We start from the raw sequence: 57,671 nt of genomic DNA on the forward strand, positions 1-57,671 counted from the left end.
GCTCGGTTCAGCTTCAACCAGTATCTATAGCAAACACGGTAACAAAACAACAGTTGATCGCTTCAACGCACCTAGCTACCTATCGCTCAATCCCAAACCCGAGGAAAGCGAAAACACTAGCGAGACAAGCACCACAACTGAAAAGAAAGATTAACAATTAGCTCAGATAATTTTGAAAAATAGCTGAGCTAATATCATGTAACCTCTCCTGACATTCAGGAGAGGTTTTTGTCATCAAAAAAAGCCAACCGAAGTTGACTTTTTATCTGATAATTTACAAGGATTACTAGAACAAGCCTACTGCTGTGCCGTCTTCTGCTACATCCATATTAAGAGCTGCTGGTTGTTTTGGTAATCCTGGCATGGTCATCACATCTCCAGTCAAGGCTACGATGAAACCAGCTCCTGTTTTTGGCACAAATTCACGGATGGTGATATCAAATCCTTCTGGTGCTCCAAGGAGAAACTGATTGTCTGAGAATGAGTATTGTGTTTTCGCCATGCAGACTGGTAATTTATCCCAACCAAATTCCGCAAATTGTTTCAATTGCGTTTTAGCCTTTGGTCCAAATTGAACAGATTGACCACCGTAAATCTCAGTGACAATCTTAGTGATTTTAGCCTCAAGACTATCTTCATCAGAATAGAGACGCTTGTAGTCTGCTCCGCCATTTTCCACAGCATTAACGACAGTCTCTGCCAAATCAATACCGCCGTCAGCACCGTTTGCCCAAACGCTAGCTAATTCAACTGGGACATCAATCTGAGCACAGAGTTCTTTTAGAGCTACAATTTCAGCTTCCGTATCTGCCACAAATTCATTGATAGCAACAACTGCAGGCACGCCAAATTTACGAATATTGTTAACATGGCGCTCCAAGTTCGCAAATCCTTTACGGACAGCTTCAACGTTTTCCTGATTGAGGTCTGTCTTAGCCACACCACCGTGCATTTTAAGGGCACGCAAAGTGGCTACAATCACCACTGCATCTGGAGTTGTTGGCAAGTTTGGTGTCTTGATGTTAAGGAATTTTTCAGCACCAAGGTCTGCACCGAAACCAGCCTCTGTAACCACGTAATCTGCTAAACGAAGAGCTGTTGAGGTCGCCAAAACAGAGTTACAGCCATGAGCGATGTTGGCAAATGGGCCACCGTGCACAAGGGCAGGGGTGCCATAGATTGTTTGAACAAGGTTTGGCTTGATAGCATCCTTCAAAATAAGCGTCAATGCGCCTTCTACCTTAAGGTCACGAACATAAACTGGTTTTCTAGCGTAAGTATAGGCAACTACAATATTAGCAAGGCGTGCTTTAAGGTCTTTCAAATCTGTTGCCAAGCACAGAATAGCCATAATTTCAGAGGCAACTGTGATATCAAAGCCATCTTCACGTGGAACGCCATTAACAGGACTTCCAAGACCAATAATCACTTGACGAAGGGCACGATCATTAAGGTCAACGACACGTTTCCAAATGATACGGCGCTGATCAATACCAAGTTCATTTCCTTGTTGGATATGATTATCTAAGAGAGCTGACAGAGCATTGTTAGCCGTTGTAATGGCATGCATATCTCCTGTGAAATGAAGGTTGATATCCTCCATTGGAAGCACCTGGGCATAACCACCTCCTGCTGCGCCGCCTTTAATCCCCATAACAGGGCCCAGTGATGGTTCACGAAGGGCAATCATGGTTTTCTTACCGATTTTATTTAAGGCATCTGCCAAACCGATAGACATGGTTGATTTTCCTTCACCTGCTGGGGTTGGATTGATGGCTGTTACCAAAATGAGCTTTCCAACAGGATTTTCTTGAATAGCAGTAATCTTATCAAAAGATAATTTTGCTTTATACTTTCCATAAAGTTCAATATCATCAAAGGTAATCCCCACCTGTTCAACAATTTCTGTAATAGGTTTTAAGGCTACACTTTGAGCAATTTCAATATCTGTTTTCATGAGACACCTCGTATTTTTGATAATCTTATTATAACAGATAATAATCAAAAACACATATTGCAAACTGAAAAACAGAATAATGTTCGCGTTTTAGCTGAGTTAAAGTCCTTTACCACCATCTTTCGGTCGTATTTCTACAAAAAATTATATAAGTCACTAAATCTCACCAACCATAGTTTGGCTCTACGCAAACACTGGTCGAATGAAGCAGTTCATCAACCGTTATCTTTTTCAAGCCAGCATGAACAGGGTCTTGCATACTATATAACGGATCTAAATAGTAAACAGACGCAATATCATTACCATCAGTGGTCATCTCATACCCAATTCCTACAACATTATGTTCACCTTTTTTATCAGGATAAAGCGTTGAGAGTTCTATCGTATAGTACATAGGATAACCATCTGCTATATTTTTCTTCAAACGTTCCTTAAAAAGTGACTTGTCTTTCTCTGGATTGGTAATAGTTTCCAAGCGATAGCCTGCTTGGTTAGCTGCAGGGCTTTCATAGCCAAAAAGATGCTTATTCAGAATGGCAATCGCATCCTTATTATGGGTTCCAAAAGATGTATCTGTCCCCATTTCTTGTGCCAAAATCTCTTGGCTGACATCAATCCCTTTATAGGATAAAAGCATGCTGACTGTCGTTGGCGCACAGTTTGTTGGCGTTTGCTGAATTTGCTGTGTCACATTTAAAATCACCCTTTGGCGATTATTTTCCAAATGACCTTCTGGAGAAATGTTATCTACTTCTTCTCTGCTTGGTACTTCGGTTTCCTCAGAAGGTTTATCAGTCGTCTCACTGGTCACTTCTGACTTTGAAGCCTCTTTTTTATCCTTATCAACCTTTTCAGTAGTATTAGACTGCAACGATATCACCTTATCAGCTCCTTTTCCAGATTTAAACCGTGTTATCCCAAACACCATTCCTATCATCAGGATAAACAACGTCAAAAAAATGCTCACAAACATGATAAAACGTCTCATCGTATCACCTCACCTCATTTCACTTCCATTATAGCGCTTTCAACAAAAGAATGCAAAACAGATTACTTTAATACTTAACAACAACAAAGCTATAGTGTTTTGAATTTATAAAGTCAATTAGTTTTTATTTAGTATTTTTTAGCACTTCTCCTAATGTGGTGTGGGGCGCTCAAAAGGTCTAGGAGACCTTTTGAGGTGGGGAATAAGGCGAACGAAGTTCGTCTCAATCGTTAAGGTCTGGGAGACCTTTGGAGGTGGGAAATGAAGCTGACTAAGTCAGTGTCAGAACCTCCCCTCCTACAGAGTTCCATTCCTTCTTGGCAAGCCTAGGTCTCCTTCGCTCCCAGGTTTCTAAGCTCAGGCTGAAACTGTCCACTGGACAGTTTCACTAATAAGAATACCACTATAGCGAAAGAAACATTTTACCCTCACTTCGTTCGGTAGTCCATCAAAAGTATTAGAGGTTCTAAAATGCTAATTTTGATTTTGAATGAGTATAAACTGGATAAGAATGATTTTTTGGTAAATGAAAACTCCTGAAATACAACGACTGCTAATCTGATAAGCATTTAGCTCTCATTAGCAAATCGTACCATTCAGGAGTTTTGAAATTAGTGTGTTGTACTTTCGGTACTTGTTTCTTGCGTTGTGTCTGTTACAACTGTTTCTGTCAATTCTGGTGATGAGGTTTCCTCTGAAAGGGTTTCTGACCCTTCCACTTCCTCATTAGCGTCAGCTGTGCCATCCGTTTTCTTGTTTTTCTTTTTCGCTTCTTCCTCTGCTTTTTTCTTAGCCTCTTCACGCTCTGCTTTTTCCTGAGCCATAATAGCTTCAATGGTTTCATTAGTCGTGTAGATTCCTACTTCCATGTCGATGATGCTAGGAGCAGTCAGGGTTTCAGCAATTTTGGAATAAAATGGCAACTTGACATCAAGTTGTGATAAAGGCACCCGAATTTGATGACCTTCTTTGACTTCTAACAGAAGCAAATCCTTTGTTGTGGCATTGGTCACCGCATTGACAACTTTAATACGTGAGACGAGATCTTCATCGAGTTTTGCTAACTGAGTGACCAAGGACTGCACCGCTTTTTCATCCGTCAGATTAACCGTTAAAAAGTTCTCAGGTAAGTCTGCTTTTGAAACAACTGGCATACGCAGACCATTTTCAAGAACAGGCTGGTGACCAGCTTCTGTCTGAGCATAGGCGATGATTCGATTCTCCGTGATGGAAATCTCAAAAACGTTAGGAAAACGATAAGTGATTTCTGCTTTTTTCACCCACGGGTTAGCAGCTTGGATGGCTTTTTCAATGCTTTCTTTCTCGAAATACACACTCGAAATGTAATCAGATTGTTTAATTCCTGTTGAGACCAAAATAGAAGCCTTATCAGCATGTTCTAACCCAGTCACCTCAAACTGCTTTTCCTTGCTGTAAGGGCTAAGAATAAAACCTGAACACACCAGTGTTAAAACTGCCACAACAATGATAGAAGCAACTTTTAACCTTGCCACTCTCAATGGACGGTTCTTAAGACGCTGTTCTTTTTTTTCGCTCTTAGCCTTTTCCCTAAGCTGTTTTTTAAGCGCCTTTTCTTCTTTTAAAATATCTTTAGGGGTTGGAGCAGGATTTTCTAGCTTTACAACTTCCTCTTTGACGTCACTCGGTTCCTCAACAGTTTCATCATCATCTTCTTCATCTGTTGGGAAATCTTCTTCTGAGATGACATCTTGAATGTCTTCTTCACCATCCTCAGATTGTCTTTCCTCAGTTAAAGAATCCTCAAAATCATCCATAATTTGCTCTGGTTCTTCTGCTAAGACTTCCTCTTCTTCTGAGTTTTTAACAGCCTGCCTAGCGACAAATTCTTCGTGGAGCTTCTGCCAGTCAGTCTTTTCTATCACTTCTTTAGGCTCATTAGTGTCATGTTTTTTAGTCATTTACTTTCCTTCAATGGCATTACGCAAGAGCTGATAAAAGGCATCAGGTGATGTGATTTCCTCTGATTTTTTCATCGCTTCTTGGTAATTTTCTTTTTTAGATAATAGCAGAGCTACTTTCTCTTTTAAGCTCTCCACAGAAAGGTCTGGTTCAAGCAATTGTTCAGCGTAGCCTTTTTCCACAAAATAAGCAGCATTTTCTAACTGATCCCCACGTGACACCTCTTTTCCAAGTGGCACAATCACGTGAAGTTTTTGCATGGCAACCAGTTCAAAAATCGTATTTGATCCACCGCGAGTGACAACGACATCAGCCATGTCCATGAGGGGCTGATAAAGGTCTGTGACGTAGTCAATGCGATATAGATTTTTTGAAAGTGTGTTGAGGTTCTCATCGCCAGAAATATTGATAACGTTAAAATCAGTCGTCAAATCATTGGTGCTAATAAAGTCATTAAAAACCCTAGCACCAGCTGAGCCACCAATAAAGAGTAACGTTGTTTTACTCTCATCAAACTGCGCCTTAATAGCATCAATTTGATGCTGGTCAAAAGATTGAGGGTTACCAACCTTGGTAATGGCACCAATGTGCTTGGTTTTCACAAGACCAGCCGCCTGCTCAAAGGTTGTGTACATTCGCGTCGCAAACTTATAAGCAATTTTATTGGCCAAACCCATAGAAAGGTCTGATTCATGGATAAAGACTGGAATGTTTAATCCTTTTGCAGCTATAACTGGTGGTACTGAGACAAAGCCACCTTTTGAAAAGAGCGCCTGCGGACGAATTTTTGCCAAAATGACAACAGATTGAAGAATTCCCCAAGCTACCTTAAAGACATCAAGCATATTTTGCCATGAAAAATAACGGCGAAGCTTTCCTGTTGCAATCGAATGGAACACAACGTCAAGCCCAGATTTTTCAATTTCCTTGTGCTCAATGCCATTTTTATCACCAATATAGTGGACTTCCCAACCATCTTTTAGAAACTTAGGAATTAAAATAAGGTTTAGGGTAACGTGACCCACGGTCCCACCACCAGTAAATACAATTTTCTTTTTTGTCATCATTTAACTTCTTTTATTTTGATTGTTTTAGGGAACTTTTTACGAGTTACTGTTTTGTAATTTTAATTCTTCAAAACTGGTGATGAATTCTTCACCTCTAATTTCGAAGTTTTTATACATATCCCAGCTTGCATTAGCTGGACTGAGGAGAACCACTTCACCAGCTTGAGCATTTTCAAAGGCAATACGTGTCGCATCAGCGACATCCTTGGCATCAAGTGTCGGAACACCAGCTTTTTGCGCAGCTCGTTTGACACGATGAGCTGATTCGCCAAGGACAACCATCAACTTTAGCCCCTCAATATCAGGGACAAGCTCATCAAATTCATTACCTCGGTCCAAGCCACCCGCAATCAAAATAGTGGTCGCATTGTCAAAACCTGATAAGGCCTTTTGTGTGGCTAAAATATTGGTTGATTTCGAATCGTTATAGAATTTGACATCAGCGATTTCTCCGACATATTGAAGGCGGTGTTTAACGCCACCAAAGGCTGATAGGGCTTCTTTAATTGCCTGATTTGAGATGCCTGATAATTTAGCAACGACAATTGTTGCTAGGGCATTTTCAATATTGTGAGAACCTGGTACTCCAATTTCAGAAGCCTGCATAATGGCTTCACCTTTAAAGTAGAGGGTACCATCTGCTAGATAGCCACCGTCTACTTGCTCTGTCGTTGAAAACGGAACGACTGTTGCCTGAGTTTTGTGCGCCAGCTCTTTCGCCAAATCTTGGTTAACATTAAGCACCACAAAATCATCTTTGGTCATACGATTTTGCATGTTCCACTTTGCTGCAACATAGCCATCAAAATCCCCATGATAATCAATGTGCGTAGGCATTAGATTGGTAATAAGGGCAATATGAGGGCGGAAATCATTGATTCCCATCAGCTGGAATGATGATAGTTCCATAATCAGCGTATCATCAGCTGTCGCCTTAACAGCAACCTCAGATGCCGGAAAACCGATATTTCCAGATAAGAGACCCGTACGACCTGCTTGGTTAAAGACATCAGCAATCATCGTTGTTGTGGTCGTTTTTCCATTTGAACCGGTAATACCGATAATTGGCGCCTCAGAAACAAGATAAGCCAACTCCACCTCCGTCCATACAGGAATGCCCTTTTCAAGGGCACGGACTACCATGGGATTATCATATCGAATGCCTGGGTTTTTCACCATCAGCTCAAAATTTTCATCCAAAAGCTCAACAGGGTGACTGCCACATACGACTTTTATGCCTTCTTCAAGCAAAGCTTGCGCCGAGGGATTTTCATCGAAAGGTTTCCCATCATTGACGGTCACAATAGCACCGAGCTTCACCAGCAGACGTGCTGCCGCTTCACCAGAACGTGCTAAACCTAATACTAATACCTTTTTATTTTCAAAATCTGTGATCTGTTTCATGTCACAATAAGTCCATTCTATCAATTCTATCCCATCTATTTTACCTTTTATAACAGCATTTTTCAAGGTAAAGGTAGGCATCAAAAAAACTAGGATAAACCTAGTCCTCATTTAATAATTTTCTGTAACTCCCTCTGTTACTGGTAGCTCTTTGGCTGGGTTCATATTTACCTTGTGCCATTCGTTGATAACATAGGTTAAACAGCATAATTGATTATAACCGTAACCGCTCATATCAGTAGTATCTGCATTACTCCCGCCAAATCCTGCCGTATAAATTGAAATAAGGTAAGGAATTTCTTCTTCTACAATAGCATTGACATTTAAGGCTTCCTGAGAAAATCCAGGCTTTTGAGAGAGGCGCACCGAATGAACATATTGCTCATACCATTGACCTGGGAAAGAAGCGTCTAATCGCTCAATGATTGGCGCATACTTATCTTTATGCTCCCATAAATAATCAAGTACCTGTATGTAGTAATCACTCGTTGTCTTGTTACCACCTTCGTAATCAATGGTCTTGATGTCTCCCTTTGAGTGACCAAATTTAGAGATTTTTTGATAGGCTTCATGAAAACCACCGAGACGATCAGCCATAACGTAGGCTGGTGTATTTTCAGAATGAATAAGAGCATTATCAAGAATCTGTGTCCAATTCATTGTTTCACCAAAGCCAGCTAGGTAAAGCGGGTAATCTGGTGCCTCAGTAATATTGCCAATAGTCGTATAAGGCACTTCCTCTGTCATATTAAGACGTCCAGCTGCAGCTTCATCAATAATCAACATTCCAAGTGGTAACTTATAAGTTGAACCAGCTGTCATCGGCTGAGTATCATTCATGGTAAACGTCTCATTGGTCACTAGATTTTTATAAGAAAACGCTACCTGAGAAACGTCTAAACCTTGTTCTGCTAAGAAGGCCTTGACAGTATCTTCTAAACTGAGATGCGCATAGTCATAATATAGACCTAAAGACGACATATAAGCTAAGTCCTCAGCTACAACCGCTTCCTTAGCCTCTAGACTTTTTACGGTAGGGGTCACTTCGGTTTTCTTACTTTTCTTTGCTTCTTCCGAAGATGATTTTTTTAAGAGAGGCTGTGAAGAGTTATTGCCCATTTTAGGAAGAATAGCGGCACTAGTCAACCAAAGACTAACAGACAAGATAAGGAGGCAAAGAGTTCCCAAAATAATGAGGCGATTTTGAAAGAAAGTGCTCACTTCCATCTTAGAGAGCATCCTATTTGTAAAAAATATCAGACCTTCGTCAGTTCCCTTAAAGGTGTTTCGAGTATGTCTAACACTATTGTGTAAATAATTTGAAGGTTTTCTCCTTCTTTTTTGTCGCCTTCTAGAACGGCGTTTATTTTCTTTTTTCATATCGTCACTATTATAAAACAAATTCGAAGAACTATCTAATAATAACTAAAAAAGAACTGACTTGTGCCAGTTCCCCAAAATTATTTCGTTGCTGCGTACAATTCAGCTACCTTGTTCCACTCCTCAGTTCCATCGGCGAAACGCTCGATGTCACACGAAAAGTCCAATGGGACTTTCCTAGAGGAATGACTAGCTGTTCAAGGAGAAGATATCGTTCTCCTTAAAAAGTGTCGCTAATTATTTTGCTGCTTTGTAGAGTTCGTCAACTTTATTCCAGTTGATGATTTCAAAGAATGCTTTGATGTAGTTTGGACGGACGTTACGGTAGTTAAGGTAGTAAGCGTGCTCCCAAACGTCAAGTGCCAAGATTGGTTGTTTGCCATCCATGATTGGTGTATCTTGGTTTGGTGTTGATACCACTTCAAGTTTACCTTCTGCATTGACAACAAGGAATGCCCATCCTGAACCAAAACGCGTTGTTGCTGCTGCTGTGAAAGCCTCTTTGAAAGCGTCAAATGAACCAAATGCTTCATTGATTGCCGCTGCAACTTCTTCAGTAATTTCAGTTTTTTCTGGAGAAAGCAATTCCCAGAACAAAGCGTGGTTCAAGTGACCACCACCGTTGTTAATAACTGCTTGACGGATATCCGCTGGAATTGACTCAACGTCTGACAAAAGTGCCACAAGGTCTTCACCAATTTCAGGGTGTTTTTCAAGCGCAGCATTCACGTTTGCCACGTAAGTTGCGTGGTGTTTGCCGTGGTGTAGAGTCATTGTTTCCGCATCAATAACTGGTTCAAGCGCATCGTAAGCGTAAGGTAGGTCTGGTAAAATAATTGCCATGATTACATATCCTCTTTTCGTTATATTACCTTTATTTTATCTGAAAATGGCAGAGCTTTCAAAGAATTTGACTAGAAATAATAATCCTCATCAATACGTAAAAAGGTACCATCTTTGACATAGAAATAAAAATAATTGGAACTACTACCCGAATACGTTCCCGATTCTGTCTCTTCATCAAATCCGATGCTGTATTTACCATCAGGAAATTGTGTTAAATCGGCTTTCTCTACAGCAGTTTTCAAAAATTCCTTAGCCTCTTTTGCTTGTCCGAGTTTCTCATTAAGAACATCAGAAGTCATCAAATGGAAGGAAAGAGTCCCTATAACATTTTCCTTGGCCAGCATTTCTTTAATAGGAATGTCATACAAACCTTGGAGGGGTTTTCCAGCCTTTCGGTTCGTTTCCACAACCTTGTAGTAATCTCCTATCTGAGGCGAATCCTCATCAATCGTACCCCCAAAACCAGAGTAAGTCATATGATCAAATTGAAACCCTTTTATAGTCCTTTCCATTTCTTTCTGAAGTTGTCTCCCCTCTGGCTGCTTCCACATCGCCTCCAAGGCAATAGGGAAAAATGTCCTTACCAAGCTTTCTGTTGAAGCGATTGCTTCTGGACTAGAATCTTCAGGTTCCTCACCATAGCCTAGAGACAGAGAAAAGGTTAGCTCTTCGCCGTTAACAACTTCCGTATAATGACCATCAGCGCTATAGATACTCGTCTCTATCGTTCGACCGACAGCATCTTCAACGTTCATCTCTCCAGTGAAACCATAAGCTTTAAACAGGAGGGATAACTCGGACTCAGCTACCTGACGTTCCTTTTCACCATTTCCACAACCTGTTAGAAAAAAGAGCAAGGAAAATATCACAATCATTAAGCTAATCAGTTTCTTTTTCATATTCTTCTCCATCAACCTTTGAGTAAACTTGCTATCTTCAACAATGCCACTTCAAAGAGATAATCTTTGTCATAAACACCTGTCTTAATCTGATAATCGCATTCAATGAGCGTTGCGACAGCTTTTTTCAAAAAAGTTAAAGACAGAGTGCGACTATCTCGAAGAGCAAATTTCACCTGATAGGGATTGATGTTCCGTCCTATCAAACTAGAAAGCTCAGCTACCATAGCTTGCTCAGATTTCCCCTGACTAGCTAAAATCTTAACCTGCAAAAAGAGACGAAACTGCCCAAGCATAATCGCAATCAACTTAATCTCGTCCTCCCCTTGAAGTCGTAAATCCCTTACCAACTCACGACTAGCATCAATCTTGCCAGACAGGATATACTGAGTCAGGTCAAATAAATTATCTTGTAGGCTTTTGGGAATAGCTTGCGCAATGTCCTCATGTGTCACCGTGCCCTGCTTCTTATAAGATTTCAAAAAGGCTAAATTTTTTGAGGTGTCAGAAAAATCAAAGTTAGACTTAATCAAAAGCTCCTCAAAAACACCTGACTCAAACGCCAATCCTTCCTTATGAGCCAACTTCTGAAAATAGGTTCTCAGGTCTGCTTCTTTTAAAGGAACCGCTTCGAAAATCCGAGCGTCACGCTTGAGAATCTTCACTAGACGTCGCTTTCCATCTAGTTTTCCTGGCGCCATAATAACCAAGCGTGTTGTCTCCACAGGATTCTCTAGATAGGCTTCAAATCGCTTGAGTTCCTGCTCACCCAAATAAGATTTACGATCCGTCGTAATGTCTAAAAGATGGTCAAAAATCACAACCTTTTCATCCGCAAAAAAAGGGAGACTTTCCAAATCCATTTCAGCCGCTGCATAATCAGTCTCAGCCATGTCAAAATAAGAATAGGTCAAATCATCCTTATCAAACGAGATAGCCTTCATAAAAGCTTCTTTTAGCTGACTATACTGGCCTAGGTCCTCACCAGTAACGACCGTAATCAGCCCCAGTTTTTCTTTGGTAATGTTACCAATTTCTTCAATAGCAATCATACCTTCATTATACCACAGGAAGTTATAACTTGACCATTTTCTCTATTTTGCAGTTTAGGTTCCCATTGATTGCTTCATGGCACTAAAAAACTTAATATTATGACATTAAAAAATGGCATTTTCTTGAAATTTCTTCACGGGAGCAAAAAGTATTTACTAGCTTTTGGTTTATCATTGCTAATAGCAAAAAAACGGTGTATACTTGTATATACAGAAAGAAGGTGGAAAATATGAACTTTGTAAAGGCTCGTAAAGTCGGTAACTCTATAACCGTGACACTTCCTAAAGACTTGGGTATCACCACTGGTCAAGAGTTCTTAATCGAGAAAGGTCGTAATGATGTCATTATGCTAGTTCCTAAGATTGCCAATCCTTTTAATGGTCTTGACGATTTAAGTATGGAAGATGACTTTGAAGGGGTAACATTGTTAGATCATGAGTAATTACATTCCTAAAAAGCAGGATATTATCTGGATTGATTTTGACCCTTCTGCTGGGCGAGAAATTCAAAAGAGGCGTCCTGCCTTAGTCGTATCTAGTGACAATTACAATAAACAGACTGGCTTTGTTGCTGTCTGCCCTATCACTCACGGACAAGCTAAATTAAGAGATAAGGGACTATTAGTTGACGTGGAAAATGAAAAAATTGACGGTTACGTTAACCCGTTCCAACTACACACTTTCGACTATCGTGCTAGGAATGCCCAAAAAATCACTATATTAAGCGATTATGCTTTTGCTCAAGTCGTTCAACTCTATCAATTCATTTTTGAATAAAGCAATTCAAACACTAAAAATAGACACACGCGTGCACACATACTAGGAGATTTAAATATGGCAAGAAAATCAAAAAAAAGCGGTTCTAATGGTCCTTGGATAATCATCGGAATTATTGTACTGATAGCGATCATCATTGTATTACTACCCGTTATTTTTATCGGTAGCTTATTTGCAGTTTGGTACTTCGGTAAAAAGAACCCTAATCCTAAAATGAGAAACATCGCTATCGGAACTGCTGTAATCAGCTTATTAAGTTGGAGCTTTATCGGAGACAGTAATGATAAAAATAATCAAGACACATCTGTGAAGTCTGGAATTGTATCTACAACAGCAACTAAGAAGAAAGAAAATCCCGAAGTGACCACTACTGAAAAGAAAACTACGGTAACAGAATTTACAACTTCTACCACTACAACAACCACTGAAAAAACCACAACTACATCAACAATCGCAACGACACTCGAAGCTCCGACAACACAAGCTCCTGACCCAGTTGTTTCAACTACCGAAAGTGTTCCGGTACAAAATTTTGCTACCGCACCAGTAGCAGAAGCTGCTCCAGCTCCACAACCCGTGGCACCCGAACCAGAAGCTGCTCCAGTTCAAGCATACTATGCAAACTGTACCGCAGTGAGAAACGCAGGAGCTGCTCCGATATATTCTGGAGACCCTGGTTATGGTCCACATTTAGACCGTGACGGAGATGGCGTAGCCTGCGAGTAATGAAAAGAAGTTGAACCAAAATCTCAACCCTCTCTTTTTTGATAATGGCAGATTGGCGCAGTAATTGATTGGAAGTCTATATCTGAACTTTAAGTGTCCATCTCAAATAGTCCACTGAACAGTTTCACCCCCACACACTAAAACTTATTAGTTTTAGTGTGAAGGGGGTGGCAAGACCTAGGCTTGCCAAGATGGAATGGAACTCTGTAGGAGCTCGCTTCCGCCCCACACCACATTAGAAGAAGTGCTAACAAAAATACTAAATAAAAACTAATTGACTTTACCATTCTATAAAACGCATATAACATAGTTATTAGCTATAACAAAAGCAAAAGAAACTGTCAAATACTATGAAAAAGTCCTAGAAAATTAGAGAAGGGAGCAAATCTGTTATTTTAGATTTTTCGATAGCTAAGAAACCTATCGTATTACCGTTTTTTAAGGCATATAATTTTATAACTTGACTATTTTCTCTATTTTGCTATGATTAAGGTATCTTAAAGAAGATAGGAGACACTCTTATGGCTAAAAAACATCCTTTTGTGAAAGGTCTTGTGACCGGTGTTGTTGGATCAGTTGCTGCCGCTGCTGGTGCGCTTTTTGCAATCCAAAAAACCATCATTGAACCTGAAGAAAAGAAAGCTGCTTTTATCGAAGAAAACCGTAAAAAAGCTGCGCGTCGTCGCGTATCACGCTAATTTATACTTTCAAAGATCAAACCAACCAATTCACCAAAAACTTAGATAAAACTGAGTTTTATCAGGCTGAGGTAAGCTTTGCTTGTCAATAAGCACTCACCATTTGAATATAATCAAAGAGCCCGGTAAAAGTCTCAACAATAGAAAAAGGCTTAGAATAACGTCATCAATATACGTTAATTTTAAGCCTTTTTCTATTGTTCAATTGTATCAGCAAGATCCAAATCTGAGTTTTTCCCAGCCTCTCATAGTTGCTTAATTTAAGCTATTATTTTCCATGATAGCATCAATGAAACCATATTTAAGTGTTTCTTCTGCACTCATCCAGTAATCACGCTCTGCATCCTTGTGAACTTGCTTCACTGTCTTACCAGAGTTTTTAGCCAAGATTTGTTCAAGGTTATTACGAGTTTTCAAAAGGTGCTCAGCTGCGATTGCCATATCTGTTTGTTGCGTACCGCCACCAGTACCACCCATCGGTTGGTGAATCATGTATTCTGCATTTGGAAGCATGAAGCGTTTCCCTTTTGCTCCTGATGACGCAATGATTGTTCCCATTGAGGCAGCCACACCCATAACAATCGTCTGGACATCTGCCTTGATAAAGTTCATGGTATCAACAATAGCTAAACCTGCTGATACAGACCCTCCAGGAGTGTTAACGTAAAGATAGATATCTTTTGTAGGATCTTGAGCATCTAGGAACAAAAGCTGCGCAATAACAGAATTTGCCATATTATCCTCAACAGGACCTGTTAACATAATGATACGGTCTTTTAAAAGACGTGAGTAAATATCATAAGAACGCTCACCGCGTGATGTTTGTTCAATAACTACAGGAATCATAATTTTCCTCTTTTCTACTTAATTCTTACTGTTATTATATGCTTTTAGTCAGATAAGGTCAAATAAAAAACTCATTTTTTAGCACTCTCTTCAAAAGAGTGCTAAAATTCTTTTGTAAAAATAAGAACAACTGTATTTGCCCTTATTTTTTTCTATTCCTTTAGAGTCAGTTTGTTAGGGCTCGTTTATTTCAAACGATCTAAACTTATTTGGCCACTGGACCTCGCCGCTTTCTTATTTTCCAGCGACGACCTAAATAGGTCCACTGGACCTATTTAGTACCAAACAAGCGGTCTCCTGCATCTCCAAGTCCTGGGACGATGTAGCCTTGTTCATTGAGTTTTTCGTCAAGGGCTGCTGTATAGATATCAATGTCTGGATGCGCTGCTCTGAGTTTTGCAACTCCTTCTGGCGCTGCTACCAAGCAGACGAATTTAATGTTAGTTGCTCCGCGTTTTTTCAATGAATCAACACCTAGAATAGCTGAGCCACCTGTCGCAAGCATTGGGTCAACCAAGAAGACTTGGCGCTGCTCGATATCTTCTGGAAGTTTTACCAAGTATTCAACTGGCTCAAGAGTTTCTTCGTCACGGTACATTCCAATGTGCCCCACTTTTGCGGCTGGAACAAGACTCAAAAGACCATCAACCATACCGATACCTGCACGCAAAATTGGAACGATTGCTAATTTTTTTCCAGCCAATTGTTTCTGAATCGTTTTTGTAATCGGCGTCTCAATTTCAACATCTTCAAGTGGAAGATCACGCCACACTTCATATCCCATGAGCATAGCAATTTCATTAACCAACTCACGAAAATCTTTTGTAGAGGTCGTTGTACGACGCAAAATAGACAACTTATGCTGAATTAGCGGATGTGCAATAACTTGGAAATTTCCCATGAGAGAACCTCTTTCTATATACGTTTATCCCTAGTATTATATCAAAAAAGTAAGCGGTTGACTATTATTTTTTGTAGAACTAACCATGACAAACACATGGCAAAAAGCCGTATAACTGTTTTCTAACTACACATATTTTCTCAAGATATTTACATCTGTATATTGGCTTATCCTCGTTTTCATCTACAATACGACGAAAATGTCAACAAATAGTTGCGCACAAGCAAACAAATCTTTCTCAGTTAGTCTTTTGAATTCCATCTCATTCTCTCTGTCCATAAAAATAAGCTCTACTATTTTACCATTTTTTAGGGAAAATAGCAGAGCTGAACCTCAATCTTTCTTTGTTACCTTTTGTGCTTTAATGACTAAAAAATCAGGTTTATGTAGTAAATCCCTATACTCGGGATATTCTTCTAACATCTTATCATCTGGGAGTGGTTCAATCACTTTCTCAATCGTAAAGCCAGCATATATCAAGGTATTAAAAATCTCTGAAAATGTTCGGTGATATTTTTTGACATTGTCCACAAACCAGACAGACTCACGTTCTCCTGAGACGCTATAATGAGTCAAATTCAAATGTAGACGATTCCCATCGGTATCTCTAGTCCACCGATCACCACCTGTATGGCAGGTATTGATTGGATGTTCTTGTGAAAAAATCAGAAAGCCATTATCATTTAGCTTATCATAAATTTTAGCAATCAAATCCGAAAAATCTGCCACATAGTGAAAAGCTAGCGAACTAACCACCAAATCAAACGAACCATCCAACTGATCGATATCTTCCATCGGTAAATTCAGGTATTGAATGTTAGGAGCCGTATTTTCAGCCTCAGCAACCGCCAACATCTTCTCAGAAATATCAATCCCAAGAATAGAACTAGCTCCCGCATCACTAAATTTCTTGCAGTAATCACCAAATCCACAGCCTAAATCAAGAATCCTTTTACCTTTTAAATCAGGTAATAAGGAAAATAAGGCAGGAATTTCAAAAAGAGTATTGGCATTGCGTTCATTTTTTCGAATCTTTTGATACCCCTCAAAAAAGGTATCATTGTCATAGATATTTTGCTTTGCCATCATAGCTCCTCATTATTTTAAAAATTAAAGACGTCGTTTAAATTCTCAGCCATGGTTGGGTGTGTGAAAATTTGATTTTTGATGTAAGTGTAAGGAATATGGTTATCCATAGCCATTTTGATGAGGTTAATGATTTCGTGACTTCCTGCTCCAAAGAGAGTTGCTCCTAGAATTTCATTGGTCTCAGTATTGACAATCACTTTATAAACGCCTCGAAGGTCATTATTGACATGGGCTCTTGGCATATTAGCTACCAGTAATTCATTGACCTTGTATGGTAAACCTGCTTCTTGCACAGCCTTTTCCGTCAAACCAACCTGTGACAAAGCAGGATCAATGAAGAGAGAGTTTGGTACATTTTGACGGTTTTGAAGGCTGTAATCTCCTTGACCGGTCAACTTACCAAAAACAATGCGGAAATCATCAAGTGATGTGTAAGTGAACTGGAGACCTCCGTTCACATCACCGACCGCATAAACACCAGATACCGTTGTTTCACAGTAGTCATCAACCTGCACAGCACCACGGTCGGTCAGTTTGATGTCTGTATTTACCAAACCAAGTCCTTCAGTGGCTGGTTTGCGCCCCATGGCGTACATCACCACATCAAAGAGATATTCTTTGCCGTTTTCAGTGACAACAACCTCCTCACCACGGTTGGCAACTGCTTCTACTTGACTTCCTAGGACAAAGCTGACGCCATCTGCTTCAAGGTACTCTTGTGCTAATTTGGCAGCCACCTCTTCATAGCGTTCTAAAATGACTGGGGAATTTTCAAAAACAGTGACTTGACTACCTAGACGAGCATAAAGCGAGGCAAATTCTAGACCAATATTACCACCACCGATGATTCCAAGTCGTTTTGGTTGTTCAGGTAAATTTTGGATACCTGTACTATCTACCACATGCTTACTCTCTAACAGCCCTGGAATTGGAAAGACATTTGACACGGCACCAGTATTGATAACAATGGTTTCTGCTGTTAATTGTTCTGTCTCATCACCAGCTGAAACTTCAATCACTTTGTTAGAAATAAATTTAGCATGAGCATTGATGAGATCAGCTCCGCTATTTTCTAAAACCATTTGATTTTTATTGCGAAGACGAGTTGTGACGGTCTCTTTGAGCGTCATTGCATGATCAAAGGTTAAATTGTTTTCTGCTGCTTGTATCAAGGTTTTAGTCGGAATACAGCCGACATTGATACAAGTGCCACCATAATTTGCCGCATTTTGCTCAACAAGAGCAACTTTTTTACCAGCGGCAGCCATTTTACCAGCCAATGTTTTCCCCGCCTTACCAAAGCCGATAACAATCAAATCATATGCTTTCATAAACACTTCTCCACATCTTTTTCTTTAGTTTAACAAACTTTAACGTCGCTGTCATAAATTCGCTACGCCAATTTGAATTCATTTTATTTCCGAACGTTATAGCCAAAACAAATCAATTTGTTATCATTTAACACAAATTACTTGACAAGTTTGACATTTTCATTTAGAATAAGCACAATTACATAAAACACCAACCGATTGACGTCATTCTGGAGAAGATTTGATCTACCGAAGGAATTATACTCTCAGGTGCCTTAGGGCAAGGACAGGATGACTGACGGACTTCTGGAGAGATTCTGCAAGACAGAACACCGAAGGGGCAAGGCGATTTTTCGCTCAATCTCTCAGGTAAAAGGACAGAAGGAAAATGATGCACTTGTTAAAAGGGGATGTTCTCATTTTAACAGGATTTTTTGCGACATTCTCCACCTCCAGGACTGTGATTTTTCTCAGTCCTTTTTGTGTTCAGTGTGGGTGTTTGACAGTTATTCTAACTTAGAATAACTGTGCAACTTATATTTTAAGGAGTTTTATATGTCTACTTTTTTCACACATCTTGAAAAGATTCTTTCAACTGTTAATGATTTGGTTTGGGGACCACCACTTCTCATCTTGTTAGTCGGGACAGGTATCTATCTGACTCTTCGTCTCGGTCTTTTGCAAATTCTCAAACTCCCTAAAGCTTTCAGTTTAATCTTTGTCCACGACGAGGAACATCACGGAGATATTTCCAGTTTTGCGGCTCTAGCAACAGCTCTTGCGGCTACTGTTGGTACTGGAAATATTGTCGGAGTGGCTACCGCTATTCAAGCTGGTGGTCCCGGTGCCCTTTTTTGGATGTGGGTAGCTGCTTTCTTTGGAATGGCGACTAAATATGCAGAAGGTCTTCTTGCTATCAAATACCGTACCAAGGATGATAACGGTGAAATTTCTGGTGGACCTATGTACTATATCCTAAATGGTATGGGGCAAAAATGGCGTCCTCTCGCAATCTTCTTCGCCTTAGCTGGTGTATTGGTAGCTTGGCTTGGCATCGGAACATTCTCTCAAGTCAATTCCATTACCGGCTCTTTGAAATCTAGCTTTGGCTTTGCTCCACAAATCGTCAGTGTCATTATCGCCATTATCGTTGCTTTCATTATCTTTGGCGGTATCCAGTCTATTTCTAAAGTAGCTGAAAAAGTGGTTCCCTTTATGGCTGGACTTTATATCTTAGCTGCTGTTCTTGTTATTCTCTTAAATAGCAATCAAATTCTCCCTACTGTTGCTCTAGTGCTTGAATCTGCTTTTACAAAATCTGCTGCCATCGGAGGTTTTCTTGGAGCCAGCGTCCAAAAAGCTATGCAGATGGGAATTGCCCGTGGGGTCTTTTCAAATGAATCTGGTCTAGGCTCTGCACCAATTGCTGCCGCTGCAGCTAAAACCAACGAGCCAGTAGAGCAAGGTCTCATCTCAATGACAGGTACTTTCATTGATACCATTATCATCTGTACCTTGACAGGTTTAACCATCCTCATTACTGGTGTTTGGACCAGTGATAGTTTAAAAGGTGCTGATGTCACTCAAGCTGCCTTTAGTGGAACTTTTGGAGCTATTGGTAGTTTTGCACTGACCATTTCACTAGTTCTCTTTGCCTTTACAACCATTCTAGGCTGGTCTTACTACGGCGAACGTTGTTTTGAATTTCTTTTCGGAACAAAGCACATTCGCATTTACCGTCTCATTTTCATCCTAATGGTTGCACTAGGTGGCTTCTTAAGCCTTCATATCGTTTGGACGATTGCCGACATTGTAAACGGACTGATGGCTATTCCAAATCTCATTGCACTTCTAGCGTTATCACCTATTGTTATCAAAGAAACAAAAATGTATTTTGAGAAAATCTGAGAATGTATAGTTAGCATTTTTGGGACAGTTAGCTTTATGAGGTAAGGACACAAGCCCCCCTAACAGAACTCCATTGCCTGTTTTCAAGCCTAAGACCTAAACGAGAGTGGGACAAAAGCCATAATTTAGAATCCTTGTCTTCCACTAGCTCTCTGGTTCATAAGCTCAGGCTGAAACTGTCCAGTGGTATGTTTTAGATGGACACTCAAAAATGAAGAGGTCTCCAGTTAGGACTTCTAAGCAACCACTGCGTCAAATTATTTCTACACTAAAATTTAAGAGGTTGGGATTTTTTGTCCCAGCCTCGTCTTTTTATACTCATTCAAAATCAAAATTAGATTTTTATATCCTCTAAGTTTTGATAAAATTATAAATGTAGGGAATTTAAAACATTTCTTTCAGCAGAGTGGTAAGTTCCCATCATCTCGATTTTGTCGTCTTAGACACTGTAAAAGCGACAATTCTCAGCTCTTCGTAGTTGCTAAAGCTATGACACCAAAGGTTTGTTGGCGTGCTAACCACATGAGGAGATTTTAGAGAAAAGAAAATATTTTTGTTCCTGTCTAATTTTGATTTTTATAGAGTATAAGACAGGAAACTGTCTATTTCACGCGACCTTGTGGTCGCATTTTAAACTGATGCGGAGAAGTTCAACTTGTGAATACTGTTTTTTACAGGATTCTAATCTCAATATTAAACATAAGTCTGTTTAAAGTTTCAAAACAAATGACAGTCTGAACCACTCCTATCGTTTTACACCACATAAGGTTAATTTTTTCAGATTTTGAAATGAATTCAGTACTTTTTTTCTTATTATTTATTTTCAATCCTACTCTCTTTTACACTTTCATTATCATATGATATAATACTGAGACATCATTTTTGGGAGGTTTTATGACTACTGCATCTGAAAAACTTCAGCTAGCTAAGCGGGGCCCCATTATTTCCATCGTGGCCTATCTGCTCCTCACAGCAGCAAAATTGGCTTCTGGTTATTGGCTAGGTTCCAGTTCTCTTATCGCCGATGGTTTTAACAATCTTTCTGATATTGTTGGCAATATTGCCTTATTAATAGGCCTTCATTTGGCTAGTCGTCCCGCTGATAATGACCACAAATTTGGTCATTGGAAGATTGAAGATCTTTCTAGCCTTATCACTTCTTTCATTATGGCTACCGTTGGTTTTCAAGTGTTGATTCAAACGGTTAGAAAGATGTTGTCGGGACAAAGCTCCGCTATCGACCTAGAAGGTGCTATTGTCGGGATCCTATCTGGTCTTGTGATGTATGCTGTTTACTTCTATAACAAGAGGCTGTCAAAGCAAGTTCAGTCATCTGCCCTAGCCGCTTCGGCGAAAGATAACCTGTCCGATGCTGTGACTTCTATCGGTACTTCTCTCGCGATTGTTGCTAGCTCCTTTAACCTCATTTGGCTGGATAATCTGTTTGCCCTGCTGATTACCTATTTTATCTTAAAAACAGCTTATGATATCTTTATCGAAGCGACCTTTAGCCTCTCTGACGGTTTTGACGATAAACACCTAAAAGCTTACGAGAAAGCTATCTTAGAAATTCCTAAAATTTATGCGGTTAAGTCCCAACGTGGTCGAACTTATGGAAGTAACATTTATCTTGATATTATTTTGGAAATGAATCCTGATTTATCTGTCTATGAAAGCCACGAAATTACGGAGCAAGTCGAAAATATGCTACGTGAACGCTTTGAAGTTTACGATATTGATATCCACGTCGAACCTGCGCCAATTCCCGAAGATGAGATTTTTGAAAATGTTTATCATAAACTCTACAAAAACGAAAAAATTATCCTCTCAAAAATCCCAGATTACGAAGAATACCTATCTGATGATTTTCGATTGATTGATAGCGACGGCGCTCTTTTAACTAAAGAAGAAGTCATTAAACAGGATAAACACTACTTGAACAACTTTCAATACTTCAAAGTCACCTCAATCAGCCAAAAAACAAAACTTGTGACCTACCAATTAGAAGGTCATCAACATACCAGCCTTTGGCGACGACACGAAAAATGGTTTTTAATCTATCACCAGATTACAAAAATAAGCTAAAAACGGTTGGAGCACCCAATCGTAAAATTAAAAAGCTAGAGTTCCGCTATTGGGAAGCTCTAGCTTTTTTTCGTGGCTGAGAACTATTTTTGTCTCAGACTCTTTTTATATTATAGATGAACACCTTTTTCAACTAGGGCTTCAAGTTCTGTCAAACGTTCTTCAAAGACTTTGAAGGCTGCGTTGAGGTAATCAACTTTTGTCATATCAACACCAGCTTTAGCAATGACATTAAGGGCGTAATCTGAGTTACCTGCTTTGAGGTAATCAAGGTATTTGTCTTTATCTTCTTGCGTACCATGCACAATGCGGTCTGCTAAGAAGTTTGCTGCTGCAAAACCTGTTGCGTATTGATACACATAATAATTGTAGTAGAAGTGCGGAATACGTGCCCACTCGTATTGAATTTCTGGATTGTCTTCCGCTGATATGCCATAATATTTCTCGTTAAGAGACCCATAAAGATTATTAAGGTAATCACTTGTTAAAACCTCGCCATTTTGGTCAGCCACATGGATAGCATGTTCAAATTCAGCGAATTGCGTTTGACGGAAGATTGTTCCTCTGAAGCCATCAAGATAATGGTTCAAAATAGCAAAGCGCTGTTTGTCGTCTTCAACTTCTGCCAACAAGGCCTCTGTCATGATGTTTTCATTAGTTGTTGACGCAATTTCTGCTAAGAAAATACTATAATCACCGTAAACGTATGGTTGGTTTTCACGAGTATAAGCTGAATGCATACTGTGACCAGTTTCGTGGACAAGTGTATAGAGATTATCAAGCGTATCTTGCCAGTTCAATAACATAAAGGCATTGGTGTCATAGGCACCACCTGAGTAAGCACCTGAACGTTTTCCTTTATTCACATGGACATCAATCCAGCGCTCTGTAAAGGCACGTTTCACACGCGCAGCATAATCATCACCAAGAACTGACAACACTTTTTCTGCTTTTACTAGAGCTTCATCATATGTAATAGCCATATCTACTTCTGAAAGTGCTGTATACATATCATACATTTTCAAATCATCCAAACCAAGAACTTTTTGACGTAATTTAATGTAACGATGTAACAATGGCAAGTGAGCATTGACTGCTTCAAGGAGTGTGTCATAAACTGCTTCTGGGATAAAGTTGGCTGACATAGCTGCTTCACGAGCAGATTTGAAATGACGTACTTTCGCCTTATAGTTGTGAACTTTAACGTTTGTTTGAAGCGTCTTAGCGTAAGTATGTTGGAACTGCTCATAAGTACCGTACATCGCCTCATAAGCTCCTTGACGAACCTCACGATTTTTTGACTCCATCAAGCTAATGTAGTTACCATGAGTCAATTCTTCTACTTCCCCCTTATCATTTGTCACCCAAGGGAAAGCAATGTCTGCATTGTCAAGAACAGAAAAGGTCTCACTAGCCCCTGAGAAGATTTCTTGAGCTCCTGCAAGTAATTCTTCTGCTTCTTGTGACAAAACATGTTCTTTGGTCTTAAAGAGGCGTTCAAAGTGGTGATTGTAGAGTTCAAGTTCAGGAGTTTCTTTGACAAATTCAGCGTATGCTTCTTCTGATAACGCCATAAATTCTGGCTCGTAGAAAGCAAATGTTCCACTCAATTTTGCATAAAGGGCACCAGCCTTTGCTTGAAGTTCTTGATAGTAAGCTACTGTTGTGTCCTCATCGTTTTTCATTGAAGCATAGACATAAAGTTTTTCCAAACGACGCATCAACCCCATGTAGGTCTCGGTTGTCTTAAAAAGGCTAGCGCTACTATCCAAAAGATGACCAGCCAATTCTTTTGCGGCGTCAACATCTTGATTTAGGGAAGCTAATTCTTCCTCCCAAGCGGCATCTGTTGGGAAAATCGTTGTTAAATCCCAAGTGTATTTTTCCTCTAAATGACTTCTATTTTCTGACATGTCATTCCTCCCAAATCTGTAATAAGATTATTTTATCACAAAACCTTGTCTTTCAACATTCAAAACTGGATTATCAATATATTTTCAAATTTTTCGAAAGAATTTCAACTATTTTCAATAACTTCGCCAATAACTTCAACAACTTTTTTCTTAAAATAAGCTAAAACCGTTGACATCTCTCGTCAAAGTGCTATACTAGAAAACAAGAATTCGTTGGTTTAACTCAAACCTGTTATGAGTTAAGTTAATGAGTCGCCATAACCAGGTTATCTGCCGAGATTTGACTCCGGGTAACCTGGTATTTTTGTATTTGGAGAAAATTATGACTAATCACATCGTTCTTTTTCAACCACAAATCCCACAAAATACCGGTAACATTGCCCGCACTTGTGCCGCTACAAACTCCCCTTTACATATCATCCGTCCAATGGGTTTTCCTGTTGACGACAAAAAGATGAAACGGGCTGGACTTGATTATTGGGATAAACTTGACGTCCATTACTACGACTCACTTGAAGAATTTTTGGGAAAAATGGCTGACGCTTCTAAACTTCACTTAGTCACAAAATTTGCAGATAAAACCTACTCAGACGAAACTTATAACGATGGGCTAGCGCATTATTTCATGTTTGGTCGTGAAGATACAGGACTTCCAGAAGAATTTATGCGAGAAAATCCTGAAAAAGCGATTCGTATTCCTATGAATGATGAGCATGTTAGAAGCCTCAACGTTTCTAATACCGTTTGCATGATTGTTTATGAAGCTTTGCGTCAGCAACAATTTGCAGGACTTGAATTGACCCATACTTATGAAAAAGATAAACTCAAATAGTTGGCGTTTGTAGTCAGACTTCTAGTCCCTACAACTGCTAGACTATCAAGAGTTACTATAAAAACACTAATTAGTTATTTTACGTGAAAAGTCTTGCAAAGTCGGGGCTTTTTTGCTATGATGTAATTGTCTTCAGGGCAGGGTGTAATTCCCGACCGGCGGTGACAGACGAGACGATTTTTTGATGAGAATAGGTAGCAAGTCGATGATAATGCGTGGATATATCAAGACAAACTAACGTCCTAGCAACAAAAAAGAGACTGTCTGAAGTCCGTGAGCGCAAGCTGATGTGGTGCGATTCCACAACCGACAGTAAAGTCTGGATGGGAGAAGACCAATGCTTTTTGTGCTATCTTTTTTGAGTACAAAAATACTTGGAACTTCTTTCAAATTGTAAAATTTGGAGGAATTTTTTTATGTCTACACAGGCAAAACAAACACGTCGTTTGGTGTATATCGCCATTTTGACAGCACTTTCATTTCTGCTGATGTACTTTCAGTTTCCACTGATTCCAGGGGCAGATTTCTTAAAAATCGACTTTTCGATTTTGCCACTTCTAGTGGTCATGCTGGCCTTCGACCTTAAAAGCGCATGGTTGGCACTTATCCTACGTAGCGTTTTAACGTTACTCTTAAACAACAACGGTCATAGCACTCTCATCGGTATACCGATGAACATCATGGCTCTTGGCGTCTTTATCACTGCGTTAGCTTTTCTTTGGAAAAAAGAGCAGAGCGTTAAAAACTATGCCATTGCTTCTATCGTAGGAACCCTTCTTTTAACCTTAGTAATGGTTGTGCTCAATATTTTTTACGCCGTGCCTGCTTACGCTGCTTTTGCTAATTTTGATATCAATCAGTTTATCGGACTTTCAAAATACATCTTTGCCATGGTTATTCCATTTAACCTCGTAGAAGGTGTTATCTTTGCCGTGACGTTCTACCTAGTGAACTTGGCTATGAAACCTTTAATTACTAAATTATAAATGATTATGCTATAATCATTAACATGAAACAGAAACAAACTTATTTTGTGAGAGCAAGTTTTGCAGCCCTTGTCTTTGTCATGCTGGGTTATGTGGTTAAATTCTATCCTGAAGTTCTTACTGAATTTGACACGCCTATCCAGTCAACAGTTCGAGGGGCATTGCCTGAACTTGCAACTCACTTTTTCTCAACAATTACCGTAATCGGAAACACGTCAACACAAGTTGCACTCGTTGTCATCGCGGCTGCCTTTTTACTCAAGCAAAAATGGTATGCTGAAAGTGGATTTGTGGCTATTAGTGGCATTTTAGCCGCTATTGTTATTTTCGGTTTCAAAACCATTTACCAACGTCCTAGACCAAGTATTGAACACCTTGTTCATGCAGGTGGCTTTTCATTTCCTAGTGGGCATTCTCTTGGAACGATGCTGATTATCGGAAGTCTAATTATCATCATTGGTCAAAGGGTTAAGAATCAGCAATTAAAATTAACTTGGCAGATACTATTAGGAATAACAATCTTTCTTGTTGGACTATCTCGGATTTATCTAGGAGTTCACTACCCAACAGATGTCATTGCAGGATTTACCTTGGGATATGGGCTTTTAAATCTTCTCTATCCTATTTATGATCAAAAACGTTTTGAATGGCGTTTTCAAAATAAACAAAAATAGGCAACAACTAATACTGGATATCAGCACACCTGGTTTTCTGAACTTGACGTCAATCAAGATTAGAAGACACGGTGTGCTTTTGTTATTTATAGACTCTTCTAATCTAGTCATTGAAATTTTATACCCGTTGTGCTAGTTATTTTCTTTTTTAGCACTTATCCTTATGTGGTTCGGGGCGGAAGCGACCTCCTACAGAGTTCCATTGCTAAATTTGAGCCCAATCATCCTTGCAGGGGACTACTACGAAATTGAGTTTCAATTTCTGTAATTCTCCCAAAAGTCCGTTCTTATCAAAGGTAACCTCTGAGATCTCTCATTTCTAATCTCAGACTTATGTCACTTTCCAGTTTCTCAGTAACAGGCTTTGATAGTCTCTCCCCAGACTATCAAACTCCACAGAACAGTTTCACCAATAAGAGGGCAACTATGGCGAAAGAAAGGTTTAAACTCACTACATTCGTTGGCTTATCACTAATATTAAAGGTTCTAAAATTCTAATTTTGATTTTGAACCATTATATTTTTATAGTGAGTTGCGAGGAGACCTAACCTTACCAAGAAGAAATAATGTGCAAAATGTTTTTACTTCAACTAAAATTAATTTCTTATTTGGACCAACCTATGTAACGTCACACACAATCTTCCTACAAGTTTTATGCTATAATAGTTGAGATTGGACATTAACCATTATTCAAAGATATCATCAATACTAGAGAGGAAGCGATTATGTCATTCGATGGCTTTTTATTACATCACCTGACAAAGGAACTTCAAGATGATCTCCTTTTTGGACGCATTCAAAAAGTGAATCAACCCTTTGAACGTGAATTAGTTCTTACCGTTCGTAATAATCGTCAAAATTACAAACTCTTATTATCTGCCCACCCTGTTTTTGGACGTATTCAAACCACAAGTGCTGAGTTTCAGAATCCGCAAACTCCTAATACTTATACCATGATTATGCGCAAGTACCTTCAAGGTGCTGTCATCGAAGATATTCAGCAGATTGAAAACGATCGTATTCTAGAAATCTCAGTTTCTAATAAAAATGAAATTGGGGACGCTATCAAGGTGACTCTTGTTGTCGAAATTATGGGAAAACATTCTAATATTATTCTGATTGACAAAAATGAGAGTAAAATTATTGAATCCATCAAGCATGTTGGCTTTTCTCAAAACTCTTACCGCACCATTTTACCAGGTTCAACCTATATTGCTCCGCCACAGACTAACGCGGTAAATCCCTTTAATATCTCAGACACCAAGCTTTTTGAAATCTTGCAAACAGAGGACTTATCTCCTAAGAACCTTCAAAAACTTTTTCAGGGACTGGGTCGCGATACTGCTAGTCAATTGTCTGCACAGCTTGGAACTGACAAACTCAAACATTTCCGAGCTTTCTTTACCCAAAAAACACAGCCTCATCTGACAGAAAAAAGCTTCGCTGCTCTTCCATTTTCCGATAGCATTCAAGGCTTCAACACACTGTCAGAACTCATGGACTTTTTCTATGGGGAAAAAGCAGAGCGGGACCGCATTGCTCAGCAGGCTAGTGATTTGCTCCACCGTGTACAAAATGAGCTGGAAAAGAATCGTAAAAAATTAGGCAAGCAAGAAGCCGAGCTTTTGGCGACTGAAAATGCTGAAGAATTCCGCCAAAAAGGTGAACTTTTGACCACCTATCTCAGCTTAGTGCCAAATAATAAATCCTCTGTTGAGCTTGATAACTACTATACTGGTGAGAAAATCACGATTGCTCTTGATGTCGCTCTCACACCGAACCAAAATGCCCAGCGCTATTTTAAAAAATACCAAAAACTCAAAGAGGCTGTTAAGCACTTGACTGGTCTTATTGAAGAAACCAAGCAGACCATTGAATATTTTGAGTCTGTTGATTACAATCTCTCTCAGGCTAATATGGATGAGATTGAAGATATTCGTGAAGAGCTTGTTCAAGCTGGCTTTATGAAACGCCGTGCCACTGATAAACGTCACAAACGTAAAAAGCCTGAGCAATATCTCGCATCTGACGGTAAAACCATTATTATGGTCGGTCGTAATAATCTTCAAAATGAAGAATTGACTTTCAAAATGGCTAAAAAAGGTGAACTTTGGTTCCATGCTAAAGACATCCCTGGTTCACATGTCATTATCAAAGATAATCTGGATCCTTCTGATGAGGTAAAAACAGACGCTGCTGAGCTTGCAGCCTACTATTCTAAAGCAAGACTCTCCAACCTTGTCCAAGTGGATATGATTGAAGCTAAAAAGCTCAATAAACCTACTGGTGGAAAACCTGGTTTTGTAACTTATACAGGACAAAAAACCTTGCGCGTCACACCAACCGAAGAAAAAATTAACAGCATGAGGTTAAACTAAATGCGTATTCAACAATTACACTACATTATCAAAATCGTTGAAACTGGTTCTATGAATGAAGCTGCCAAGCAACTCTATATCACGCAGCCCAGTCTCTCCAATGCTGTTCGTGACCTTGAACGTGAGATGGGCATTGATATTTTTATCCGTAATCCCAAAGGGATTACACTAACTAAAGATGGGGTGGAATTTCTCTCTTATGCTCGTCAGGTTGTGGAACAAACCTCACTTTTAGAAGAACGCTATAAAAATCCGACTGCTAATCGTGAATTGTTCTCAGTTTCCTCGCAGCACTACGCTTTCGTAGTCAATGCCTTTGTCTCGCTGCTAAAAGGGACTGATATGAGTCGTTACGAACTCTTTTTGCGAGAAACAAGGACCTGGGAAATCATTGATGACGTAAAAAACTTCCGTTCTGAGATTGGGGTACTTTTCCTCAACAACTACAATCGTGATGTTTTGACTAAAATGCTTGATGATAATCGTCTCACCTATACTCCACTCTTCACAGCTCTTCCCCATATCTTTGTCTCTAAAACCCATCCTCTAGCACAAAAGGATATTGTTAGTCTAGAGGATTTAGAAGAGTACCCTTACTTCTCCTATGACCAAGGGATTCATAACTCTTTCTACTTTGCAGAGGAAATTTTAGCACAGGTTCCTCATAAAAAATCCATCGTCGTTTCCGACCGTGCCACCTTGTTCAATCTTCTCATCGGTTTGGATGGCTATACCATTGCGACAGGTATTTTAAACAGCAACCTTAACGGTGACAATATTGCCTCAATCCCACTGGATGTCGATGATGAAATCGAACTCGTCTATATCCAACATGAGAAAGCTAATTTATCAAAAATGGGGGAAAAATTCATTGACTACCTCTTAGAAGAAGTTAAATTTGACGAATAACCAAAAAAATCGAGCGGATAACAATTCCACTCGATTTTTTTATGTTATCACAAAAGTTGTGCTTTTATGAGCTGATTTACCTTATCGTAATAAAAGTCTTTTGTATCATAAATCACACCAGCTTCTTGTGCTAGAAAAATAATTTTCTCCAAAAAAATCTGCGATGAAAATTTTGTGGTGCGATGGAGCTCTTCTTCATCAAATGGTTTAATCAGATGGGCAAGAGGATTTCGCACTGCCTTTTCTAACTGACGAAGCTGTGCAACCGTATCTTTAATCGCTTTCGAAAAATCGGTCACCTCAATCAAATCGGCTAGACTTTTTGAAGTCACTTTGCTATCACGGCGCTCCGAGACAAAAGCTTGGACGAAAGGATTAGTAGAGTTCACCATCTCACCAAATTTCCAACTATCGTACTGATCCGATTTGGTATCATGGATAAATTGTTTTAAATCTGGTACCTTTTGCTGAGCCAATCGTAAAAATAAACGATACAAAATCGGACTCACTGCACGGACAAAGTCAATAATGTCAGCATTTTTAACCTTGGCTTCTAAATCCATCATATAATTGGCAAGAAGTTCTTCTTCATAGGCGTTTGATAAAAGGCGGAGCTGATAGCGTTCTTCTAGTTGGCGTAGGTCCTTTTCATGCTCAAAAAGATAGTCTACGTTGAGCTCTCGACGCTCTTTGAGCATCTCTAAGAGAAAATGTGCCTCACTAGATAACAGTTTGGACTGCTCTGCTATTTTCCAAGCCTGATGGTAGGCGTAAAGGTCTAAAAGAACCGTTAGGGTGTCTTTAGTCATTGGCAATCAAGGTCTCAAGACCAACCTTCATCATATCAGTGAAAGTATTTTGACGCTCTTCAGCTGTTGTATCCTCTTCTGGATTAACAAGGCTATCTGAGATTGTCATGATACCCAAGGCTTGCACCTTATGTTGAGCAGCAAGGTAATAAAGGGCTGCCGCTTCCATTTCAATAGCTTTGACACCAAGAGTACCCAATTTCATGTTACGCTCTGGCATGTTTGAGTAGAAAACATCTGAAGACAAGACAGAACCAACGTGTGTTGTCATACCAAGATCTTTGGCAATGTGGTAAGCCGTATCAAGCAATTTGAAGTCTGCAATTTGTGGGAAATCATACTCTGGGAAATCATTGCGGATGATGTTTGAGTTAGTTGCTGCCGCTTGTGCCAAAACCAGTTCACGAACATGAACATCTGGGTCAATTGAACCCGCAGTGCCGACACGAATGAGTTTTTTCACTCCATAATCCACGATGAGCTCACGCGCATAAATCGAAATTGATGGCATCCCCATACCAGTTCCCATGACTGAAACACGATGACCTTTATAAGTCCCGGTATAGCCAAACATATTACGAACTTCATTAAAGCAAACAGCGTCTTCAAGGAAGTTCTCTGCGATAAACTTAGCACGTAACGGATCTCCAGGTAATAAAATTTTATCAGCGATTTCACCTGGTTTTGCTGAAATATGAATTGACATTTTAATAATCTCCTTTATTTTTCACTTTTTCATTAATCATCTAATAGATGTTTCGTTTTTGTTTCCCTGATTTGTTTTCCTACTCCTCTTAGGACAGCAAATCAAAAATCTAGAGGTGGCACACACCAATAATCGTTGTAAGAAAAATAACCAATAGAACAACTCTATGACTAGTAATTCCTATTTTTAGCCCTCCAAAGATCTCCCAACTCTTTGGAGCTGTGCGAAGGCGAGAGTGAAATTGCTCATTCAGTGCAAACCATTCTATATTCCGTTCACAAGCTAATCAGAATAAATCACTAAAATGATTCCTATGACGAGTAAAACCAGTCCAAAACCTCTGATTACTGAATTTTTTGAAAGAAACATGAAAATCGCAATCAGAAGCATGAGCAATCCTCTGTCACCTGTTAAAGAACCCTCATAATGCTACGTTTTAAATCAAGATTTATCATCAACAATCGCCTAACAGTTCCTAAAATGGCTTTAACTAAAAATCGTATTATTAATCTTGATTATCAAATATACAGTTGCTCATCATGTCCCAATGTTACACGCAAAAAGGCAAATGGCAAAGCATAAATGGCTTTATTATAATCAGAAACTGTTTGATTATGGTAAAGACGTTGATTAGTCACAAGAGCTTCCGCTTCTTTTATTTCTGCCATCAAATCTCGCAAACTTTGGTCAGCAGAACCATTAGTGTCTCGCTCAATGCGTTCAACTAATTTTGTTACCTTATCAGACATTTGTGAGTAGTTGTCATGTTTATTACTTGAACCAGAATGATTGTCAAATTTCTTTTTCTTCTGATCATGGTATGCATTCCCCTCATCAGAAGTCATATTCTCAGATGTTTTTTCATTTTCAACTAACTCTGAGACCGTTTTTTTGATAGACATCTTTAATTCATGGTCAACAATTTTATCAGTAACCTCTTGGAGCTGAGAAATCAACTTTTTAACATGGTTCTCTTTAATCTCAATTGCATAAAATGATGAGGCAATTTCTTGTTTAAGATGAATGACCTTATTGTATTGAGTCGTAAATGACATCAGTAAATAACTCAAAATAGATAGAACGAACGGAATGAGAGGCATCCAAACCCAATCACCGTCTAGTCCCATAACACCAAGAGCAACCGACCAAAAGAACATCAGTAAAAACCAGACGAAAAAACCTACAATCACTTTAAACCATGGTTTATTTAGCATCTCAAACTCCTACAACTCTGCCAAAATTGCTTTGACCAAGCCTTTGAAATCTTCTTTGATACGAGTTGTTACTTCAACAACTTCTTCGTGGTTAAGTTCTTCTTGGAAACCAGCTGCATGGTTGGTAATACATGAAATACCAAGCACTTTAAGGCCAGAGTGAGCAGCTACAATTACTTCTGGAACTGTAGACATACCAACTGCATCAGCTCCTAGTGTCTTGAAGGCACGGATTTCGGCTGGTGTTTCATAAGTCGGACCTGAGCAGCCAAGGTAAACCCCTTCACTTAGTTTAATGCCAAGTTTGTCCGCAACTTCGTAAGCAACCTGACGGTATTCTGGCGTGTAAGCCTTCGACATGTCTGGGAAACGTGGTCCGAATTCTTCAAGGTTTTCACCAATCAATGGGTTTGTTCCAATCATATTGATATGGTCATTGATCAGCATGAGGGTACCTGGGCCAAATCCAATACCACCGGCTGCGTTTGTCACAACTACACTGTGGCAACCAAGTGCTTTCATCACACGCACTGGGAAGGTCACAACTTCCATTGGATTGCCTTCATAGAAATGGAAACGCCCTTGGAGCGCTAAAACCTTACGACCAGCCAAGTCTCCATAAACTAATTTACCCGCGTGACCAACAACGGTCGATTGACCCCAGTTTGGGATATCTGAGTAGTCAATGACAACAGCATTCTCTACTTCTTCTGCCAATTCTCCCAAGCCTGATCCCAAAATAAGACCAAATTCAGGTGTCTCAATACCTTTAGACTGTAAAAAGTCGCGCGTTTCATAAATTTTTGCAATTAAACTCATTATTTTTTCCTCTACTAAAAATTGTTAACGTGAAGCAAGAACTTCACCATCTTCTTTGACAAATGGGAAGGGAAAGTCATCAGGTAGTAAGTCCAAAACTGTTTCTGATGGCCGACATAACTTTGTACCACGTTCCGTCACAACAATAGGACGATTGATTAAAATGGCATCCTCCACCATGGCGTCTAAAATGTCTTCTTCCGAAAGCTTTTCATCAGCTAAACCGTGTTTCTCAAATTCAGGAACATTTTTTCTGAGTAGGTCCCTAGCAGACATTTTCATTTCGGCTAGTAATGCTACCAACTGTTCTCGGCTAGGAGGTGTTTTTAAATATTCAATAATGGTTGGGTTAATACCGGCATGTTTCAACATTGCTAAAACATTACGAGATGTTCCGCAATTGGGATTATGATAAATGATGACTTCTTCCATTTTCAATACCTTATTTTAATTCTGATAAGAAACTTTCACCGATCATAGCGGTATCCACTCCAAAGTTTTCAGCAATCGTTGCAGAGATGTCTGCAAAGTGACCTTGTGGAATCACACCATTTCCTTTGAAAGCTGGGCTGTAAGCTAACAATGGAATATATTCACGTGTATGGTCTGTTCCGACATAAGTTGGGTCATTACCATGGTCAGCTGTAATCAAGAGAAGATCATTATCACGCATTGCTTCAATGATTTCTGGAAGACGGTTGTCAAATTCATGCAAGCAGTCACGGTAACCAGCCGCATCGCGACGATGACCATATAAAGCATCAAAGTCAACCAAGTTTGTAAATGAAAAACCTTTTTCAAATTCTGTCAAACCGATGGTTTTAATTAGAGTATCAATTCCATGGCTGTTTGATTTGTTGTGTCCCATGTCGTGGTTAATTCCTGAACCGTTGAAGATGTCACTGATTTTACCAACAGAATAGACATCAATACCCGCTTCATCCAACTTATTCAAAACAGTTGGTTCAAATGGGGATACGGCAAGGTCACGACGGTTTGCGGTACGTGTAAAATTACCAGGTTCACCAACGTAAGGACGGGCAATAATGCGACCAAGAAGAGCTGGACGCTCCAAAGTGATGGAACGAGCATATTCACAGATACGATACAATTCATCAAGTGGAATAATATCTTCATGCGCAGCAATTTGAAGCACTGGGTCAGCAGAGGTATAGATAATCAATTCACCTGTTTCCATTTGACGTGGCCCAAAATCGTCAATGACTGCTGTACCTGAATAAGGTTTGTTGGCTTCACGAATGACTTTACGACCTGAAAATTCTTCAATCTTAGTAAGAATTTCTTCAGGGAAACCGTCCCAGAAAGTATCAAATGGTTCCGTGATGTTAAGTCCCATGATTTCCCAGTGACCAGTCATGGTATCTTTACCGAGTGAGACTTCTTCGAGTTTTGTCACATATCCTGTAGGATTTTCTTCAGCAGGAACGGTTTTTAGAGCTTGTGGACGAGGAATATTTCCAAGACCAATTTTAGCCATATTTGGTACATCAAGACCGACAGTCTTTGAAATATGACCAAGAGTGTCTGAAGCTCCATCAGGTACACCAGCATTAACAAAGTTGTTAGCATCTGGTGCAGCACCAATTCCGACTGAGTCTAAAACGACTAAGTGAATGCGATCAAAAGTTGACATATGTTTCTCCTATCTAGGGGGGGTTACGGTTGGCACCCAAAAACCTGTATAGCTTATCTTACGACAAACTATAGAAAAACTTATTAACAAACATTAACACATTTGGCAGTCAATGACCAAATGTTAAACTGAGCGGTAAATGTACTTTTTAGAAATATCAAAGCTACTTGCTAGTTCGCTTTGATATTATTTACCAGACTCAAGAACCTTCACACCATCTTTCCCGGCGACGATTACTTTGTTGACCATACCATTAAAAAGACCATGTTCCACAACACCGACCATATTTTTTAATTGGTGCCCAAAAGCAACTGGGTTTTCAATAACGCCTAAATCAAGGTCAATGATGAAATTTTTCATGTCAGTAACAAAACGACTACCATCTTTTTCACGGAACGATGGCTTGTAGCCAGCTTTGTCAAATTCACGGAAGAGACGCTCGGCACCATATTGCACCACTTCAACTGGTAATTTAAAAGCTCCAAGCTGATCGACCAACTTAGACTCGTCTACTACCCAAATATACTCTTTAGTTGGTGTTGCAACAATTTTTTCCATCAAAAGAGCACCACCGCCACCTTTAATGCCATTGAAGTCTTTATCCACCTCATCAGCACCATCCACAGTAATATCAATCATATCAATATCATCAACGGCCTTCAAAGGAATTCCTAGTCCTTCTGCCTGTGCGGTTGTCTGACTTGAAGTTGTCACACCAACCACCTTAAGTCCTTCTTCCTTAACCCTACGACCAATTTCTTCAACAAAGAAATAAGCTGTTGAGCCTGTTCCAAGACCTACCGTCATTCCATCTTTTACGTACTTGGCAGCTGTGACACCTGCAATTTTTTTTAAGGCTTCCAAAAATAATCTCCTCTCATGATTATTGAACATGTAACATCATCACAAACCAATCGTATTGCATCGTACAACACAATGTTTAGTGAGGTTCTAACACTTTATTATACCATACTTACTGTGACTTGTCTGCGCTTTCTTTTTTTATTCACAACAATCTGACATTTTGGTAATTTCCCAAAGTAATTTCCACTTTAGCTTTCGAAGTGGAAATTAGTCTAAAACGGATTTTTATGGTGGAATTAAGTCTGAGACGTTTGTGTTAGAAATGAGTCCTTACTATGACAAAATATAAACACCTTACCCTCTCAGACCGCAATGACATCCAACTTGGCTTAGAACGTGGAGAAACCTTCAAAGCCATTGGACAAACTATCCTAAAAGATCCTACTACCGTTTCCAAAGAGGTCAAACGTAACAGACAGGTCAGAACCTCTACCAGTGATGGGCTTCCTTGCCCTCTCATTGATAAATCCCCATTTGTCTGTAACGGATGTCCTAAGAGAAGACAAAATTGTGGCTACAAGAAAATCTTCTACCTCGCTAAACAGGCTCAAAAACAATACGAACAAACCCTCGTTGAGGCTCGAGAAGGAACACCTCTCAACTCTCAAACGTTCTGGGATATGGATAAAGTCATTTCTGATGGTGTGAAAAAGGGACAACACATCTATCACATCCTTAAAACGCATAACCTTGATGTCAGTTCCTCAACCGTCTATCGACACATCCGTAAAGGATACCTTTCTATCGCTCCTATTGATCTGGCTAGAGCTGTAAAATTCAAAGAAAGGCGCAAATCTATCCTGCCTTCTATCCCTAAAGAAGCTAAAAAAGGGCGTTCTTATGAGGACTTCCAAAACTACCTGACACATAGACAACTGACCTCTTGGCTTGAAATGGACACCGTTATTGGACGGGTTGGCGGAAAAGTATTACTCACCTTCAATTTGTCTTTCTGTAACTTTATCTTCGCTAGACTTCTGGACAATAAAACCGCTCTTGAGGTCGCTAAACACTTCTATGTCATCAAGAACACACTTTATGAGGCTGATAGAAATTTCTTCGATGTTTTCCCTATCATTCTTACAGATAATGGCGGAGAATTTGCCAGAGTTGATGACATCGAGATGGATATCAGAGGTGAGATTAAACTATTCTTTTGTGACCCTAATCGCTCTGACCAGAAAGGAAAAATTGAGAAAAATCACTCCCTTATTCGCGATATTCTACCAAAGGGAACTTCTTTTGATAACTTAACTCAGGACGATATCAACCTAGTCTGTTCTCATGTCAATAGCGTGAAACGCGCTGCTTTGAATGGGAAATCAGCTTATGAGCTCTTTACCTTTACCTATGACGAAGAACTGGCTAAACTTCTTGGCATTTCCTTAATTCCCGCAGAAGACGTCTGTCAGTCCCCAAAATTACTCCAACATAAATTCTAAAAACTAATCTAAATATAAGCCACTCAAACGTCTCACACTAACTTCCACCATAACGGAACTTAATCTGAAACGCTTTCAGATGAGGGGATTTTGTGTACCCTTTTTTCACCTAAATTCGCCTAAAAATGCAATAAAATCAACCATTATAAAAACCAGTGGAACTTACCCTGACACGGATTTCCACTGGTTGTTAGAGGTTTTATCAGATTAACTTCCACTTTAACAGACGGTGGAAGTTAGTTTGGGAATTTAGCAATCTGACATTTTTAGTTTTTAGAAGTAAGGTAACGAAAATCTTGCTTTCTGCTCTGCTTTTTTTTAAAATAGAAAGAACTAAACACAAAGGATATCACATGAGTATTACTAAGGAATTTGACACAATCACTGCTATTTCGACTCCTCTTGGTGAGGGGGCTATTGGGATCGTTCGCCTGTCAGGAACGGAGGCTATCGCCATCGCTAAAAAGGTCTTTCAAGGTAAAGATTTAGACACCGTTCCGTCACATACTATCAATTACGGTCATATTGTGGAAAATGGCAGAGCGATCGATGAGGTTATGGTTTCTGTTATGAGAGCTCCTAAAACCTTTACGCGTGAGGATGTCATTGAAATCAACACTCATGGTGGTGTTGCTGTAACCAATGAAATCTTACAGTTATTGATTCGTTCTGGGGCAAGAATGGCAGAGCCAGGTGAGTTTACCAAACGTGCCTTTTTAAATGGACGCATTGACCTCACTCAGTCTGAAGCTGTTATGGACCTTATCCGCGCAAAAACAGATAAAGCCATGTCAAACGCGCTCTCTCAATTAGACGGCTCTCTCAAAAACCTCATCAACAATACCCGCCAAGAAATTCTCAACACACTGGCACAAGTGGAGGTCAATATTGATTACCCAGAATATGATGATGTCGAGGAAATGACGACGGCTCTCATGCGAGAAAAAACAACTGAATTTCAAGAACTTTTAGAAGGACTTCTTCGCACAGCCAAACGTGGAAAAATTCTTCGTGAAGGGCTTTCTACTGCTATCATCGGACGTCCTAACGTTGGAAAATCAAGTCTTTTAAACAATTTACTTCGCGAAGAAAAGGCTATCGTCACTGATATTGCAGGAACTACACGTGATGTCATCGAAGAATACGTCAATATCAAAGGTGTCCCTCTCAAACTCATTGATACTGCTGGTATTCGTGAAACGGATGATGTGGTTGAAAAGATTGGTGTCGAACGTTCTAAAAAAGCCCTGCAGGAAGCTGATTTGGTGCTTCTTGTCCTCAATTCAGCAGAACCTTTGACCCACCAAGATAGAGCTCTGCTTGATATTTCAAAAAACAGCAATCGTATTATTTTACTAAATAAAACGGACCTCCCTGAACAAATCGAAGCCGATGAATTGCCAGCAGATGTGATACGTATCTCTGTGCTTGAAAATCAAAACATCGATGCTATTGAAGACAAAATCAATCAACTGTTCTTTGACAATGCTGGACTCGTTGAAAAAGATGCAACTTATCTTTCAAATGCTCGCCATATCAGCCTTATTGAAAAGGCTGTTGAAAGCCTAAATGCAGTTAATGAAGGATTAGCACTGGGAATGCCAGTTGACCTTCTACAAGTCGATATGACACGAACCTGGGAGATTTTAGGTGAAATCACAGGTGATGCTGCGCCTGATGAACTCATTACCCAACTCTTTAGCCAATTCTGCCTTGGGAAATAAGAAGGGAAACTAAACAAGATAAAAAGCCTTCACAAAGTTGAAAGGCTTTTTGTATCACACTTTATAAAATTGATATTAGAACAATCAAACTTTTAATAGTATAAGCTCATGACATTCCGATAAAACAGACTGAGAGCATCGGAGAGTTTTGATACTTTAATGTTTTTCTCTATGTGTCATTCAACATCTTGATTGTCTAAGCATACACTGTCACATGAGATGGCAGAACTTTGACGCTGATCGGCAAAGAAGCTCCCTCGTCTCCATCAACGTTTGTACTGAGTTCAGCTTTACTGTCTGCTAATGTTATTTTAGCTTCCTTAAACGTCAGGTATCCTACATTTTGACTAGCGTCTGAGACACCTGTCACCAACTCTGGCACCGCCTTTAGAGTATCTACTAGTGAGCTATCCTTAAGATAAATAAGATGTAACATCCCATCATCAACTTTTGCATGAGGTAGCATATTTTCAAAACCACCGATAGAATTGGTTAAACCAATGACTAGTGTACTACTTTTAATGGCTAACTCCTCACCATCAATCATTAATTGAAAATCATAAAAATGCGTTGTCATCACTTCCTTAAGCCCAGAAATAAAGTAAGCCAGTTTACCCCACTTGGTCTTTTCTTCTGACTCAACATTATTGATTGCTTCAGGGAGTGTTCCAATAGCAACAACATTCATGAAATAATGATCGTTAATTTTTCCAATATCTAGCGGCTTAGTCTTCGCGATATCTAACTGGTTAATAGCTTTTTCTGGATCAAGAGGCATTCCCAATGCACGCGCCAAATCATTAACTGTACCAAGTGGGAAAAAGCCAAAATTCGGACGGTTCTCCAACTCAGCCAAACCATTAATGCCTTCATTAACCGTACCATCACCCCCCATAACAAAGACACTGTGATAATTTTCTTCCGCTGCTCCTCTAGCAAATGCAGTGGCATCACCTGATTTTTCAGTGTGTTTGACGATGACTTCATCAAAAATAGTTTCTAATTTTTCTCTAGCCAAATCCTCGTAGGACCTAGCTTTCTCCCCGCCTGAACTTGGATTGACAATCAATAGCACACGTTTTTTCATAAATGACCTCCTTTAAAGACCTTATACATTAATTCTAACATATCATAATCAATTTCTCTTGATTTTTAACCGTTTTCAATTATACCAAGAGGCTGGGCAAAAAGTCTAAAAAAATAGCAAATGGCTTAGAGTAACGTCGTCAAAAACGTTGATTCTAAGCCATTTTATCTTGTTCAATTTTCAACAGCAAGGCGGAAATTTGAGTTTTTATACGAAAACTCAAAAGAATGCAAAAACTCCCTCCCTATGATATAATCAAAGCGAAAAAATTTTTTATGTTAGGCTACTAGCTCGTCCCTAGTAGTCCTTTTTCTGTGCTAAAAATTCAGGATACGTTATCTGCTCTTTTAAGAGGATATAAACTATTTTTAATAATTGATGTGCAAGGGCTATTGTTGCTTTTTGTGAACCACGCCGACTTTGAATCTGATAAAATCGTTCAGCTAGAGGACTTCCTTTTTGCTTCCTAACCGCAAAAGCGGCCTGGCATAAACATTTCTTCAAATAAGAATTTCCATGTCGAATCTTGCTACTTCGCTTCTTACCAGCACTCTCATTATTACCTGGACAAAGTCCTGCCCAAGAAGCTAAATGTCCAGCAGTGGGAAACTGACTCATGTCAACTCCAACCTCAGAAATGATAACAGAAGCTGTAATGACATCAATGCCTGGGATGGAATCCAATATTTCTACATAGTTTTCATATTGTGATAGATAGATATTAATTCGCTCTTCTAACAACTCAATCTGTTTCTGGTAAAAATCATAAATCTCTAAGGACTGCTTTAACATAAAGCGATGATGGTCAGAGAAATAACCGTCCAAGGCTTCCAGAAGCTGCGGCACTTTCTTCTTCAAGCTAGTATAAACGAATTGATGGACAATGCGAGGTGTAATAGGCGTCCCATCAACCAGTAGCTGAAGGAGATTGCGACCAGATAGCCCCATAATATCTTCAATATAGGTTGTTAGCTTAATACCACCTGACTGAAGAATTTTATGGATACGATTGGTTTCTCGATTACGACTTTCCACATAATGTTTTCGTTGTCTGGTCAACTCCCTCAATTCTTGAATGGTTTCATCGGGAACGAAACTCCGAGGAAGCAGACCAATCCGTGTTAATTTGGCAATCCAGTGAGCATCCTTCTTGTCGGTTTTCTGACCTGGGATGGCCTTCATATGAGCTGGTTGAGCGAGTATCAACTCGAAGTCATCACAGAGAGCATGCCATACAGGTCGCCAATAGACACCTGTGCTTTCCATGCCCACAGCTTCCACATGAAATTGGCTGAGAAAATCGTGGCAATCACGTAGGCCTTTAGTCGTTGTATCAAATGTAGCCATCTCACGCTTTGGACGAGTTGAGGTGAGTGGTCCATGTAGGATACAGACGACAATATTGGCTTGATGGACATCAATACCTGCACAAGATTGATAGAGAACATCCATGATAATTCCCTCCTTCTAAAAATTAGAGAGCTTGTCTACCAAATTTTAGTCGTATTTTTATACTCATGCCTATCGCATATTTTGGGGTGCTCGTCAGTAGAGTGGATCAGTTTTGCCCTCGATGAATAACATCATTAACTCGTCAACCACAAAGCCCTCACTAAGATTATACACCTAGTAAGGGCTTTATGTTCGTTTTCATTATTCTGTGGGTGAGGGCGGAGCCATCATGGATGTCTTGCCCAACCTCTATCTTATTACTCTGCGTCTGGGCGTGATTTACGCGCGATGTCTGCAAGGATTGTTTGGACGAATTCGTTGAGGGACTCAGTGTGAGTTTCTTTCTTACCATAGCGACGCACGTTGACCGCACGGTCTGCCATTTCCTTGTCACCAACAATCAATTGGTAAGGAATCTTGCTTGTTTGACTTTGGCGGATCTTGTATTGCATTTTCTCGTTGCGCTCATCAACATCCGCACGAATACCGTGGTTGCGAAGCTCTTTGGCAACTTCCCAAGCGTAGTCAATGTGAGCTTCGTTTGAGATTGGGATGACCGTTACTTGGTTAGGTGCCAACCAAGTTGGGAAAGCTCCTTTGTAAGTCTCAATCAAGATAGCTGTGAAGCGCTCCATCGTTGAGATAACCCCACGGTGAATCATAACTGGACGGTGTTCTTCACCATCTGCACCGATGTATTTCAAATCAAAACGCTCTGGAAGCAAGAAGTCCAATTGGATAGTTGAAAGGGTCTCTTCGTTTCCAAGCGCTGTTTTCACTTGAATGTCCAATTTAGGTCCGTAGAAGGCTGCTTCGCCTTCTGCTTCAAAGTATTCAGCACCCATGTCATCGAGGGCAGCTTTCAGCATAGCCTGCGCATTTTCCCACATCTCGTCATTGTCATAGTATTTCTCTTTGTCCTCTGGGTCACGGTATGACAAGCGGAAACGGTAATCCGTCAAGTTGAAGTCTTCGTAAACGTCAATAATCAACTGAAGCGCGCGTTGGAACTCTTCTTGGATTTGCTCTGGTGTCACGAAAATGTGTCCATCATTCAAGGTCATCTCACGCACACGCTGCAATCCTGTTAAGGCACCTGATTTTTCATAGCGGTGCATCATACCAAGCTCAGCAATACGAACTGGCAATTCACGGTATGAACGGACATTGTTTTTATAGACTTGGATGTGGTGCGGACAGTTCATTGGACGAAGAACAAACTCTTCCCCATCACCCATGTCCATAGTTGGGAACATATCTTCTTGATAGTGCTCCCAGTGACCTGAAGTCTTGTAAAGTTCAACAGATGCTACTGGTGGCGTGTAAACGTGTTGGTAACCTGACGCTAATTCTTTATCAGTGATGTAACGTTCCAAGGTACGGCGGATAGTCGCACCGTTTGGCAACCAGAATGGCAACCCTTGACCAACTTCTTGAGAAATCATGAAAAGATCAAGTTCTTTACCAAGTTTACGGTGGTCACGTTCTTTCGCCTCTTCACGCATTTGAAGGTATTTTTTAAGGTCTTTTTTGTCAAACCAAGCAGTACCATAAACACGTTGCATCATGTTGTTATCTGAATTTCCACGCCAGTAAGCACCTGCAACATTGAGCAATTCAAAGACTTGGATACGGCCAGTTGATGGGACGTGTGGGCCACGGCAAAGGTCAACATACTCACCTTGCGTATAGATGGTCAAACCACCTTCATCTTCTGAGTGTTCTTGAATCAATTCCAATTTATAAGGGTCGTTAGCAAAGATTTCCAAAGCTTCTGCTTTAGTCACTTCACGACGTTCAGATGGGAAGTTTTCTTTGACAATTTTAGCCATTTCCTCTTGAATGCGAGGAAGGTCTTCGTTTGAAATTTGACCAGCAGCATTGTCAGTGTCGTAGTAAAAACCATCTTGAATGGCTGGACCAACACCCAATTTAATGTCTGGGAAGAGACGGCGAGCAGCTTGCGCAAATAAGTGAGCTGCTGAGTGACGAAGAATATCAAGAGCATCTTCGTGGTCAGGTGTCACAATTTCAAGACTACCGTCTTCTGTGATGGCACGCGTTGTGTCAATCAATTTGCCATTGAATTTACCAGCCAAAGCTTTTTTAGCTAGAGAGTTGCTGATAGATTGGGCAACTTCAAAAGTAGTGATACCAGATTCAAATTCGCGAACTGCACCATCTGGGAAAGTAATGTTAATCATAGTTAAGATATAAAGGGCGTTAATGGAACAATAGCAAAATAGAAAACTGACTGACAATGCTCTGCATCTAGGGCATGTTTATCTTTTTTGCAGCCGTCCCTAGCCCGTATTCAGTTACACCAAATACGGCTACCCTATTCCTTTCTTTTATTATTTTTTAATACTAAGTTGTTTTTCTTTGGCGGTTAAAAAGGACTCAACTTCTTGAGCAATATCAACTTCCAAGCGCCCTGCTAGCTCAATCAACCACCAAATGTTTTCAGCTAATTTTTGCTCCAAATGATAAGGCGTCTCATCATAATAACGTCCTTTTCTGGTCATCACCAAGCGGTTCAGATTCCCAATGTCATTGGACAGTGCTAATAAATCTTCTTCAATTGACCATGCTTTACCATGATGCTTGATTTCAAGCTCATGATAAGCCTTTCGAATCGCTTGACAGCGTTGAATAATCGTCTGATCCATTTTCCTCTCCTTTCAAAAACAAAAGCGACATCCTGTAAAAGGACGTCGCAACGTGGTTCCACCTTCATTTATCTATGACAAAAAAGCTTATCATAGACCTCATGTTTGGCGATAAGGGAACCACCCTTTTATGTTTGCATAAAATCATACCGAGTAGTGTCAACTTGTATCCTCTGCCTGCTTTCCAGCTCCCGCAAGCTCTCTCAAAGATTTCCTACAAGTGATAAGTCTCTACCAAGTATTATAGCAACTTTCAATGAAATTTCAACCCTAAAGTTGTTTTGAAAGCCTTTTAATCTAAAAAGTTTCGAATACCTCTGACTAATTTTAACGGAGCTTTGACAACTTGAGCCGTATTCTTAGTAAGACGTTCTGGAAAAGAACGTTGTTCTGACTCTATAAGCAACTTAGTTTCCCCACCATTTTTATCAACTGTCAGCGATAATTTCTCTCGTTTTCTGGCAGTTTGGGTGCTTTTTGAAATGATGACATCCAAGTAAAATTGATAGATCATCTTTCCAAAGTGTTCTGCAGAAATAGCAGAGCGTTTTTCTTCCAACTGTTTTTTCGTCAGTTTTGGTGTATCAATGATAGCGTCTAGAATGGCTGAACCTAGGTCTGACGGGTGATAATATAAGGTACCAAAAGCCTTATGATCAATCAAATCATCCAAATAAGGATTGCCATGAGCAATAATCGGACGTCCACTAGCTAAACTTTCCAAATACGTTAGTCCTTGAGTCTCACTAGTAGAAGCTGAAATAAAGAAGTCACAGGCTTTGTAATAGAGGGCTACCTCATCTGGGCTGATCATTCCTGTAAAGATCACATGATCGGTAATCCCTAATGCTTTAGCCTGTGTTTTCAAAGTCTCTAAATAAGGACCATCACCTGCGACCACTAATTTGACATCACTATTTTCCGACAAAACTTCTGGAAGACTACGAAGGACCGCTTGGATATTTTTCTCAGAAGAAACACGTGACACACTTAGCAACATGGTTTCCGTTGGAGAAATGCCTAATGTTTCTCTGAGCACTTGACAATCAGCTTCACAGATATCATCACGAACAAAACGGTCTAAATTAATGCCTGTTGGGATAATCCGCTTCGGAATTTTAACGTCATAATCATCTAAAAGTTCAAGGACAATGCGACTTGGACAAATCACACCATCAAGGTCACTGAGGTAACCTCTGACAATGTATTTGACCATGCTCGGACGAATGAGTTTTCCCTTGGCAATGTAGCCAACGTAATCCTCATACTGCGTATGATAGGTATGCACCACAGGGATTTTCAAGGCTCTGCCAATCATTTTTCCCAAAAGCCCCAAACTAAACTCCGTTTGCGTATGAATAATATCCAATTTATAACTCTTAGCGATTTTGAGAGAAGACATAACCCCGCGGTAGGCAATCCGACGATCGGTAAAGGAAATAAAAGGCACACTAGGAAGGCGAATAATCGTTGGATCCTCATAGCGCTTGACATTTTTATCTGTGGTCGTAAAAATGTAGACCTCATGACCAGATTTTTCCAACTCCTCTTTTAGCGTCCTAATGCTCGTAGCGACACCTGAGACCTGTGGAAAATATGTATCTGTAAATAATCCTATCCGCATTTACTTCTCCTATTTCTACTTCACTTTTGCCTGATTTTGATAAAAGTCAATCCATACCTGCAAAAGTTTCTCCTCAGAGTAATTCACTGAAATCTGTCCAGATTTTTCTTTTAATCGGGACAAAGCGGTGCTATTACGTGACAAGTCATCGATAATGTTTTTCATGCTAGAAACATCTTTGGCCGCTGCGTAAGAGCCCTCAAGAATCACTTTGTAAAGTTCTAAATCACGCAACACGATAGGCGCTCCACAACTTGCTGCTTCTAAGATAGTCATTGGAAATAGTTCATTATAGCTTGGTAATAAAAACACATCTGTCGCCGCATACAAGTCACGCATCTTATCCGCTTCAACAATACCTGTGAAAATCACATTTGTTGGGGGATTTTCCATGATTTTCTTATACTGATCGTAGCCATCTGTAATACCACCAAATGAAAAACCACCTGCCCAGATAAAGGTAATGTGAGGCAATTGCTCAGCTAGGGTTACAAAATCATCAATTCCCTTACGCTTTTGGACTTGACCCGCTCCCAAGACAACAAAATCATCGTCCTTGATTCCAAATTCACGTCTCGTGCTCTGCCTTTTTTCAACCGTAGACGGATACCACTTTTCCTTATTCACAAAATTAGGAATGTAGCTAATTTTGTCACGCGCAATGCCAAAGGCAACCAAATCATCAATAAAAGTCGGATTAACGACGACAAGGTGATCCATACGGTTATAAAATGAGGTCACGTATTTCCCCAAAACCTTCTGGAAAAGACGAGGCATTTTGAGGCTTCCCTCCAAAGTTTCAGGAAGAAAATGAACATACCCTACCCTACGCCCGACTCTTTTTTTGAAAAACGTAGACAGGTAAAATAAGGGATCAATCGTATGATAATGGGTAATATCAGCCTGAACAAACTGATTTTCTGTAATGATAAGCTCTTTTTGCGCCTCTCGTTTAAGCAAACGCAGCAACTCGCGATAAGCACCAGAGACCCCTTGCCCTGCAACTTTTTCACTAGAACTCAACATATTAACACGTAATGACTTTTCGCTCATACTTGTTATTATAGCTTTTTTTGAATTAAAAGTAAAACGCCACCCTAGGCTTACCACGCTATTTAGCAATAAGAAAAGAACCTTGTCGTATAGGTTCTCTCCTGCTTCATATTATCTTTTTCAGTTTAAAGACCTTTTGTTGTGCCACGTTCTTTAAGACCATGTTTTAAAAGGATTTCTTTTTGATTCAATTCTTCTTTGTTCATGATTTTTGTTAACATGCGCATGGCTACTGCTCCCAAATCATAGATCGGTTGGCTAATAGAGGTCATGTTAGGGCGTGTGTATTGCACAATCGGCGAATCGTTACTTGTGATGATTTCAAAATCCTCTGGCACTGATTTACCTGCTTCAAAGAGACCATTTAAAAGACCGGCAGCCAATTCGTCTTCAGCAACAACAGCTGCGGTAGCACCTGCGTTAAGAACACGTTGTGCTAAAGCGAAGCCTTCTTTGTATCTATAATTTGCTTCAAAAACTAGACCTTCATCAAAAGTTAGTCCATTGCTAGAAAGACCTTCTTTATAACCAGAAAGACGCACTTTGCCATTGATGTCGTCAATAAGTGGTCCTGAGATGAATGCGATTTGTTTATGACGTTTTGCCAACACATTGACACCGTCTGTGATCGCCGCACTGTGATCAATATTAACGCTAGGCAATTGGTGCTCCAAGTCAACAGTTCCAGCCAATACAACTGGTGTTCGTGAGCGTGAAAATTCAGCTCTAATCTTATCTGTAAGATGATTTCCCATAAAGATAATACCGTCAACTTGCTTAGCGAAAAGCGTGTTAACAACAGCTACTTCTTTTTCATCATCTTCGTCACTTGAGGCAAGGACAATATTGTACTTGTACATCGCAGCAATATCATCAATCCCTTTTGCCAAAATCGAGAAGTAAGAATTAGCAAGGTTAGGTAAAACAACACCAACTGTCGTCGTTTTCTTGCTAGCCAAACCACGAGCAACCGCATTAGGACGATAGTCCAAACGGGCAATCACTTCTAAAACTTTTTGGCGCGTATTTTCTTTAACGTTTTTATTTCCATTAACAACACGACTGACTGTAGCCATGGAAACACCGGCTTCACGGGCAACGTCATAAATCGTAATTGTATCATCTGTACTCATATGAATGTCCTTTCTATATGAAAATATCGTTTTCATTTTATTTTAGCACCTTTTGTAAACACTTTCAAGCAATAAGACGAATTTTTTTGAAAAAATGTTTAAAAAAACACTTTTTGTGCTTAACATTTCCCCTCTTTTTCAGAAAAGACTTGATTTTTTAGCAATTTGGCATAGAATAGAGATAAGTTACTATAGAATCAAAGGAGAATATTATGTCTAAAATAACAGACCTCATTAAGCGCTTAGAAACTCACGACCTTTATGCCGCTGTACTTTCTGATCCTGTGACCATCAATTATTTGACTGGCTATTTTGCTGATCCACATGAGCGCCATATGTACCTTTTCTTATTTGCTGATAAAAGCCCACTTCTCTTTTTACCAGCCTTAGATGTGACAAGAGCTGAGCAAACTGTGGACTTTCCAGTTGTAGGCTATCAAGACTCAGAAAATCCATGGGAAAAAATCAAAGCTGTCCTTCCTAAAACTGATTTTCCAAAAGTTGCTGTGGAATTTGATAGCCTAAACGTCACAAAATTCAAGGGGCTTCAATCTGTTTTTTCTGGTGAGTTTAGCGACTTGACGCCTCTTGTCCAACAAATGCGCCTCATTAAATCTGCCGATGAAATTGAAAAAATGTTCTTCGCAGGTGATTTAGCTGACAAAGCTGTTCAACTTGGTTTTGAAGCCATTTCGCTTGATAAAACGGAGACAGACATTATCGCTGAAATCGAATTTGGCATGAAACGTCTTGGTTACGGCATGAGTTTTGAAACTATGGTATTGACCGGGGACAATGCGGCTAATCCGCACGGCATTCCCGCCAATAACAAACTCGAAAACGATGCTCTGCTATTATTTGACCTTGGCATCGCAGCGAATGGTTATATGAGCGATATGACGCGTACTGTTGCTGTTGGTAAACCTGATCAATTTAAACAAGATATCTATAATCTTTGTTTAGAAGCGCAGCTTACTGCCCAAGACTTTATCAAACCAGGTGTTACAGCTAGCGAAGTTGATGCAGCTGCACGTTCTGTTATTGAAAAAGCTGGTTACGGAGAATATTTTAACCACCGTCTCGGCCACGGAATTGGGATGGATGTCCATGAGTTTCCATCAATTATGGCTGGCAATGACATGATTATTCAAGAAGGCATGTGCTTCTCAGTGGAACCAGGTATCTACATTCCTGGTAAAGTTGGCGTGCGCATTGAAGACTGTGGCCATGTCACTAAATCAGGCTTTGAAGTATTTACGAAGACACCAAAAGAATTACTCTATTATTAGACCGTAAGATTGGGGATGTGCTCTCCAATCTTTTTTATGCTACAATTGAGACATGACAAAACTTGCAATTATGAGTGACTTGCACATTGATCTCAATCAATTCGGCGACTTTGAAGTTGACACACTCATTCAGACACTGAAAACTCAAAATATCTCTTGGTTACATCTTGCAGGTGATATTTCAAACCATCACCATACGATTTCCCTTCCTTTTCTTGAAAAAATGGCAGAGCATTTTAAGGTAACTTACAATCTCGGAAATCATGACATGCTGGATTTAACAGAGGCAGAAATTGAAGCAACTGATTTCCAAAGTTATGACTTGGGTGACAAGGTTTTCACTACTTTTCACGGATGGTATGATTACTCCTTCTCTTCTGATAAAACCGAGTCAGAAAATCTATCTTTCAAGAATATTTTTTGGTTTGATAGACGCTTAAAACGCCCCTTGTCTGATAAGGAGATGAGTGAACAAATCTATCAACGGTTAGAAGCTATTCTCTCTCAGCAAACCAAACCCATCATTCTAGCCATGCATTTCGTACCGCACAGCTTATTCACCATGACCCATGAAACATTTAAACCTTTTAATGCCTTTTTAGGTAGCCAACGGTTTCATGATATTTTTACAACATTTCCTGTCACTGATGTTGTCTTCGGTCATGCTCACCGCTCTTATGGCACACAAGTTATTGATGATATTAGATACCATTCTAGACCCCTTGGCTACATTCGTGAATGGGACTTGACTATTGAGTTTGTCAATAAACATGCTCACCTCAATCCTACCGGCACTTGGAACCTCTCTAAACGTTACAATCTTGTCAAAAAACGCGAGGATTTTAAGCAATACCTTAAAGAAAATCTAGCAAGAGAATTTGAGAAATCTATGACAATTTTTTCATTGTCAGAATAATAAAAACAAAAGCACCCCGAAGCAATGTTACTTGCCTTAGGGTGTTTTTGCTGTGCATGAGATGATGATAGGTAGAAGGATATTTATACTTAACAAAAATCAAAAATTACTTTTTGTTTCTTTCTAAAAAGTGCGGACGCTCCAAAGGTCTGGGAGACCTTTGGAGGTGGGAAATGAAGCTGAAGAATTCAGCGTCAAAACCTCCTACGGAGTTTCATTGCTATTTTTTGAGCCTAGGTCTCAAAAAATCCGTTCTTATCAAGAGTTTACTCTTGATAAGAATACCACTATAACGAAAGAAACATGTTAACCTCACTTCGTTCGGTGGTCTATCAATGATATTAGTGGTTCTAAAATGCTAATTTTGATTTTGGATGAGTATTATCACTATTTCCCTCAAATATCTAACTATCTCGAAGACATTAATCAACTAATCATTAACCTTCTTAGATTTATCAGAGATCCCAACACCAGCCATTGCAAGGGTGAAAAGTAGACCACCTAACATTGTGAGGTATAACTGCTCTTCTTCACCTGTTTTTGGTAACAATACACTCGTATCTTCTTTTGAAGATAAGGAGCTTTTAGCTGAATTAGTGACCTCTAGCGACATCACTGTTATATCTGAGTTTCTTGAATTTTCTGATAGAATTTCAGATTGTACCAACACTTCAACTTCTGAGGTATTTGAGAGAGGTCCTTTTGATTCAGATAACTGAGATAATGTTTCTGATTTGAAATCCTCCGGTAGGAACAACTCAGGTTTCTCAGGTTGTATCAACGCTTCAACTTTTAATGTTTCTATTCGTTGTGCTGGTTCCAATTTTGTTAATGGCAAGAATCCTTCTGGTTTCGCTTCTTGTACCAATGGATCACCTTTTGAAGTTATTGGTTGTGCTGGTTCCAATTTTGTTAGCGGTCTAAATGCTGGTTCCAGTTCCTTCATTGGTACTGTTGCTGGGGTTAATTTCGTTAACGGTCTAAACGATGGTTCCAGTTCCTTCATTGGTACTGTCGCTGGCGTTAATGGCGTTAACGGTCTGAATGATGGTTCCAGTTCTTTCATTGGCACTGTTGCTGGGGTTAATTTCGTTAACGGTCTAAACGATGGTTCCAGTTCCTTCATTGGTACTGTCGCTGGCGTCAATGGTGTTAACGGTCTAAACGATGGTTCCAATTCCTTCATTGGCACTGTTGCTGGCGTTAATTTTGTTAACGGTCTGAATGATGGTTCCAGTTCTTTCATTGGCACTGTTGCTGGCGTTAATGGCATTAACGGTCTGAACGATGGCTCCAATTCCTTCATTGGTACTGTCGCTGGCGTCAATGGCGTTAACGGTCTGAACGATGGTTCCAATTCCTTCATTGGTACTGTTGCTGGCGTTAATTTCTTCATTGGGATAAAGGCTGGGGTTAACGTCATCAACGGTTTGATTGCTTTATATACAACTTCCTTAGTTTGATCCATAGGTTGGACAACACCAGTGGAATTTTCAAAAACAATAGATTTTTCATCTGCATGATAATTTTCAATTTCTGGTGTTTCAATCACTGTCTTATCTTGATGCGGTTTATAAGTTACTACATTAGTGACTAAATCTTTATCAACCGTCCAAGTCACCACTGTTTCTTTTGGTTGCTGATTTGGAACACCTTTATAAATAACACGATTAATTGTCTCTATTTGACGAATCTCATGCTTATGTGCCAACATTACTTTGATAACTTGACTAATCGCATCTGTATCATCAACTTTATCAAAGTAATGTAACTTTTCTTTATCAAATTGACCTTCTAGAATGTCATATTTAGCTTTGTCAACTAAGTCAGTAGTAGTAGTTACTTTGAATTGTTCACCAACCTTACCAGCAATCTCATTATGAGCAACAACAGCATTTCCATTGTCAACATCAATAAATTCTACCTTTACCTTAGCATCATTTGGTGTGTATAGAACCTCAAACACTCGATTTTCTTCTCCAAAATTTGGAGTAGCTGCGACAGCTTCAGCAAGTGTTGATTTCCCATTAACCGTGTAGGTGTAACCAAGTCGATCTAATTTAATTAATTTATCATCGAAAACAATATCTTTACCGTCATAACCATCCACAAAGTAGCCATATGATGGTACTTTGTCTACATCTTGCAAATCATTCTCTGGATCTGCTTTGGAAACAATGATTGCTCGGCTTTGCTTAGCGTAAGTGACTTTAATGTCTTGATTGTTTACAATTGATAATGGAAGTATTTTTACTTCATTTAAATCGCCAGACGATTCCGGGGAAATATCTACTACCTTATATCCTTTAACATTTGGATGGGATACAGACGTAAGGTAATAACGAATTTTATTTAACCATTCATTCTCATTATTAGTATAACCCATTGGCAATTGAGAATCCGTCGCCCCTTTAACAAAACCACCAGCTTCGCTAGCTAATTTCCAAATGATATTCTTAGATTCACTAACCGGCACTCCTTTGGCATCCAAAGATGGCTTTTCACTAACTTCAACAGGATTTCCATTTAAGTCTTCAGCATAATAAGCATAGGTTACTTCTGCATTATCACGTAAGCCAGTTAGAATATTTTGTTTATGTCCGAGATCATTTTCCTTTGTAGTCAGTTGTGATTTTTCAAACGTAAACTTGAAGTTTGGATCTTGCTTAGTCACTGTCACAAAGGAAACTTTACGCTCTTTAGCAGGGACGTCAGTTAAAGGAGTTCCCTTTTTATCTACATAAGTAATGGTCTGTTTGGATGTTTTAATTTCCGACAATTTTGGTTCTGCAGGTATATAGAAAATTGTAGCAGAAAGATGGTCTAGCGTAACAGTTTCTGTGCCAACTGTTTGTCCAATCTTGTCATAAAGTCCTTTAGAATTACTTAGGACAACAAAAGCATTTGTAAAATCATTCTTTTCATTGATTTGACCACGGTTCCCCTCTGGATTTAATGGTTGCTGGTCTAATTTGCCACCATAGTACCATGACTCCTGGCCACCTAATGTCAGACGTCCACCATGATCTGGCGAGGTGTTATTATTAAAAACAACCACATATTTACCACCTTTATCACCACGTAATTCATAAGTAATAATTCCAGAATTATCCTGTGCATTGGTAATAACCATCTTAGGAGTTCTATTGTCTTTGCCATTGATATCCTTATAATCAGTTAAGTGCATCAGAGGTTCCTGAGTTCTAAAGGCTACCAAAGCTTTATAGAAGTTAACCATGTCAGGATTTTTACCGACAAGTTCCCAATCAATCTTGTTGTAAACATCGCCCGCATTATAAGTATTATGCTTATGATTTTTAGTACGAGCAAATTCTTGACCCATTTGTGAGAAATGGATTCCTTGAGACAAAGCACTCATGGCTGTGGCTAATTGAACACGATTTTTCAGTTTAGCATCATCATCTGATTCATTGTATTTTTTCAACAAATCGTATAAGGTTTTCCCATCATGTACTTCAACATAGTTCAATTGTTGTGATGGATTAGCATATTTTTGATCCAATCCACCAAGTAAACTCTTAGTAACTTGGTCTAACTGTTTATCTTTATTGTTATTAGTTTTATAATTTGATTCGCTATTCACAAATCCTTTAGCTCCGCCATTATCATTATATTGAGATCCTGCAATAGCATCGCGTCCAGTTGCATCAAAGAAACCATATTCTGGTAATTTTATAGCGTTACCAATACTGGCCTTAACCTCGTCACCTTCTCCTTTGAGATAATTTCCCATACTATCCCAACCTTCGCCATAGGTGACGATTTTTTTATCAATTTTGTCCAAAGCTGTGCGGACATCAGACAATGTCTTGGTATCAAGGTCACTCATGGCATCAAAACGGAAACCATCAATACCATATTCTGTCGCCCAGTACACAACAGAATTAACAATGAATTGGCGCATCATGCGAGAATTTGATCGAACGGCATTTCCAACGCCGACATCATTATTCATAGCACCATCGCCATTAACAGCATAATAGTATCCTGGAACAGTCCATTCAAATGGATTTTCTTGACCATGGTAGAGGTGATTATAGACCACGTCCAAGACCACATTAATGCCAGCTTTATGGAGACCATTTATCATTTCTTTTAGCTCTTGAATACGAACTTCTGGTTTACTTGGATCACTTGAATAAGAACCATCAGGAACATTATAGTTTTTAGGATCATAGCCCCAGTTTTGCTGATTGTTATGGACACCATCTTCTTCAGCGCCCGCTATTTCGCTATCTTTTTCATCCCCTTTATCCAATTCTGGAACTGTTTGGAAATCATTAACTGGCATCACTTGAACATATTTAACACCTGTATATTTAAGGTGGTCAAGTCCAGTCATTTGATTGCCGTTTTTTGTCCCCTCTTGAATAAGACCTAAGAAATTGCCTCGTTTTTCCTTATCAACACCCGATTTTGGATCAATTGAAAAATCTCGAACATCAATTTCCATAACACTCAATTCAGATAAAGAAGAAACTCTCTTGGCATTTCCTTGAGTTACCTTACTACCATACTTACTCGGATTTAAAATGACTGAACGAGAACCATTTTGAACAACGCCGACTGAATAAGGGTCCTGAGTTTTAACGGTTTGATAAACTTGTTTTTGAGGAACAATCTCACCCTTATCATCACGCTCAATTTTTCCACTAGCATAGAAGGCAGCAATTTCCTCCCACTTAGCTTCATTATCCCCTAAAATAGTTTTTTTAGTCTCTTTACCTACCTGATAGTCTGGCCCATTTAATAATTCACCAGTAACAGAGTTACGGTATTTATAATATGCTCTTTCCCACTTGCCTGTGCTAACTTCTTTTTTATGTTCTTCAGCTTGAATAAAGTAAGCATTTGGAATTTCTAGCTCATAATCATAAGACAGCATTTCGGCAGTTTCAAGTTTGTATTGCTTCAAAAATGCTTCATTTATTTCAAGTGACCAGACACCAATAGTATTATTTTTATAGTCACTGCTATCAACATCAGTACCTCTAGTCATAGCAACTGTGGCTAGTTTATCTGATTTTGGGTCTGTTGATGATTGATAAAAATTTACCTTAACTGTTTTAGCAGTTGGTGCCCAAAGATTAATCTTAGCTGTTTTACCATCTTCATTTAAAGTTGCACCAAGTCTTCCTGCCTTACCAACAGTTTCAAAGTTATCAGGTTTGTTTGGATTGACAATTTTATCAATATAGGCGTAAGTTTCATCAAATTTTGGATCTTGGGCAGAAACTTGTGAATACCAACTTTGAGAAACCCCTTGATTATTTTTTTTATCTTTACCAATATAGACATGGGTATCAGCAAACTCATTGACAGTGGCAACCATGTTGCTGGTTTGTTTATTGTTCCAATCAGGTTCACCATTATCTTTTGCTTTGGCAACAATATAATTAATATAAGTCTTATCTTTATTAGCTTGCAAAGTAGCTTCGTGTTTACTACCATTAAAAGCCATTGGAGTAAATTTACCATCCGGGCCACTTTCCCAAGTCCAGACTCCATAAGGTCCTTGTGCATCTGTCTCAAAATGAATTGTCACTGGTTTCTTTTCGACAAACTGCTCAATAGTAACTTCCTCTGGAGCTTCTACAGATTCAGTAGTTGAAACCGACCGAGCAGTTCTTGGTTTAGGAGTAGATTCTTCTTCCGATACTGGTGCTGAGTTTCCTTCCCTTGAATTGTCTTTAGGTGTTATTTCTATACCAGTTACTTCTGAATCTGATTGGGATGAAACTGCAGGAATCGTTTCGGTTTCAGATACTGAAGTTACGGGTTCTTCTTGTCCAGCAGAAGCATTACTGACCTCAACTGCGGATGGCTGTGATTGATCGATTGTTATAGAATCCACTGCTGCATCATTTGCAGAAACCGTTTGCATTCCTATTGCAAAACTAATTGCCGTAAGAACACTAGCTCCAAACAACCATTTCTTACCCGATTTCCACATTCTAAAACCAGTTACTTTTTTATCAACAAATTTATTTTTCTTAGACATAGATGTCTCCAATCTTAATATTACACCATTATTATGCAAGCGTTTTCTTTGTTTGTCAAGAGTTTTAATAACAATAAAACATTTTCACGCATTTCTGTTTATTTTTCAATAATTAACAATGGTTTACCGAAATTTCTCTGAAAAATGTTGCTTTATAAGAACAAGAAAAAGCCTCGAACAGTGTCGAGACTTTCCATTTTCATATTGTGTTAAATGGCTTTTTCATCGTGTCCAAGGGCACGCTGAACAGCTTTCACAATTTCAACAATGACAAAGGCTAAGAAACTACCAATAAGAACAACCAACCATTGGCTCAAATCAAGGTGAGACACGTGGAAGATTTTTTCTAAGAATGGTACTGTTAGAGTGGCTACAAGCAGTAAGAGTGAGCCAATAATTGCCCAGTTAAACATTTTGTTTTTAAATGGACCAACGGTAAAGACAGATTGGTAAACTGACTTAACGTTGAAAGCATGCACTAACTGAATTAATCCAAGCGTTGCATAAGCCATTGTAAGGGCATCTGCGTGGATGGCATGGTAGTCACCAACGTGAACTGGGTTCGCGATAGCATAACCATAGACACCAAGTACAAGGGCACCTTGCATCAAGCCTTGGTAAGCTACGGCACCAAGAACACCACCTGAGAAGAAGCTTGAGTTACGTCCACGAGGTTTGTGTTTCATGACACCTGGCTCAGCAGGTTCCATACCAAGCGCAATCGCTGGAAGGGTATCTGTTACCAAGTTAATCCAAAGAAGGTGAACTGGCTCAAGAACATCCCAACCAAACAAGGTAGCAAGGAAAATTGTCAACACTTCAGCGATGTTAGCTGAAAGCAAGTATTGAACAGTTTTTTGAATATTTGAGAAGACCTTACGTCCTTCTTCAACGGCAACGATGATGGTCGCAAAGTTATCATCCGCAAGGACCATGTCAGAAGCTCCTTTAGATACTTCTGTACCTGTAATACCCATACCGATACCGATATCAGCTGTTTTCAATGACGGTGCGTCGTTTACACCGTCACCAGTCATGGCAACGACTTTACCTTCATTTTGCCATGCTTTAACGATACGAACCTTGTGCTCAGGCGATACACGCGCATAAACTGAATACTGTTTGAAGACTTTTTGGAATTCTTCATCCGTCAATTCATTGAGTTCAGCACCAGTGAAGACATGGTCTTCTGTATCATTAGGATCAATGATTCCAAGACGTTTGGCAATAGCTTCCGCTGTATCTTGGTGGTCACCAGTAATCATAATTGGACGGATACCAGCTTCCTTAGCAACGGCAACGGCTTGCGCTGCTTCTGGACGTTCTGGGTCAATCATCCCTACCAAACCAGCAAAGACAAGACCATTTTCCACAACTTCTGTTTCAAGCGTTGGAATTTCTGACTCGTATTTGTAAGCCATCATAAGGACACGAAGCGCTTCTTTGGCAAGAGATTTATTGGTTGAAAGAATCGCATCTTTATCCGCATCTGTAATCGGACGAACAGTACTGTTTTCTTCAATTTGTGTCACACGTTTCAACAATTGATCTGGCGCACCTTTAACAGCAACCAAGTAACGTCCGTCTGCCAACTTATGAATCGTTGACATCAATTTACGATCTGAGTC

General features: G+C 39.5%; 44 protein-coding genes, 2 pseudogenes and 2 riboswitches (2 of these 48 running past the window's edge). Of the genes and pseudogenes, 16 read left to right on the forward strand and 30 right to left on the reverse strand.

Annotated features, from left to right (window positions below; translation table 11 throughout):
• Positions 1-154, forward strand: the 3' portion of a protein-coding gene (locus AB6M99_RS07220) for an LTA synthase family protein (RefSeq protein WP_121834812.1). Its footprint begins 2,039 nt before the window's first position; 154 of the gene's 2,193 nt are visible here — the last part of the coding sequence; its start codon lies off the left edge, out of view; it ends in the stop codon at positions 152-154.
• Positions 155-286: 132 nt separating this feature from the next.
• Here the strand turns inward: AB6M99_RS07220 and AB6M99_RS07225 are convergent, their stop codons facing one another.
• The 9 genes from AB6M99_RS07225 to holA form a co-directional block, all read right to left on the reverse strand.
• Positions 287-1,957 (reverse strand): formate--tetrahydrofolate ligase, encoded by a 1,671-nt coding sequence (locus AB6M99_RS07225; protein ID WP_369350490.1) that lies wholly within the window; start codon positions 1,955-1,957, stop codon positions 287-289.
• Positions 1,958-2,120: 163 nt separating this feature from the next.
• Positions 2,121-2,945: a C39 family peptidase gene (locus AB6M99_RS07230; RefSeq protein ID WP_245962686.1), complete on the reverse strand. Its 825-nt coding sequence runs from the start codon at positions 2,943-2,945 to the stop codon at positions 2,121-2,123.
• Positions 2,946-3,556: 611 nt separating this feature from the next.
• A complete protein-coding gene (locus AB6M99_RS07235) occupies positions 3,557-4,885 on the reverse strand; it encodes a cell division protein FtsQ/DivIB (protein ID WP_121834814.1) in 1,329 nt (442 codons plus the stop codon).
• Positions 4,886-5,953, reverse strand: a complete 1,068-nt coding sequence (locus tag AB6M99_RS07240; RefSeq protein ID WP_121834815.1) for a UDP-N-acetylglucosamine--N-acetylmuramyl-(pentapeptide) pyrophosphoryl-undecaprenol N-acetylglucosamine transferase — start codon at positions 5,951-5,953, stop codon at positions 4,886-4,888.
• A 36-nt stretch (positions 5,954-5,989) separates the two neighbouring features.
• Positions 5,990-7,357 carry a UDP-N-acetylmuramoyl-L-alanine--D-glutamate ligase gene (gene murD / locus AB6M99_RS07245; RefSeq protein WP_121834868.1) on the reverse strand — a complete coding sequence of 456 codons (1,368 nt, stop codon included), beginning with the start codon at positions 7,355-7,357 and terminating at the stop codon, positions 5,990-5,992.
• A 111-nt stretch (positions 7,358-7,468) separates the two neighbouring features.
• Positions 7,469-8,584 carry a serine hydrolase gene (locus AB6M99_RS07250; RefSeq protein WP_369350491.1) on the reverse strand — a complete coding sequence of 372 codons (1,116 nt, stop codon included), beginning with the start codon at positions 8,582-8,584 and terminating at the stop codon, positions 7,469-7,471.
• 390 nt (positions 8,585-8,974) lie between these two features.
• A complete protein-coding gene (gene sodA, locus AB6M99_RS07255) occupies positions 8,975-9,580 on the reverse strand; it encodes a superoxide dismutase SodA (RefSeq protein ID WP_121834817.1) in 606 nt (201 codons plus the stop codon).
• A 71-nt stretch (positions 9,581-9,651) separates the two neighbouring features.
• Entirely contained in the window at positions 9,652-10,482 is an 831-nt protein-coding gene (locus AB6M99_RS07260; RefSeq protein ID WP_369350492.1) for a hypothetical protein, read from the reverse strand.
• Between the two features lie 11 nt (positions 10,483-10,493).
• Positions 10,494-11,534 (reverse strand): DNA polymerase III subunit delta, encoded by a 1,041-nt coding sequence (gene holA / locus AB6M99_RS07265; protein WP_121834819.1) that lies wholly within the window; start codon positions 11,532-11,534, stop codon positions 10,494-10,496.
• Positions 11,535-11,764: 230 nt separating this feature from the next.
• Between holA and AB6M99_RS07270 the strand changes: the two genes are divergently transcribed.
• The 4 genes and pseudogenes from AB6M99_RS07270 (at position 11,765) to AB6M99_RS07285 (ending at position 13,735) form a co-directional block, all read left to right on the forward strand.
• On the forward strand, positions 11,765-11,977 hold the full coding sequence (locus AB6M99_RS07270) for a type II toxin-antitoxin system PemI/MazE family antitoxin (protein WP_121834820.1): 213 nt from the start codon (positions 11,765-11,767) through the stop codon (positions 11,975-11,977).
• On the forward strand, positions 11,967-12,311 hold the full coding sequence (locus AB6M99_RS07275; protein WP_121834821.1) for a type II toxin-antitoxin system PemK/MazF family toxin: 345 nt from the start codon (positions 11,967-11,969) through the stop codon (positions 12,309-12,311). The genes AB6M99_RS07270 and AB6M99_RS07275 overlap by 11 nt, the downstream gene beginning before the upstream one ends.
• Before the next feature lie 612 nt (positions 12,312-12,923).
• A pseudogene (locus AB6M99_RS07280) lies at positions 12,924-13,037 on the forward strand (excalibur calcium-binding domain-containing protein); the annotation flags it as partial.
• 521 nt (positions 13,038-13,558) lie between these two features.
• Complete coding sequence (locus AB6M99_RS07285; RefSeq protein WP_121834822.1) at positions 13,559-13,735, forward strand: DUF3042 family protein; 177 nt, start codon at positions 13,559-13,561, stop codon at positions 13,733-13,735.
• Between the two features lie 255 nt (positions 13,736-13,990).
• Here AB6M99_RS07285 and AB6M99_RS07290 read toward each other — a convergent pair whose 3' ends face one another.
• The 4 genes from AB6M99_RS07290 to AB6M99_RS07305 form a co-directional block, all read right to left on the reverse strand.
• Complete coding sequence (locus AB6M99_RS07290) at positions 13,991-14,581, reverse strand: ATP-dependent Clp protease proteolytic subunit (protein WP_121834823.1); 591 nt, start codon at positions 14,579-14,581, stop codon at positions 13,991-13,993.
• 271 nt (positions 14,582-14,852) lie between these two features.
• Positions 14,853-15,482: a uracil phosphoribosyltransferase gene (upp, locus tag AB6M99_RS07295; protein ID WP_121834824.1), complete on the reverse strand. Its 630-nt coding sequence runs from the start codon at positions 15,480-15,482 to the stop codon at positions 14,853-14,855.
• A gap of 333 nt (positions 15,483-15,815) precedes the next feature.
• On the reverse strand, positions 15,816-16,571 hold the full coding sequence (locus AB6M99_RS07300) for a class I SAM-dependent methyltransferase (RefSeq protein WP_369350493.1): 756 nt from the start codon (positions 16,569-16,571) through the stop codon (positions 15,816-15,818).
• A gap of 14 nt (positions 16,572-16,585) precedes the next feature.
• Positions 16,586-17,902: an FAD-containing oxidoreductase gene (locus AB6M99_RS07305; protein WP_121834826.1), complete on the reverse strand. Its 1,317-nt coding sequence runs from the start codon at positions 17,900-17,902 to the stop codon at positions 16,586-16,588.
• 275 nt (positions 17,903-18,177) lie between these two features.
• Positions 18,178-18,272, forward strand: a riboswitch (glycine riboswitch).
• Between the two features lie 164 nt (positions 18,273-18,436).
• On the opposite strand from AB6M99_RS07305, the gene AB6M99_RS07310 reads away from it, so the two are divergent.
• The gene (locus AB6M99_RS07310; protein ID WP_121834827.1) at positions 18,437-19,789 is read left to right on the forward strand and encodes a sodium:alanine symporter family protein; all 1,353 of its coding nucleotides are present in this window, start codon (positions 18,437-18,439) and stop codon (positions 19,787-19,789) included.
• Between the two features lie 894 nt (positions 19,790-20,683).
• Entirely contained in the window at positions 20,684-21,874 is a 1,191-nt protein-coding gene (locus AB6M99_RS07315) for a cation diffusion facilitator family transporter (RefSeq protein ID WP_121834828.1), read from the forward strand.
• A 110-nt stretch (positions 21,875-21,984) separates the two neighbouring features.
• Here AB6M99_RS07315 and pepF read toward each other — a convergent pair whose 3' ends face one another.
• Positions 21,985-23,787: an oligoendopeptidase F gene (gene pepF, locus AB6M99_RS07320; protein WP_369350494.1), complete on the reverse strand. Its 1,803-nt coding sequence runs from the start codon at positions 23,785-23,787 to the stop codon at positions 21,985-21,987.
• Positions 23,788-24,109: 322 nt separating this feature from the next.
• On the opposite strand from pepF, the gene trmL reads away from it, so the two are divergent.
• From trmL to AB6M99_RS07345, 5 genes are all read left to right on the forward strand, one after another.
• Positions 24,110-24,619, forward strand: coding sequence for a tRNA (uridine(34)/cytosine(34)/5-carboxymethylaminomethyluridine(34)-2'-O)-methyltransferase TrmL (trmL, locus tag AB6M99_RS07325; protein WP_121834830.1), 510 nt, complete (start codon positions 24,110-24,112; stop codon positions 24,617-24,619).
• Between the two features lie 124 nt (positions 24,620-24,743).
• Positions 24,744-24,958, forward strand: a riboswitch (FMN riboswitch).
• A gap of 77 nt (positions 24,959-25,035) precedes the next feature.
• Complete coding sequence (locus tag AB6M99_RS07330) at positions 25,036-25,605, forward strand: ECF transporter S component (protein ID WP_121834831.1); 570 nt, start codon at positions 25,036-25,038, stop codon at positions 25,603-25,605.
• A gap of 23 nt (positions 25,606-25,628) precedes the next feature.
• A complete protein-coding gene (locus tag AB6M99_RS07335) occupies positions 25,629-26,279 on the forward strand; it encodes a phosphatase PAP2 family protein (RefSeq protein ID WP_121834832.1) in 651 nt (216 codons plus the stop codon).
• A 725-nt stretch (positions 26,280-27,004) separates the two neighbouring features.
• Positions 27,005-28,657, forward strand: a complete 1,653-nt coding sequence (locus tag AB6M99_RS07340) for an NFACT family protein (RefSeq protein ID WP_121834833.1) — start codon at positions 27,005-27,007, stop codon at positions 28,655-28,657.
• Positions 28,658-29,566 carry a LysR family transcriptional regulator gene (locus tag AB6M99_RS07345; RefSeq protein WP_121834834.1) on the forward strand — a complete coding sequence of 303 codons (909 nt, stop codon included), beginning with the start codon at positions 28,658-28,660 and terminating at the stop codon, positions 29,564-29,566.
• A 47-nt stretch (positions 29,567-29,613) separates the two neighbouring features.
• Here AB6M99_RS07345 and AB6M99_RS07350 read toward each other — a convergent pair whose 3' ends face one another.
• The 7 genes from AB6M99_RS07350 to rpiA form a co-directional block, all read right to left on the reverse strand.
• A complete protein-coding gene (locus AB6M99_RS07350) occupies positions 29,614-30,375 on the reverse strand; it encodes a LytR family transcriptional regulator (RefSeq protein WP_121834835.1) in 762 nt (253 codons plus the stop codon).
• Positions 30,368-31,081 (reverse strand): purine-nucleoside phosphorylase, encoded by a 714-nt coding sequence (deoD, locus tag AB6M99_RS07355; protein ID WP_369350495.1) that lies wholly within the window; start codon positions 31,079-31,081, stop codon positions 30,368-30,370. The genes AB6M99_RS07350 and deoD overlap by 8 nt, the downstream gene beginning before the upstream one ends.
• A gap of 518 nt (positions 31,082-31,599) precedes the next feature.
• Positions 31,600-32,295 carry a LemA family protein gene (locus AB6M99_RS07360; RefSeq protein WP_121834837.1) on the reverse strand — a complete coding sequence of 232 codons (696 nt, stop codon included), beginning with the start codon at positions 32,293-32,295 and terminating at the stop codon, positions 31,600-31,602.
• Between the two features lie 9 nt (positions 32,296-32,304).
• Entirely contained in the window at positions 32,305-33,114 is an 810-nt protein-coding gene (locus AB6M99_RS07365) for a purine-nucleoside phosphorylase (RefSeq protein ID WP_121834838.1), read from the reverse strand.
• A gap of 24 nt (positions 33,115-33,138) precedes the next feature.
• Positions 33,139-33,546 (reverse strand): arsenate reductase (glutaredoxin), encoded by a 408-nt coding sequence (gene arsC, locus AB6M99_RS07370; RefSeq protein WP_121834839.1) that lies wholly within the window; start codon positions 33,544-33,546, stop codon positions 33,139-33,141.
• A 10-nt stretch (positions 33,547-33,556) separates the two neighbouring features.
• Entirely contained in the window at positions 33,557-34,768 is a 1,212-nt protein-coding gene (locus tag AB6M99_RS07375) for a phosphopentomutase (protein WP_121834840.1), read from the reverse strand.
• Positions 34,769-34,954: 186 nt separating this feature from the next.
• The gene (rpiA, locus tag AB6M99_RS07380; protein ID WP_121834841.1) at positions 34,955-35,632 is read right to left on the reverse strand and encodes a ribose-5-phosphate isomerase RpiA; all 678 of its coding nucleotides are present in this window, start codon (positions 35,630-35,632) and stop codon (positions 34,955-34,957) included.
• A gap of 275 nt (positions 35,633-35,907) precedes the next feature.
• Here rpiA and AB6M99_RS07385 point away from each other — a divergent pair, with 275 nt between their 5' ends.
• Positions 35,908-37,074, forward strand: a complete 1,167-nt coding sequence (locus AB6M99_RS07385) for an IS30 family transposase (RefSeq protein WP_369350352.1) — start codon at positions 35,908-35,910, stop codon at positions 37,072-37,074.
• A 353-nt stretch (positions 37,075-37,427) separates the two neighbouring features.
• A complete protein-coding gene (gene mnmE / locus AB6M99_RS07390; protein WP_121834842.1) occupies positions 37,428-38,798 on the forward strand; it encodes a tRNA uridine-5-carboxymethylaminomethyl(34) synthesis GTPase MnmE in 1,371 nt (456 codons plus the stop codon).
• A 196-nt stretch (positions 38,799-38,994) separates the two neighbouring features.
• Here mnmE and AB6M99_RS07395 read toward each other — a convergent pair whose 3' ends face one another.
• The 7 genes and pseudogenes from AB6M99_RS07395 to ccpA form a co-directional block, all read right to left on the reverse strand.
• Positions 38,995-39,885, reverse strand: coding sequence for a diacylglycerol kinase family protein (locus AB6M99_RS07395; protein WP_121834843.1), 891 nt, complete (start codon positions 39,883-39,885; stop codon positions 38,995-38,997).
• Positions 39,886-40,171: 286 nt separating this feature from the next.
• A pseudogene (locus AB6M99_RS07400) lies at positions 40,172-41,337 on the reverse strand (IS110 family transposase).
• A 257-nt stretch (positions 41,338-41,594) separates the two neighbouring features.
• Entirely contained in the window at positions 41,595-43,541 is a 1,947-nt protein-coding gene (gene thrS / locus AB6M99_RS07405) for a threonine--tRNA ligase (RefSeq protein ID WP_121834869.1), read from the reverse strand.
• 150 nt (positions 43,542-43,691) lie between these two features.
• Positions 43,692-44,006 (reverse strand): MazG-like protein, encoded by a 315-nt coding sequence (locus AB6M99_RS07410; RefSeq protein ID WP_121834845.1) that lies wholly within the window; start codon positions 44,004-44,006, stop codon positions 43,692-43,694.
• A gap of 292 nt (positions 44,007-44,298) precedes the next feature.
• The gene (locus AB6M99_RS07415; protein WP_121834846.1) at positions 44,299-45,630 is read right to left on the reverse strand and encodes a glycosyltransferase family 4 protein; all 1,332 of its coding nucleotides are present in this window, start codon (positions 45,628-45,630) and stop codon (positions 44,299-44,301) included.
• 15 nt (positions 45,631-45,645) lie between these two features.
• Positions 45,646-46,683 (reverse strand): glycosyltransferase family 4 protein, encoded by a 1,038-nt coding sequence (locus AB6M99_RS07420; RefSeq protein WP_121834847.1) that lies wholly within the window; start codon positions 46,681-46,683, stop codon positions 45,646-45,648.
• 125 nt (positions 46,684-46,808) lie between these two features.
• Entirely contained in the window at positions 46,809-47,816 is a 1,008-nt protein-coding gene (gene ccpA, locus AB6M99_RS07425) for a catabolite control protein A (protein ID WP_121834848.1), read from the reverse strand.
• A 212-nt stretch (positions 47,817-48,028) separates the two neighbouring features.
• On the opposite strand from ccpA, the gene AB6M99_RS07430 reads away from it, so the two are divergent.
• Both AB6M99_RS07430 and AB6M99_RS07435 read left to right on the forward strand, forming a co-directional pair.
• Positions 48,029-49,105 (forward strand): Xaa-Pro peptidase family protein, encoded by a 1,077-nt coding sequence (locus AB6M99_RS07430; RefSeq protein WP_121834849.1) that lies wholly within the window; start codon positions 48,029-48,031, stop codon positions 49,103-49,105.
• Between the two features lie 52 nt (positions 49,106-49,157).
• Positions 49,158-50,021: a metallophosphoesterase gene (locus tag AB6M99_RS07435; protein ID WP_121834850.1), complete on the forward strand. Its 864-nt coding sequence runs from the start codon at positions 49,158-49,160 to the stop codon at positions 50,019-50,021.
• Between the two features lie 430 nt (positions 50,022-50,451).
• On the opposite strand, the gene AB6M99_RS07440 is transcribed toward AB6M99_RS07435, so the two are convergent.
• Together AB6M99_RS07440 and AB6M99_RS07445 are read right to left on the reverse strand one after the other, a co-directional pair.
• Positions 50,452-56,043 carry a KxYKxGKxW signal peptide domain-containing protein gene (locus AB6M99_RS07440; RefSeq protein ID WP_369350496.1) on the reverse strand — a complete coding sequence of 1,864 codons (5,592 nt, stop codon included), beginning with the start codon at positions 56,041-56,043 and terminating at the stop codon, positions 50,452-50,454.
• A 209-nt stretch (positions 56,044-56,252) separates the two neighbouring features.
• Positions 56,253-57,671: the 3' portion of a calcium-translocating P-type ATPase, PMCA-type gene (locus AB6M99_RS07445; RefSeq protein WP_121834852.1), read on the reverse strand. It continues 1,269 nt past the right edge of the window; 1,419 of the gene's 2,688 nt are visible here — the last part of the coding sequence; the start codon falls outside the window, past its right edge; it ends in the stop codon at positions 56,253-56,255.

The sequence above is a fragment of the Streptococcus hillyeri genome (assembly GCF_041081565.1).
GTDB lineage: Bacteria > Bacillota > Bacilli > Lactobacillales > Streptococcaceae > Streptococcus > Streptococcus hillyeri.

What these genes read in the sequence shown, in the direction of transcription:
- trmL (WP_121834830.1), top strand. Translation starts at nt 24,110, where the DNA reads ATGACTAATCACATCGTTCTTTTTCAACCACAAATCCCACAAAATACC.
- AB6M99_RS07285 (WP_121834822.1), top strand. Translation starts at nt 13,559, where the DNA reads ATGGCTAAAAAACATCCTTTTGTGAAAGGTCTTGTGACCGGTGTTGTT.
- AB6M99_RS07335 (WP_121834832.1), top strand. Translation starts at nt 25,629, where the DNA reads ATGAAACAGAAACAAACTTATTTTGTGAGAGCAAGTTTTGCAGCCCTT.
- AB6M99_RS07360 (WP_121834837.1), bottom strand. Translation starts at nt 32,295, where the DNA reads ATGCTAAATAAACCATGGTTTAAAGTGATTGTAGGTTTTTTCGTCTGG.
- AB6M99_RS07240 (WP_121834815.1), bottom strand. Translation starts at nt 5,953, where the DNA reads ATGATGACAAAAAAGAAAATTGTATTTACTGGTGGTGGGACCGTGGGT.
- AB6M99_RS07350 (WP_121834835.1), bottom strand. Translation starts at nt 30,375, where the DNA reads ATGACTAAAGACACCCTAACGGTTCTTTTAGACCTTTACGCCTACCAT.
- AB6M99_RS07270 (WP_121834820.1), top strand. Translation starts at nt 11,765, where the DNA reads ATGAACTTTGTAAAGGCTCGTAAAGTCGGTAACTCTATAACCGTGACA.
- holA (WP_121834819.1), bottom strand. Translation starts at nt 11,534, where the DNA reads ATGATTGCTATTGAAGAAATTGGTAACATTACCAAAGAAAAACTGGGG.
- upp (WP_121834824.1), bottom strand. Translation starts at nt 15,482, where the DNA reads ATGGGAAATTTCCAAGTTATTGCACATCCGCTAATTCAGCATAAGTTG.
- thrS (WP_121834869.1), bottom strand. Translation starts at nt 43,541, where the DNA reads ATGATTAACATTACTTTCCCAGATGGTGCAGTTCGCGAATTTGAATCT.
- AB6M99_RS07415 (WP_121834846.1), bottom strand. Translation starts at nt 45,630, where the DNA reads ATGCGGATAGGATTATTTACAGATACATATTTTCCACAGGTCTCAGGT.
- AB6M99_RS07330 (WP_121834831.1), top strand. Translation starts at nt 25,036, where the DNA reads ATGTCTACACAGGCAAAACAAACACGTCGTTTGGTGTATATCGCCATT.
- AB6M99_RS07250 (WP_369350491.1), bottom strand. Translation starts at nt 8,584, where the DNA reads ATGGAAGTGAGCACTTTCTTTCAAAATCGCCTCATTATTTTGGGAACT.
- mnmE (WP_121834842.1), top strand. Translation starts at nt 37,428, where the DNA reads ATGAGTATTACTAAGGAATTTGACACAATCACTGCTATTTCGACTCCT.
- ccpA (WP_121834848.1), bottom strand. Translation starts at nt 47,816, where the DNA reads ATGAGTACAGATGATACAATTACGATTTATGACGTTGCCCGTGAAGCC.
- sodA (WP_121834817.1), bottom strand. Translation starts at nt 9,580, where the DNA reads ATGGCAATTATTTTACCAGACCTACCTTACGCTTACGATGCGCTTGAA.
- AB6M99_RS07300 (WP_369350493.1), bottom strand. Translation starts at nt 16,571, where the DNA reads ATGATGGCAAAGCAAAATATCTATGACAATGATACCTTTTTTGAGGGG.
- AB6M99_RS07345 (WP_121834834.1), top strand. Translation starts at nt 28,658, where the DNA reads ATGCGTATTCAACAATTACACTACATTATCAAAATCGTTGAAACTGGT.
- AB6M99_RS07375 (WP_121834840.1), bottom strand. Translation starts at nt 34,768, where the DNA reads ATGTCAACTTTTGATCGCATTCACTTAGTCGTTTTAGACTCAGTCGGA.
- AB6M99_RS07430 (WP_121834849.1), top strand. Translation starts at nt 48,029, where the DNA reads ATGTCTAAAATAACAGACCTCATTAAGCGCTTAGAAACTCACGACCTT.
- AB6M99_RS07395 (WP_121834843.1), bottom strand. Translation starts at nt 39,885, where the DNA reads ATGAAAAAACGTGTGCTATTGATTGTCAATCCAAGTTCAGGCGGGGAG.
- AB6M99_RS07385 (WP_369350352.1), top strand. Translation starts at nt 35,908, where the DNA reads ATGACAAAATATAAACACCTTACCCTCTCAGACCGCAATGACATCCAA.
- AB6M99_RS07365 (WP_121834838.1), bottom strand. Translation starts at nt 33,114, where the DNA reads ATGAGTTTAATTGCAAAAATTTATGAAACGCGCGACTTTTTACAGTCT.
- AB6M99_RS07315 (WP_121834828.1), top strand. Translation starts at nt 20,684, where the DNA reads ATGACTACTGCATCTGAAAAACTTCAGCTAGCTAAGCGGGGCCCCATT.
- pepF (WP_369350494.1), bottom strand. Translation starts at nt 23,787, where the DNA reads ATGTCAGAAAATAGAAGTCATTTAGAGGAAAAATACACTTGGGATTTA.
- AB6M99_RS07435 (WP_121834850.1), top strand. Translation starts at nt 49,158, where the DNA reads ATGACAAAACTTGCAATTATGAGTGACTTGCACATTGATCTCAATCAA.
- AB6M99_RS07260 (WP_369350492.1), bottom strand. Translation starts at nt 10,482, where the DNA reads ATGAAAAAGAAACTGATTAGCTTAATGATTGTGATATTTTCCTTGCTC.
- AB6M99_RS07305 (WP_121834826.1), bottom strand. Translation starts at nt 17,902, where the DNA reads ATGAAAGCATATGATTTGATTGTTATCGGCTTTGGTAAGGCGGGGAAA.
- AB6M99_RS07290 (WP_121834823.1), bottom strand. Translation starts at nt 14,581, where the DNA reads ATGATTCCTGTAGTTATTGAACAAACATCACGCGGTGAGCGTTCTTAT.
- AB6M99_RS07235 (WP_121834814.1), bottom strand. Translation starts at nt 4,885, where the DNA reads ATGACTAAAAAACATGACACTAATGAGCCTAAAGAAGTGATAGAAAAG.
- AB6M99_RS07340 (WP_121834833.1), top strand. Translation starts at nt 27,005, where the DNA reads ATGTCATTCGATGGCTTTTTATTACATCACCTGACAAAGGAACTTCAA.
- AB6M99_RS07230 (WP_245962686.1), bottom strand. Translation starts at nt 2,945, where the DNA reads ATGAGACGTTTTATCATGTTTGTGAGCATTTTTTTGACGTTGTTTATC.
- AB6M99_RS07225 (WP_369350490.1), bottom strand. Translation starts at nt 1,957, where the DNA reads ATGAAAACAGATATTGAAATTGCTCAAAGTGTAGCCTTAAAACCTATT.
- arsC (WP_121834839.1), bottom strand. Translation starts at nt 33,546, where the DNA reads ATGGAAGAAGTCATCATTTATCATAATCCCAATTGCGGAACATCTCGT.
- AB6M99_RS07440 (WP_369350496.1), bottom strand. Translation starts at nt 56,043, where the DNA reads ATGTCTAAGAAAAATAAATTTGTTGATAAAAAAGTAACTGGTTTTAGA.
- murD (WP_121834868.1), bottom strand. Translation starts at nt 7,357, where the DNA reads ATGAAACAGATCACAGATTTTGAAAATAAAAAGGTATTAGTATTAGGT.
- AB6M99_RS07410 (WP_121834845.1), bottom strand. Translation starts at nt 44,006, where the DNA reads ATGGATCAGACGATTATTCAACGCTGTCAAGCGATTCGAAAGGCTTAT.
- AB6M99_RS07310 (WP_121834827.1), top strand. Translation starts at nt 18,437, where the DNA reads ATGTCTACTTTTTTCACACATCTTGAAAAGATTCTTTCAACTGTTAAT.
- deoD (WP_369350495.1), bottom strand. Translation starts at nt 31,081, where the DNA reads ATGTCAATTCATATTTCAGCAAAACCAGGTGAAATCGCTGATAAAATT.
- AB6M99_RS07420 (WP_121834847.1), bottom strand. Translation starts at nt 46,683, where the DNA reads ATGAGCGAAAAGTCATTACGTGTTAATATGTTGAGTTCTAGTGAAAAA.